The sequence below is a fragment of the Roseococcus sp. SYP-B2431 genome (assembly GCF_004336745.1).
Taxonomy (GTDB): domain Bacteria; phylum Pseudomonadota; class Alphaproteobacteria; order Acetobacterales; family Acetobacteraceae; genus Roseococcus.
Map to the genome: position 1 here is coordinate 448447 of NZ_SJXD01000022.1, position 53898 is coordinate 502344.

The 53898-nt window shown below is 69.6% G+C and carries 59 protein-coding genes (2 of these 59 cut by a window edge); 33 read left to right on the top strand and 26 right to left on the bottom strand.

The window, feature by feature from the left end:
• A protein-coding gene (locus EJV46_RS10120; RefSeq protein ID WP_131548501.1) for a serine/threonine dehydratase crosses the window boundary here: on the top strand, positions 1 to 573 show its 3' portion. 351 nt of this gene lie to the left of the window's left edge; only the last 573 of its 924 coding nucleotides appear in the window; its start codon lies beyond the left edge, outside the window; it ends in the stop codon at positions 571 to 573.
• Between the two features lie 120 nt (positions 574 to 693).
• On the opposite strand, the gene EJV46_RS10125 is transcribed toward EJV46_RS10120, so the two are convergent.
• Complete coding sequence (locus EJV46_RS10125) at positions 694 to 1506, bottom strand: ABC transporter substrate-binding protein (RefSeq protein ID WP_131548502.1); 813 nt, start codon at positions 1504 to 1506, stop codon at positions 694 to 696.
• Here EJV46_RS10125 and EJV46_RS10130 point away from each other — a divergent pair.
• Positions 1478 to 4090: a response regulator gene (locus tag EJV46_RS10130; protein WP_165585457.1), complete on the top strand. Its 2613-nt coding sequence runs from the start codon at positions 1478 to 1480 to the stop codon at positions 4088 to 4090. The genes EJV46_RS10125 and EJV46_RS10130 overlap by 29 nt on opposite strands.
• Positions 4091 to 4135: 45 nt before the next feature.
• On the opposite strand, the gene EJV46_RS10135 is transcribed toward EJV46_RS10130, so the two are convergent.
• Entirely contained in the window at positions 4136 to 4909 is a 774-nt protein-coding gene (locus tag EJV46_RS10135) for a creatininase family protein (protein ID WP_240782497.1), read from the bottom strand.
• 198 nt (positions 4910 to 5107) lie between these two features.
• Entirely contained in the window at positions 5108 to 6115 is a 1008-nt protein-coding gene (locus EJV46_RS10140) for an aspartate-semialdehyde dehydrogenase (protein WP_131548505.1), read from the bottom strand.
• A 185-nt stretch (positions 6116 to 6300) separates the two neighbouring features.
• Between EJV46_RS10140 and EJV46_RS10145 the strand changes: the two genes are divergently transcribed.
• Positions 6301 to 6630 carry a hypothetical protein gene (locus tag EJV46_RS10145; protein WP_131548506.1) on the top strand — a complete coding sequence of 110 codons (330 nt, stop codon included), beginning with the start codon at positions 6301 to 6303 and terminating at the stop codon, positions 6628 to 6630.
• Here the strand turns inward: EJV46_RS10145 and EJV46_RS10150 are convergent.
• Positions 6627 to 7463, bottom strand: coding sequence for a peptidase (locus EJV46_RS10150; RefSeq protein ID WP_131548507.1), 837 nt, complete (start codon positions 7461 to 7463; stop codon positions 6627 to 6629). The genes EJV46_RS10145 and EJV46_RS10150 overlap by 4 nt on opposite strands.
• A 43-nt stretch (positions 7464 to 7506) precedes the next feature.
• Here EJV46_RS10150 and EJV46_RS10155 point away from each other — a divergent pair, with 43 nt between their 5' ends.
• From EJV46_RS10155 to EJV46_RS10195, 10 genes are all read left to right on the top strand, one after another.
• Complete coding sequence (locus EJV46_RS10155; protein ID WP_206020761.1) at positions 7507 to 7755, top strand: hypothetical protein; 249 nt, start codon at positions 7507 to 7509, stop codon at positions 7753 to 7755.
• A 65-nt stretch (positions 7756 to 7820) separates the two neighbouring features.
• Positions 7821 to 8642, top strand: a complete 822-nt coding sequence (locus EJV46_RS10160; protein WP_131548508.1) for an urease accessory protein UreD — start codon at positions 7821 to 7823, stop codon at positions 8640 to 8642.
• A gap of 24 nt (positions 8643 to 8666) precedes the next feature.
• Positions 8667 to 8969: an urease subunit gamma gene (locus EJV46_RS10165; protein WP_131548509.1), complete on the top strand. Its 303-nt coding sequence runs from the start codon at positions 8667 to 8669 to the stop codon at positions 8967 to 8969.
• A gap of 9 nt (positions 8970 to 8978) precedes the next feature.
• Positions 8979 to 9284, top strand: a complete 306-nt coding sequence (locus EJV46_RS10170; protein WP_131548510.1) for an urease subunit beta — start codon at positions 8979 to 8981, stop codon at positions 9282 to 9284.
• Complete coding sequence (locus EJV46_RS22780) at positions 9284 to 9460, top strand: hypothetical protein (protein WP_165585458.1); 177 nt, start codon at positions 9284 to 9286, stop codon at positions 9458 to 9460. Before EJV46_RS10170 ends, EJV46_RS22780 begins: the two co-directional genes overlap by 1 nt.
• Positions 9460 to 11169 (top strand): urease subunit alpha, encoded by a 1710-nt coding sequence (gene ureC, locus EJV46_RS10175; RefSeq protein ID WP_165585459.1) that lies wholly within the window; start codon positions 9460 to 9462, stop codon positions 11167 to 11169. The genes EJV46_RS22780 and ureC overlap by 1 nt, the downstream gene beginning before the upstream one ends.
• Positions 11170 to 11181: 12 nt before the next feature.
• Complete coding sequence (locus EJV46_RS10180; protein WP_131548512.1) at positions 11182 to 11748, top strand: urease accessory protein UreE; 567 nt, start codon at positions 11182 to 11184, stop codon at positions 11746 to 11748.
• The gene (locus EJV46_RS10185) at positions 11651 to 12412 is read left to right on the top strand and encodes an urease accessory protein UreF (RefSeq protein WP_240782498.1); all 762 of its coding nucleotides are present in this window, start codon (positions 11651 to 11653) and stop codon (positions 12410 to 12412) included. The genes EJV46_RS10180 and EJV46_RS10185 overlap by 98 nt, the downstream gene beginning before the upstream one ends.
• Positions 12409 to 13044 (top strand): urease accessory protein UreG, encoded by a 636-nt coding sequence (ureG, locus tag EJV46_RS10190; protein WP_131548513.1) that lies wholly within the window; start codon positions 12409 to 12411, stop codon positions 13042 to 13044. Before EJV46_RS10185 ends, ureG begins: the two co-directional genes overlap by 4 nt.
• A gap of 180 nt (positions 13045 to 13224) precedes the next feature.
• Positions 13225 to 13827: a hypothetical protein gene (locus tag EJV46_RS10195; protein WP_131548514.1), complete on the top strand. Its 603-nt coding sequence runs from the start codon at positions 13225 to 13227 to the stop codon at positions 13825 to 13827.
• Here EJV46_RS10195 and EJV46_RS10200 read toward each other — a convergent pair.
• The 12 genes from EJV46_RS10200 to EJV46_RS10260 all read right to left on the bottom strand — a co-directional run bounded on the left by EJV46_RS10200 (position 13809) and on the right by EJV46_RS10260 (position 24548).
• A complete protein-coding gene (locus tag EJV46_RS10200) occupies positions 13809 to 14126 on the bottom strand; it encodes a hypothetical protein (protein WP_131548515.1) in 318 nt (105 codons plus the stop codon). The two genes, EJV46_RS10195 and EJV46_RS10200, sit on opposite strands and share 19 nt — an antisense overlap.
• 198 nt (positions 14127 to 14324) lie before the next feature.
• Positions 14325 to 15887, bottom strand: a complete 1563-nt coding sequence (locus EJV46_RS10210; protein WP_131548517.1) for an ATP-binding protein — start codon at positions 15885 to 15887, stop codon at positions 14325 to 14327.
• 63 nt (positions 15888 to 15950) lie between these two features.
• Positions 15951 to 16883 (bottom strand): IS1595 family transposase, encoded by a 933-nt coding sequence (locus EJV46_RS10215; RefSeq protein ID WP_131548518.1) that lies wholly within the window; start codon positions 16881 to 16883, stop codon positions 15951 to 15953.
• 111 nt (positions 16884 to 16994) lie between these two features.
• Positions 16995 to 18329 carry an MFS transporter gene (locus tag EJV46_RS10220; protein WP_131548519.1) on the bottom strand — a complete coding sequence of 445 codons (1335 nt, stop codon included), beginning with the start codon at positions 18327 to 18329 and terminating at the stop codon, positions 16995 to 16997.
• Positions 18330 to 18500: 171 nt separating this feature from the next.
• A complete protein-coding gene (locus EJV46_RS10225; RefSeq protein ID WP_131548520.1) occupies positions 18501 to 19109 on the bottom strand; it encodes a nitrile hydratase subunit alpha in 609 nt (202 codons plus the stop codon).
• Positions 19109 to 19420, bottom strand: coding sequence for an SH3-like domain-containing protein (locus EJV46_RS23415; RefSeq protein WP_255466017.1), 312 nt, complete (start codon positions 19418 to 19420; stop codon positions 19109 to 19111). Before EJV46_RS23415 ends, EJV46_RS10225 begins: the two co-directional genes overlap by 1 nt.
• Positions 19417 to 19719 carry an SH3-like domain-containing protein gene (locus EJV46_RS23420; protein WP_131548522.1) on the bottom strand — a complete coding sequence of 101 codons (303 nt, stop codon included), beginning with the start codon at positions 19717 to 19719 and terminating at the stop codon, positions 19417 to 19419. The genes EJV46_RS23415 and EJV46_RS23420 overlap by 4 nt, the downstream gene beginning before the upstream one ends.
• A gap of 42 nt (positions 19720 to 19761) precedes the next feature.
• Positions 19762 to 21543: a polysaccharide biosynthesis/export family protein gene (locus tag EJV46_RS10240; RefSeq protein ID WP_240782499.1), complete on the bottom strand. Its 1782-nt coding sequence runs from the start codon at positions 21541 to 21543 to the stop codon at positions 19762 to 19764.
• A complete protein-coding gene (locus tag EJV46_RS10245) occupies positions 21533 to 22816 on the bottom strand; it encodes a capsule biosynthesis protein (protein WP_131548523.1) in 1284 nt (427 codons plus the stop codon). The genes EJV46_RS10240 and EJV46_RS10245 overlap by 11 nt, the downstream gene beginning before the upstream one ends.
• Positions 22773 to 23420, bottom strand: a complete 648-nt coding sequence (locus tag EJV46_RS10250) for an ABC transporter ATP-binding protein (protein ID WP_131548524.1) — start codon at positions 23418 to 23420, stop codon at positions 22773 to 22775. The genes EJV46_RS10245 and EJV46_RS10250 overlap by 44 nt, the downstream gene beginning before the upstream one ends.
• Before the next feature lie 6 nt (positions 23421 to 23426).
• On the bottom strand, positions 23427 to 24239 hold the full coding sequence (locus EJV46_RS10255; RefSeq protein ID WP_131548525.1) for an ABC transporter permease: 813 nt from the start codon (positions 24237 to 24239) through the stop codon (positions 23427 to 23429).
• Positions 24240 to 24548: a DVU3141 family protein gene (locus EJV46_RS10260; RefSeq protein WP_240782500.1), complete on the bottom strand. Its 309-nt coding sequence runs from the start codon at positions 24546 to 24548 to the stop codon at positions 24240 to 24242.
• Between the two features lie 236 nt (positions 24549 to 24784).
• On the opposite strand from EJV46_RS10260, the gene EJV46_RS10265 reads away from it, so the two are divergent.
• Together EJV46_RS10265 and EJV46_RS10270 are read left to right on the top strand one after the other, a co-directional pair.
• On the top strand, positions 24785 to 25555 hold the full coding sequence (locus EJV46_RS10265) for an SDR family oxidoreductase (RefSeq protein ID WP_131548527.1): 771 nt from the start codon (positions 24785 to 24787) through the stop codon (positions 25553 to 25555).
• Between the two features lie 7 nt (positions 25556 to 25562).
• A complete protein-coding gene (locus EJV46_RS10270; RefSeq protein WP_131548528.1) occupies positions 25563 to 26501 on the top strand; it encodes a hypothetical protein in 939 nt (312 codons plus the stop codon).
• Between the two features lie 8 nt (positions 26502 to 26509).
• Here the strand turns inward: EJV46_RS10270 and EJV46_RS10275 are convergent, their stop codons facing one another.
• Positions 26510 to 27853, bottom strand: coding sequence for a tetratricopeptide repeat protein (locus EJV46_RS10275; RefSeq protein WP_131548529.1), 1344 nt, complete (start codon positions 27851 to 27853; stop codon positions 26510 to 26512).
• 2 nt (positions 27854 to 27855) lie between these two features.
• Complete coding sequence (locus EJV46_RS10280) at positions 27856 to 28974, bottom strand: CaiB/BaiF CoA-transferase family protein (protein ID WP_165585461.1); 1119 nt, start codon at positions 28972 to 28974, stop codon at positions 27856 to 27858.
• Positions 28975 to 29293: 319 nt separating this feature from the next.
• Between EJV46_RS10280 and EJV46_RS10285 the strand changes: the two genes are divergently transcribed.
• Positions 29294 to 30265 carry a tripartite tricarboxylate transporter substrate binding protein gene (locus EJV46_RS10285; RefSeq protein ID WP_165585462.1) on the top strand — a complete coding sequence of 324 codons (972 nt, stop codon included), beginning with the start codon at positions 29294 to 29296 and terminating at the stop codon, positions 30263 to 30265.
• Positions 30262 to 31242 (top strand): NADPH:quinone oxidoreductase family protein, encoded by a 981-nt coding sequence (locus tag EJV46_RS10290; RefSeq protein WP_131548532.1) that lies wholly within the window; start codon positions 30262 to 30264, stop codon positions 31240 to 31242. Before EJV46_RS10285 ends, EJV46_RS10290 begins: the two co-directional genes overlap by 4 nt.
• Before the next feature lie 6 nt (positions 31243 to 31248).
• Here the strand turns inward: EJV46_RS10290 and EJV46_RS10295 are convergent, their stop codons facing one another.
• From EJV46_RS10295 to EJV46_RS10310, 4 genes are read right to left on the bottom strand one after another with little or no spacing between them, the layout of a single operon-like run.
• On the bottom strand, positions 31249 to 32367 hold the full coding sequence (locus tag EJV46_RS10295; protein ID WP_131548533.1) for a class I SAM-dependent RNA methyltransferase: 1119 nt from the start codon (positions 32365 to 32367) through the stop codon (positions 31249 to 31251).
• Positions 32368 to 32410: 43 nt separating this feature from the next.
• A complete protein-coding gene (locus EJV46_RS10300) occupies positions 32411 to 33157 on the bottom strand; it encodes an enoyl-CoA hydratase-related protein (protein ID WP_131548534.1) in 747 nt (248 codons plus the stop codon).
• Positions 33158 to 33186: 29 nt separating this feature from the next.
• On the bottom strand, positions 33187 to 33684 hold the full coding sequence (gene mobB, locus EJV46_RS10305) for a molybdopterin-guanine dinucleotide biosynthesis protein B (protein WP_131548535.1): 498 nt from the start codon (positions 33682 to 33684) through the stop codon (positions 33187 to 33189).
• 9 nt (positions 33685 to 33693) lie between these two features.
• Positions 33694 to 34890, bottom strand: coding sequence for an MFS transporter (locus EJV46_RS10310; RefSeq protein WP_240782501.1), 1197 nt, complete (start codon positions 34888 to 34890; stop codon positions 33694 to 33696).
• 252 nt (positions 34891 to 35142) lie between these two features.
• Between EJV46_RS10310 and EJV46_RS10315 the strand changes: the two genes are divergently transcribed.
• Complete coding sequence (locus EJV46_RS10315; RefSeq protein ID WP_131548536.1) at positions 35143 to 35619, top strand: hypothetical protein; 477 nt, start codon at positions 35143 to 35145, stop codon at positions 35617 to 35619.
• A 79-nt stretch (positions 35620 to 35698) separates the two neighbouring features.
• Here EJV46_RS10315 and EJV46_RS10320 read toward each other — a convergent pair whose 3' ends face one another.
• Both EJV46_RS10320 and EJV46_RS10325 read right to left on the bottom strand, forming a co-directional pair.
• Positions 35699 to 37615, bottom strand: coding sequence for a lysylphosphatidylglycerol synthase domain-containing protein (locus tag EJV46_RS10320; RefSeq protein ID WP_131548537.1), 1917 nt, complete (start codon positions 37613 to 37615; stop codon positions 35699 to 35701).
• Positions 37612 to 39240: a lysine--tRNA ligase gene (locus EJV46_RS10325; protein WP_131548538.1), complete on the bottom strand. Its 1629-nt coding sequence runs from the start codon at positions 39238 to 39240 to the stop codon at positions 37612 to 37614. The genes EJV46_RS10320 and EJV46_RS10325 overlap by 4 nt, the downstream gene beginning before the upstream one ends.
• Before the next feature lie 172 nt (positions 39241 to 39412).
• Here EJV46_RS10325 and EJV46_RS22785 point away from each other — a divergent pair, with 172 nt between their 5' ends.
• The 4 genes from EJV46_RS22785 (at position 39413) to EJV46_RS10345 (ending at position 42097) form a co-directional block, all read left to right on the top strand.
• Positions 39413 to 39607, top strand: a complete 195-nt coding sequence (locus EJV46_RS22785; RefSeq protein WP_165585463.1) for a DUF4089 domain-containing protein — start codon at positions 39413 to 39415, stop codon at positions 39605 to 39607.
• A complete protein-coding gene (locus EJV46_RS10335; RefSeq protein ID WP_131548540.1) occupies positions 39604 to 40995 on the top strand; it encodes an AtzE family amidohydrolase in 1392 nt (463 codons plus the stop codon). The genes EJV46_RS22785 and EJV46_RS10335 overlap by 4 nt, the downstream gene beginning before the upstream one ends.
• Positions 40995 to 41384 carry an oxalurate catabolism protein HpxZ gene (hpxZ, locus tag EJV46_RS10340; RefSeq protein ID WP_131548541.1) on the top strand — a complete coding sequence of 130 codons (390 nt, stop codon included), beginning with the start codon at positions 40995 to 40997 and terminating at the stop codon, positions 41382 to 41384. Before EJV46_RS10335 ends, hpxZ begins: the two co-directional genes overlap by 1 nt.
• A gap of 107 nt (positions 41385 to 41491) precedes the next feature.
• Positions 41492 to 42097 carry a glycine zipper family protein gene (locus EJV46_RS10345; RefSeq protein WP_131548542.1) on the top strand — a complete coding sequence of 202 codons (606 nt, stop codon included), beginning with the start codon at positions 41492 to 41494 and terminating at the stop codon, positions 42095 to 42097.
• 1 nt (position 42098) lies between these two features.
• On the opposite strand, the gene EJV46_RS10350 is transcribed toward EJV46_RS10345, so the two are convergent.
• Positions 42099 to 43340 (bottom strand): RsmB/NOP family class I SAM-dependent RNA methyltransferase, encoded by a 1242-nt coding sequence (locus EJV46_RS10350; RefSeq protein ID WP_131548543.1) that lies wholly within the window; start codon positions 43338 to 43340, stop codon positions 42099 to 42101.
• A 190-nt stretch (positions 43341 to 43530) separates the two neighbouring features.
• Between EJV46_RS10350 and EJV46_RS10355 the strand changes: the two genes are divergently transcribed.
• From EJV46_RS10355 to EJV46_RS10405, 11 genes are all read left to right on the top strand, one after another.
• Positions 43531 to 45234 (top strand): glycosyltransferase family 39 protein, encoded by a 1704-nt coding sequence (locus EJV46_RS10355; RefSeq protein ID WP_131548544.1) that lies wholly within the window; start codon positions 43531 to 43533, stop codon positions 45232 to 45234.
• A complete protein-coding gene (locus EJV46_RS10360; RefSeq protein ID WP_131548545.1) occupies positions 45231 to 45839 on the top strand; it encodes a DedA family protein in 609 nt (202 codons plus the stop codon). The genes EJV46_RS10355 and EJV46_RS10360 overlap by 4 nt, the downstream gene beginning before the upstream one ends.
• 182 nt (positions 45840 to 46021) lie before the next feature.
• The gene (locus EJV46_RS10365; RefSeq protein ID WP_131548546.1) at positions 46022 to 46753 is read left to right on the top strand and encodes a prephenate dehydrogenase; all 732 of its coding nucleotides are present in this window, start codon (positions 46022 to 46024) and stop codon (positions 46751 to 46753) included.
• A 63-nt stretch (positions 46754 to 46816) separates the two neighbouring features.
• On the top strand, positions 46817 to 47566 hold the full coding sequence (locus EJV46_RS10370; RefSeq protein WP_131548547.1) for an SDR family oxidoreductase: 750 nt from the start codon (positions 46817 to 46819) through the stop codon (positions 47564 to 47566).
• A gap of 106 nt (positions 47567 to 47672) precedes the next feature.
• Positions 47673 to 48308, top strand: coding sequence for a hypothetical protein (locus tag EJV46_RS10375; protein ID WP_131548548.1), 636 nt, complete (start codon positions 47673 to 47675; stop codon positions 48306 to 48308).
• A 156-nt stretch (positions 48309 to 48464) separates the two neighbouring features.
• The gene (locus EJV46_RS10380) at positions 48465 to 49196 is read left to right on the top strand and encodes a hypothetical protein (protein WP_131548549.1); all 732 of its coding nucleotides are present in this window, start codon (positions 48465 to 48467) and stop codon (positions 49194 to 49196) included.
• A 32-nt stretch (positions 49197 to 49228) separates the two neighbouring features.
• Complete coding sequence (locus tag EJV46_RS10385; RefSeq protein ID WP_131548550.1) at positions 49229 to 50023, top strand: hypothetical protein; 795 nt, start codon at positions 49229 to 49231, stop codon at positions 50021 to 50023.
• Positions 50020 to 51045 carry a hypothetical protein gene (locus EJV46_RS10390; protein WP_131548551.1) on the top strand — a complete coding sequence of 342 codons (1026 nt, stop codon included), beginning with the start codon at positions 50020 to 50022 and terminating at the stop codon, positions 51043 to 51045. The genes EJV46_RS10385 and EJV46_RS10390 overlap by 4 nt, the downstream gene beginning before the upstream one ends.
• Before the next feature lie 70 nt (positions 51046 to 51115).
• Positions 51116 to 52078 carry a tripartite tricarboxylate transporter substrate binding protein gene (locus EJV46_RS10395; protein ID WP_131548552.1) on the top strand — a complete coding sequence of 321 codons (963 nt, stop codon included), beginning with the start codon at positions 51116 to 51118 and terminating at the stop codon, positions 52076 to 52078.
• Between the two features lie 83 nt (positions 52079 to 52161).
• On the top strand, positions 52162 to 53013 hold the full coding sequence (locus EJV46_RS10400) for a fumarylacetoacetate hydrolase family protein (RefSeq protein ID WP_131548553.1): 852 nt from the start codon (positions 52162 to 52164) through the stop codon (positions 53011 to 53013).
• A gap of 4 nt (positions 53014 to 53017) precedes the next feature.
• The gene (locus tag EJV46_RS10405) at positions 53018 to 53356 is read left to right on the top strand and encodes a YdhR family protein (RefSeq protein WP_131548554.1); all 339 of its coding nucleotides are present in this window, start codon (positions 53018 to 53020) and stop codon (positions 53354 to 53356) included.
• 213 nt (positions 53357 to 53569) lie between these two features.
• On the opposite strand, the gene EJV46_RS10410 is transcribed toward EJV46_RS10405, so the two are convergent.
• Positions 53570 to 53898: the 3' end of an FkbM family methyltransferase gene (locus EJV46_RS10410; protein WP_165585464.1), read on the bottom strand. 445 nt of this gene lie beyond the right edge of the window; the window shows 329 of its 774 coding nt (coding positions 446-774); its start codon lies beyond the right edge, outside the window — the gene reads right to left on this strand; it ends in the stop codon at positions 53570 to 53572.

The following is a 53898-nucleotide window of genomic DNA, read 5'->3' on the forward strand; positions in this document are numbered from 1 at the left end:
GAGGCGCGGCAGGCCAGCGAGGCCCGCGCCGCCGGGACCGGCGCCCTGGTGGTCCATGCCTATGACCAGCCGGAGGTGCTGGCCGGCCAGGGCACCGTCGCGCTGGAATGGGAGGAGCAGGCGCCGGAGCTCACGCATCTGCTGGTGGCCGTGGGCGGCGGCGGGTTGATCGGCGGGATCGCGGCCTGGCACCGCGCGAGCGGCGTGACCCTTGTGGCCGTCGAGCCGGAGGGCTGCCCGGCTCTGCACGAGGCGCTGGCGGCGGGCCGGCCGGTGCCGGCGCCGGTCGGGGGCCTGGCGGCGGACAGCCTCGGCGCGCGGCAGGTGGGCGGGCTGATGTTTCCGCTCGCGGCAGAGCTGCAGGCAGCGGGGCGGCTCGCGCCCGTGCTGGTGACCGACGGCGCGATCCGCAACGCGCAGCGGGCGCTCTGGGAGAATGCCCGGCTGGTGGCGGAGCCGGGCGGCGCGACGGCACTGGCCGCGCTGCTCAGCGGCGCCTGGACGCCGCCCGTGGGGGCGAAGGTCGGCGTGCTCGTCTGCGGCGCGAACACGGATCCGGCCTCAGCCGCCTGAAACCTGTCCCGTCGGCAGCATCCGGCCGCAACGCGGCCGGCGCCGCCCCACCAACCTCACATCTGGCGGGCCAGGCGCCCGGCGCCTGAGGGCAAAAAAGACTCCCGATCCTATCGGCTTTCAGCGGATGAGGATCGGCGTCAGCCCGTGCTTCGCCGCGGCCCGCGCCAGCGTCCCATCCGCGCGGATGGCCCCCAGGAAATTGTTCACCTCCCCCATCCAGGCCGGGTCGTTCATCGGCAGCGCCCAGGCGTAGAGCGTCTCGCCGAAGCGGTCGGGCGGCTCGATCACCCGCGCCCAGTCGTGCATCAGCAGCATGCGCCGCGTATAGGCGAAGTCGCTCATGAAGACGTCCGCCCGGCCGGACTGGATCTCGGCCTCCCGCGAGCGCGGCGGCGCCACCACCAGCATCTCGGCCCGCCGCAGGCTCCGGCCCATCAGCGGCTCCTGGATCGTGCCCGCCGCCACCGCGACCACCGTGCCGGGCGTGTCGATATCCGCCCAGTTCCGGATGCGCGTGTTGTCCCGCGTCGTCACGGCATAGACGGGGCTGGCGAGATAGGGCCGGCTGAAGGCGACGCGCTGGGCCCGGGCCGGCGTGATGCCCACCGCCATCATCGCGATGTCGCAATCCCCCGCGTCGATCCGGTCCATGAAGGCCACGAAGTTGGTTTCGACGAAGCCGAGCCGCATGGAGAGACGCCCCGCCAGCGCGCGGGCCAGGTCGACGTCGAGGCCCTCGAGCTCGCTGTTCCGGGAGTTCCGATAGGAGATGGCAAAATAGTCAGGCCAGATGCAGACTCGCAGTTCGCCGCGTGACCGGATCGCGTCCAGCCTGGGGGGAAGAGAAATTTGCGCCCATGCCTCGCAAATTGGGACGAGTCCTGCAATAACAGCCAAAGCCATGCGCTTTAAAGCGATCCGCGACAGCATCCGACGCTCCTTCGCTCCCGCCCTCACCGAGCCGGAGTCCGCCCAGGCCGCTCCGCGGCCCAGCCGTCTTTACGCGGTTGTCGCGGGGCTCGTCATCCTGTGCCTGCTCGCGGTCTATGGGATCGTCATGTATCGCGGCCGGAGCGAGGCCGTCTCCGCGGCCGAGCGACTCACGCAATCCGTGTCGGAGGCCTTGGCCGACCAGCTCACCCGGGCCATGCAGACGGTGGATCTCGTCCTGCTCGACCTGGCCGAGCGCACGATCGAGGGCGGGGCCGAGGCCTTCACCGGCCAGCGTTCCAACCTGCTGCGCGACATCTCGCAGCTCCGCGGCATCGTGCTGACCGATGCGGGCGGCACCATCCTGGAATCCACGGCCGAGGGTCTGGCCGGGCTCAGCCTGGGCGACCGCGAATGGTTCCGCGTGCTGCGCTTCGGCGGCCAGCAGCTCCGCCTGGGCGCGCCGGAGAGCGGGCGCTTCATCGCCGCCCCCAATGCCCGGCCGATCGCCGAGACCGGGCTCTGGTCGATCCCGCTGGCCCGCGCCATCCGCAACGGGCGCGGCGAGTTCGACGGCGCCGTGGTGGCGCTGCTGAACCCGGAATACCTGGTCACCATCTCCCGCCGCTACGCCGAGGCCTTCGGCGTCACCATCCGGCTGCACTCCTTCAACGGCGCGCTGCTGGCCCGCTCCGACGGCAGCCGCCAGGGGATCGGGCAGATCCATCCCGGCGCCTGGCCGTTCCGCAACTTCCTGCCCCGGCGCGAGACGGGCACCTTCGTCGGCATCGACCAGGACGGGGTCGACGTGATGGCCAGCTTCGCCGTCACCCGCCAGGGCTTCTTCGTCGTCGAGGTCGCACGCAGCCGCAGCGACGCGCTGGCGGGCAACCAGTCGCTCGGCCTGCTGCTGGGGCTGGGCGTCGGCGGCGCGGGGCTCTTCATTCTGCTGGCGCTGTGGCTGATGGTGCGCCAGGCGCACCGGCTGCGGGCCCAGGGCACCCAGCTCGCCCTCTCCGAGGCCGCCGCCCGCGCCGGCTCCCGCGCCAAGGAGGACTTCCTCGCCAGCATGAGCCACGAAATCCGCACGCCGATGAACGGCGTGATCGGGATGACGGGCCTGCTGCTCGACACCAAGCTCGACACGCTGCAGCGCCGCTATGCCGAGACCATCCAGAATTCCGCCGAACACCTGCTGATGGTGCTGAACGACATCCTCGACTTCTCCAAGCTCGAGGCCGGCGCCGTCGAGCTCGAGCGCGTGCCCTTCGACTTGGAGAAGGAGATCGGCACCATCGTAGAGCTCTTCGCGCCCCGCGCGGCGAGCAAGGGCGTCGAGCTGGTGGTCTCCATGCCGCCGGAGCTGCCGCGCCTCGTGGTCGGCGATCCCGGCCGCTTCCGGCAGGTGCTGTTCAACCTCGTGGGCAATGCGGTGAAGTTCACCGACAGCGGCTGGATCGAGTTGGAGCTCTCGGCCGAGAGCCTTGGCCCCCGGCGCGGCTGGCGCATGCGCTGCGACGTGCTGGACACCGGCGTCGGCCTCGATCCGGCGCAGGTGCCGCATCTCTTCGAACGCTTCACCCAGGCCGATGCCTCCATCCGGCGCAAATACGGCGGCACGGGACTCGGCCTCGCCATCTGTGTCCGCCTCGCGGAGGAGATGGGCGGTGGGCTTGAGGCCGCGCCGCGCGATCCGGCGCGGCCGCGCGGCGGCGGCAGCCGCTTCACCTTCACCGCGCAGCTCGGCCAGGTGCCGGGGCCGGTGGACGTGCCGCCGGCCGAGGCGCTGGCGGGGCTGCGGGTGCTGGTGGTGGACGACCTCGCCCTCAATCGCGAGATCATGGCCCGGCAGCTCGCCGGCATGGGGGCGGAGCCGCTGCTGGCGGCCGACGGCCCGACAGCCCTGGCCATGCTCCAGAAGAACGCCGGCAGCGGGCGGCCGGTGCGCGTGATCGTCCTCGACGGGCAGCTCGCGCAGGTGCGCGGGATGGATGTCGCCCGGCAGATCCGGGCGCTGGCCGACGTTCCGCGCGCGCCGATTCTGCTCTGCTCCTCCGGCGCGGCGCTCGGGCGCGAGCAGCCCGAGCGCGGGCTGGTCGAAGCCATGCTGCTGAAGCCCATCCTGCCGGCGCGGCTGCGCGAGGGGCTGCTCATGGCCGTGGCGCCGGCCGCCGCCGAGCCGGCGCCCGCCCCGGCCCCGCGCCCGGCGGACGGTCCGCGGCGCAAGATCCTGCTGGTGGAGGACAATGCCACCAACCAGCTCGTCATGAAGACCATTCTGGGCCGCGCCAATTGCCAGGTGGACGTGGCGCCCGACGGCTCCGTCGCGGTCACCATGGCGCATGGGCAGGCCTATGACGTGATCCTGATGGACCTTCAGATGCCCGTCATGGACGGGCTGGAAGCCACCCGCCAGATTCGCGCGACGGCCAACCCAAACCGGCGCACCCGGATCATCGGGCTCACGGCGGCCGTGGGCCCGGTCTTCGAGGCGCAGTGCCGGGCGGCCGGCATGGACGACTATCTCAGCAAGCCGGTGCAGCGGCCGGCGCTGCTGGAGCGGCTGGGCCTGACGCTGGCCTGATCCAGGATGCCGGTCGCGGGCCGATCCCACGACCGGCCAGGATGCTCAGACCTTCCAGACCTGCTCCGGCCTGGTCCAGAGCGCCGGATCCTTCATCGCGGCCGCGAGGTTCTTCGCCACAGCGTCGATCATCGCCTGCCCCTTCCCGGCCGTCGCCGCGCGCGGATCGCCCTTCACCCCCGTGCGCGGCGCGCGCTCGGCGAAGCTGTAGAAGCGCGAATAGCCGGCGGGCGATGGCGTGCCGGCATTGCCGCCGGCCGCCTCCTCGATCTTGTCCTTGCGGACCTGGCCCTCGTCGAGGGCGAGCCACATCGCCGTCTCGCCCTCGCAGGCATGCATGATGCCGGGCTGGGTGGTCAGGGTCCTGGCGATCTCCGCGGGGGCGACATTCGGCCACGTCGTGGTCACGACCGGCATGCCGAATTCATGCGCGAGCTCGCGCACCGACACGGCCAGCGGATCGATGTTGCCGCCATGTCCGTTCACGATGAGCAGCCGCGTGAAGTCCTGGGCCTGCAGGCTGCGGACGATGCAGCGCAAGAGGGCGTGCAGCGTCGCGTGATCGATGGTGATGGTGCCGCCGAAGGGCAGGTGGTGCTCGGAGAGCCCGGTCCAGAGCGGCGGCAGCACGATGGCGGGGATGTCGGTCGCGAGCTTCGCCGCGGCCACGCTCAGCGCGTGGGAAATGAAGCTGTCGGTCCAGACCGGCAGATGCGGTCCGTGCTGCTCCAGGCTGCCGATCGGCAGGACGGGCAGCGCGCCCTTCTCGGCCAGGGCCTTCAGTTCCGGCCCCGTGCAACGTTCCCAGCGGACTTCCATCGGCATGCTCCTTCATATGGGAGGAGCATGCCGGTGTTGGGAATCAGATCAACTGCTCAGGCTCAAGGTATCGGAGCCACCGCGAAGCTTCCGGCCGCAAAGCGGCCGGCGCCGCCCACTCAACCTGCCGGCCTGGCACTCCAGCGGCGCGGCGAAGGCAAGCGCGCGGAGCGCGCGCCCGCCGTCTGAGGTCAAGAACTAAGCGACCACGCCGATCTTCATCTTCTCGGCGATCTGCACCGCGTTCAGGGCCGCGCCCTTGAGTAGCTGGTCGCCGCAGAGGAAGAGGTCCAGCCCGCAATCGCCGAAGACGGGATTCGCGCGGATGCGCCCGGCCTCGACATCGTCCTGGCCCGTGGCCGTGATCGGCATCGGATATTGCTGCGTCGCCGGATCGTCCACGAGCTTGACGCCGGCCGCCCTCGCCAGCACAGCGCGCGCGGCCTCCGGCGTCACGGGGCGCTTGGTCTCGATCGTCACCGCCTCGCCATGGACGCGGTAGGTCGGGATGCGGATGGCCGTGCAGGAGACCGGCAGATCGGGCATGCCCATGATCTTCCGGCTTTCCCAGGCGACCTTCATCTCCTCGCGCGTGTAGCCGTTCGGCTGGAAGGAATCGATCTGCGGGATCACGTTGAAGGCGAGCGGATGCGCGAAGACCTCGTTCCGGGCCGGCTGGCCCTCGACCAGGACGCGCCGCGTCTCGCGCTCCAGCTCCGCCATGCCCTCGGCGCCGGCGCCGCTCGCGGCCTGGTAGGTCGAGACGATGACGCGCCTGAGGCCGAATTCCCGCCGCAGCGGCTCGAGCGCGACCACGAGGATCGCCGTCGTGCAGTTCGGGTTGGCGATGAGGCGGTGGTCGCCGATGGCCTCCGCATTCACCTCCGGCACCACCAGCGGCACGTCGGCCTCCAGGCGGAAGGCCGAGGAATTGTCGACGACGGCGACCCCCTCGGCGGCCAGCGCGCGAGCATGGGCCTTGGCGAAGTCGCCCGAAACGGCGAGCAGCGCGAGGTCGAGATGGCGGGCCGCCTCGAGGCTATAGGCCTCGATGATGATCTCGCCGAAGGGCGTCTTGGTTTTCGTGCCGGCGCTGCGCGTCGAGGCGAAGAGCTTGAGCTCCGTCACCGGAAAGCGCCGCCTGGCGAGCACTTCCACAATTTCCTTACCGACCGCGCCCGTGGCGCCGATCACGCCGACCCGCATGTGCAGGATCCCTTCGAGTTGAGAAACGGGGTCGTTTAGCGCGCGGGGCTCCGCGAATCCAATGCCCGCAGCGCGGGGGTGGATGTCGTTTTCCGCTGCCTGGACGGCAGAGGTTCCGGGCGGCGCGGTAACGCGAGCCCCCGCGCCGCGTTCCCTCAGGCAAGGCCAACCGAAGAGAGGACCACATGAACGCCACCACCCTCCGGGCCGCCGCGGCCGCCCTCGCCTGTGCCCTGGCGGCATCGCCGGGCGGCGCCCAGGCGCAGAATGCCGACCGCCAGCCCACGGCCACCCAGCAGGGGGGCAGCTCCTCCGGCGGCACGCCCACCGGCAATGTGCCGACGACGCCGGGCGTCGCCCCATCGACCTCCCATCCGGGCCAGGCCGGATCGGGGGCTTCGCAGGCCCCCGAACAGGCACCGCAATCGGGCACCGGCATGCCCCGGCCCGGAACGCCGCGCGGCAATCCTCCCGGGACGGAACGCAGCGGCCCCGGCGAAGGGCGCGGCCGCTAGATCGGCACCAGCCGGGTCAGCCGCGAGGGATTCATCTCCGCCAGCAGCACGCTGCCGTCCGGGTGCAGGGCCAGGCCGTGCGCGCCGTTCAGCACTGCCCGGGCGCGGGACAGGAGCGCGCCTTCGCGGGAGAAGACGGACAGGCGCGGCACCTGGTCCGTCACCCACCAGTTCCCCTCGGCGTCGGAGACGATGTCCATCGGCTTGTGGACGTCGGTGATCTCGCGCAGGAAGCCGCCCCCGGAGGTGAAGATCTGGACCCGGCTGTTGTCGCGGTCGCAGACCGCGACCTCGCCGGCCAGGTTCATCCAGACCGCGTGCGGCGTGCAGAACTGGCCGGGGCCACGCCCCGGCTCGCCCCAGCCGCCGTCGGGCGTGCCGTCCGGCCGGAAGCGGTGCACGCGCGAGGCCGCGTAGCCGTCGCCCACGAAGGCGCTGCCGTCGGGCGCGAAGCAGATGTCGCAGGGGCTGTTGAAGGGCTCGCCGGCCCAATGCCGCTGGCCGAGCGCGCCGAGCTTCAGCCCGTCGGCGGCGAAGCGGGTGATCTCGTGCGCGTCGCGGTCGACCACATGGATGCTGCCGTCCGGTGCCGCGGCGAGCATGTGGCCGTCCATGACGCCCTCGCCCCAGAGGTCGAGCCGCATGCCCTCGGCATCGAGCACGGCGACCGTCGGCGCCGGCACGCCGTCGTAGGAATCCGCGCGCAGGAGCACGAAGATCCGTCCGGCCGCGTCCACCGCCACGTCGCTGACGCGGCCCGGCCCTGCCGGCACGTCGCCCCAGGGCCGTTGGATCCGGTAGCGGCGCGCGCCGAGCGTGACGTGGAGGAGCATGCGGCAAGCTTGCCATGGACGTAGCGACCCGGCCACAGGCCAGATGCTTCTCGAATGTGAACAGAGGCGGCGGCGGCGCGTTACGCCGGACCGAGAGGAGAATGCCGATGCCCGCCAAGCGAGTTCTGATCGATACGGGGCCGACAAGCGCTACGTCCGGCGCGACGAGCAGGGCCGCTTCCAGGAGGTGGAGGATGTCGGCCGGTCCCTGGCCGCCGACCAGCGGCGGAAGGCGAAGACGGCCGCCAGGCTCGGCCAGGGCGACAAGGGCGATCGCGCCCGGAAGAGCTGACCCGTTCCACGATTCCTGAGCGGCCCCCTCGTGACGGGAGCGCAAGTCCCATAGGCTCGCCCCCGATGGGCGATGCGGCCAAGGATGGGAAAGCTCCCGCGCGCCACCAGCGCGGGATGGGCGCGGCTTCGCTGGAAGTGACGGCGCGAGGCCTGGCGCGGCTGCATCAGGCGGCGCCGCTGCGCATCCTCTTTCCGGCGCCCGATCCGGGCCAGCCCCTGGAGGCCGTGCTGGTGAACGTCGCCGGCGGGCTGGCGGGCGGCGACGTGCTGGAGGCGCGGGTGACCTTGCGCGAGGGCGCGCGGGCGCTGGTGACCACGCCCGCGGCGGAGAAGGTCTATCGCAGCCTGGGCGAGGACTCCCGCATCACCCTGCGGATCAAGGTCGCGGAAGGCGCCGCGCTGGAATACCTGCCGCAGGAGGCCATCCTCTTCGACGAGGCACGCCTGCGCCGGTCCATGGACGCCCAGGTCGCGGCGGGCGGCACGCTGCTGGCGGCGGAATCCGTCGTGCTCGGCCGCATCGCGCGTGGCGAGGCCTGGCGGAGCGGCGCCCTTCACGATTCCTGGCGGCTGCGGCAGGGCGGGCGCCTCGTCTGGGCGGATGCGCTGGCGCTCGAAGCGGCCCGGCGGGATGCGCCCTTCGGCCTCGACGGCGCCGATTCGCTCGGGACGATCCTGCTGCTCGCGGAAGACGCCGCGCGCCATCGCGAGCTCGCGCGCGAGCTGACACAGGGCGCCGCGAGCCTGGTGCGCCCCGGCCTGCTGCTCCTGCGCTTCCTCGGCACGGCCGGCGGCGTGCGTGGCGCCATGGCCACGGCGATCATGGAGATGCGTGCGGCGGCGCTGGGCCGGCCACGCTCCCTGCCAAGACTGTGGACGTGCTGAGGTGCCCCGCGCCATGATGCTGCAATGCAACTGACGCCCCGCGAGAAAGACAAGCTGCTCATCGCCATGGCCGCGCAGGTGGCGCGGCGGCGGCTGGAGCGCGGCGTGAAGCTGAACCATCCCGAGGCCATCGCGCTCATCAGCGACTTCGTGGTGGAGGGCGCGCGGGACGGCCGCAGCGTGGCCGAGCTCATGGCGGCCGGCGGCGAGGTCGTCTCGCGGGCCCAGGTCATGGAGGGCGTGGCCGAGATGATCCACGACATCCAGGTCGAGGCCACCTTCCCGGACGGCACCAAGCTCGTCACCGTCCACAACCCGATCCGATAGGGCAGCCAGATGATCCCCGGCGAAGTCGTCTGCGCCCCTGGCGAGATCGAGCTGAACGCGGGCCAGCCCGTGACGGAGCTGGAGGTCGCGAACACGGGCGACCGGCCGATCCAGGTCGGCAGCCACTACCACTTCTTCGAGACCAATGCCGCGCTGTCCTTCGACCGCGAGGCGGCGCGGGGCCAGCGGCTCGACATCGCGGCCGGCACGGCGGTGCGGTTCGAGCCGGGGCAGATGCGGACGGTGAAGCTGATCCCGCTGCTGGGCCGCCGCGTGGTGCACGGCTTCCGCGGCCTCATCGAGGGCGAGCTTTGATGCGCGGCCTGCTGATCGCCTTCGGGCTTCGCCCTCAGTCGGCAGGACGCGGTGATTCGCTGCGCGGCCTGCTGATCGCCTTCGGGCTTCGCCCTCAGTCGGCAGGACGCGGTGATTCGCTGCGCGGCCTGCTGATCGCCTTCGGGCTTCGCCCTCAGTCGGCAGGACGCGTCTGATGGCCCGCCTCTCCCGCTCCGCCTATGCCGGCATGTACGGCCCCACGGTCGGCGACAAGGTCCGGCTGGCCGATACCGAGCTGTTCATCGAGGTCGAGAAAGACCTGACGATCTATGGTGAAGAAGTAAAATTCGGCGGCGGCAAGGTGATCCGCGACGGCATGGGCCAGTCGCAGCTCACCCGCGCCCAGGGCTCGGCCGACACCGTCATCACCAATGCGCTGATTCTCGACCACTGGGGCGTGGTGAAGGCCGATGTCGCGCTGCGCGACGGGCTGATCTCCGCCATCGGCAAGGCCGGCAATCCCGACACGCAGCCCGGCGTGGACATCGTCATCGGCCCGGGGACGGAGATCATCGCGGGCGAGGGAAAGATCCTCACCGCCGGCGGCATCGACCCGCATATCCACTTCATCTGCCCGCAGCAGATCGAGGAGGCGCTGGCTTCCGGCGTCACCACCATGTTCGGCGGCGGCACGGGCCCAGCGCATGGCACGCTGGCCACCACCGCCACGCCCGGCCCCTGGCACCTCGGGCGCATGCTGCAGGCGGCCGAGGCCTTCCCGATGAATCTCGGCTTCCTGGGCAAGGGCAATGCCTCCAAGCCCGACGCGCTGGAGGAGATGATCCGCGCGGGCGCCGCCGGCCTCAAGCTGCACGAGGACTGGGGCACGACCCCCAAGGCCATCGACACCTGCCTCGATGTGGCCGACCGCTTCGACATCCAGGTGGCGATCCACACCGACACGCTGAACGAATCCGGCTTCGTGGAGGAGACGATCCGCGCCATCGACGGCCGCTGCATCCAGGCCTTCCACACGGAGGGCGCGGGCGGCGGGCATGCACCAGACATCCTGCGCCTGGTGGGGGAGGCGAACGTGCTGCCGTCCAGCACCAACCCCACCATGCCCTATACGGTGAACACGGTGGACGAGCATCTCGACATGCTCATGGTCTGCCATCACCTGGACCCGCGCATCGCCGAGGATGTGGCCTTCGCCGAATCGCGCATCCGCCGCGAGACCATCGCCGCCGAGGACCTCCTGCACGACATGGGCGCCATCAGCATGATGTCGTCCGACAGCCAGGCCATGGGCCGCGTGGGCGAGGTGATCATCCGCACCTGGCAGACCGCGCATAAGATGAAGGTCCAGCGCGGCCGCCTTCCGGGCGAGACGGGCGACAACGACAATCTCCGCGTCCGGCGCTACATCGCGAAGTACACGATCAACCCGGCGCTCAGCCAGGGCATCGCGACGCATGTCGGCAGCGTGGAGGTCGGCAAGATGGCGGACCTCGTTCTGTGGAACCCCGCCTTCTTCGGCGTGAAGCCGGAGATGGTGCTGAAGGGCGGCAGCATCGCCATGGCGCCGATGGGCGACCCGAACGCCTCCATCCCGACGCCGCAGCCCGTGCACTATCGCCCGATGTTCGGCGCCTTCGGCCGCGCGAACCTGTTCAACGCCGTGACCTTCACCTCGGTCGCGGCGATCGAGGCCGGGATCGACCGCAGGCTCGGCCTCACGCGGCCGCTGCTGCCGGTGTTCAACACGCGCGGCGGCATCACCAAGAAGGGCATGGTCCTGAACGACGCCACGCCCGTCATGGAGATCGATGCCGAGACCTACGAGGTCCGCGCCGACGGCGAGCTGCTGATCTGCGAGCCTGCCAAGGTGCTGCCCATGGCGCAGCGCTATTTCCTGTTCTGAGCGGAGGTTCCCATGCACGACACCCTCCCACGCGCCACGAAGGTGCTCCCCGCCGGCAGCTTCACCGCCGATGCCGAGGTCATGCTCGACTTCGACGACCGCTTCCGCCGCCGCAAGCGCTACGAGACGGCCGGGGGCATTCCCTTCGTGCTCGACCTTGCCGAGGCGCAGGTGCTGCGCGACGGCGACGGGCTGCTGCTCGACGACGGCCGCGCCGTGCTGGTCCGCGCGGCGGAGGAGACGCTGGTGGAGGTCCGCGCCAGCAGCGCCTCGCATCTCGTCCGCCTTGCCTGGCATATCGGCAACCGGCATTTGCCGGCGGAGCTCCAGGCCGACCGGATCCTGATCCGCGAGGATCACGTGATCGAGGCCATGCTGCGCGGCCTCGGCGCGACGGTGACCAAGGTCCGCGCGCCCTTCAATCCCGAGGGCGGCGCCTATGGCGAGCACAACCGCAGCTCGCACCAGCATTTCCGCGAGCATGGCCACGATCACGGGCACGGGCACGGGCACGGGCACGGCCACGATCACAGCCATGATCATGGGCATGGACACGGGCATCATCACCCTGGTGACTGACGACGATCTCTTCCGCCTGATGGCCTGGACCTCGCCCGCCTATCCGGTGGGAGGCTTCAGCTACAGCCACGGGATCGAGATGGCGGTGGAGGAAGGACGCATCCCCGACCGGCACGCGCTCCTCCGCTACATCGAGGCGGTGCTGCGCCATGGCGCCGGCCATGTGGATTCCGTTCTCTTCGCCCAGGCGCATCGCGCGCCGGATGACGCGGCGCTCGACGACATCGCCGAGCTTGCCGCCGCCTGGCGCGGCACGGCCGAGACGGCGCTCGAATCCACCCAGCAGGGCGGCAGCTTCGCGAGCGTGACCGCCGCCACCTGGCCCGATGCGCGCTTCGCCGGCTTCGCGAAGCGCCATCGGGGGCGGCTCGCGCATGCGGTGGCCTTCGGCGCGGCGGCGGGGATGGCCGGGATGCCGTTGCGCCCTTCGTTGCTCGCCTATCTGCAGGGCTTCTGCGCGAATCTCGTCAGCGCCGGCGTGCGGCTGGTCCCGCTCGGCCAGACCGACGGGCAGAATGCGACGGCCGCGCTTTTGCCCATCGTCGCGGAATGCGCGACCATCGCGGAAAGCGCATCCCTCGACGACATCGGCACCGCGGTGCCGCTGCTCGACATGCTCTCCATGCGCCACGAAACCCAGTACACGAGGCTGTTCCGCTCATGAGCACAGGTCCCTTCCGCGTCGGCGTCGGCGGCCCTGTCGGTTCCGGAAAGACGGCGCTGGTGGAGCGGCTGTGCAAGCTGCTCCGCCGCACGCACGACATCGCCGCCATCACCAACGACATCTACACCAAGGAGGATGCCGAGTTCCTCACCCGCGCCGGCGCGCTGGAGCCCGAGCGCATCATGGGCGTGGAGACCGGCGGCTGCCCGCACACCGCCATCCGCGAGGACGCCTCCATCAACCTCGCCGCCGTGGAGGAGATGGCGGAGCGCTTCCCGAACCTCGAGGTGCTCTTCATCGAGAGTGGCGGCGACAATCTCGCCGCCACCTTCAGCCCCGAGCTGGCGGACCTGACGATCTACGTCATCGACGTCTCGGCCGGCGACAAGATCCCGCGCAAGGGCGGGCCCGGCATCACGCGCTCGGACATGCTGGCGATCAACAAGATCGACCTCGCGCCGCTGGTGGGCGCTGATCTCTCCGTCATGGACCGCGACGCAAGGCGCATGCGCGGCGTGCGGCCTTTCATCTTCTCGAATCTGAAGGTGGATCTCGGCGTGGCCGAGATCGCCGACTTCATCCTGGAGCAGGGTGGGCTGGCCTCACGGGAAGCGCGGCTCGCGGTGGCCTGAAGTCATAGGATCCAGGGATTTGTAATGGCGATTATGCACTTCCCAAACACGGCGTTCTGAGGGGGTGAAGCCCACTGGTGGTCTGGTGGCTCAGATCGGCTCCGATTCGCTCAAATTGCCGATTCATTTGAGTCACTTAGAATTTCTTGCATAACCTGCTGATTCTGCTATATTTTTCTTATGGATGCGACCTATAACCTCAACGGCGGGCTCAAGCCGACCCTCAAGCGGTTCGCTGACCTCAACGGTCCGGACTTCTTCCCGACGCCAGCATGGGCCACCTATGCCCTGATTGATAACGAGGCGTTTAAGGGCGAGATTTGGGAAAGCGCCTGCGGCAATGGCGCGATGTCGAAAGTCCTAGAGCAGACCGGGCAGCCGGTGGTCAGCTCGGACTTGTTCGACCGAGGCTACGGGACGCCTGGACAAGATTTTCTGGCGCCGACGCGGAGCACTGCGAACGTAGTGACCAACCCCCCCTACAACGCGGCAGAGGGGTTCGTGCATGCCGGCCTGAAATCCGCGCAGAAGAAGGTTGCTTTGCTGCTGCGCCTAGCCTTCCTTGAAGGAGCCAATCGGCAGCGCACGATTTTCACTGATGCGGCGCCTTCTAGGGTTTGGGTGTTCAGCGAGCGGATCACGTTCTACCCGGCCGGAGCGGTTCAGCAGGGCTCCGGCACCACAGCCTACGCGTGGTTTGTATGGGACAAGGACGCCCCCGGCAGGACCGAGATGAAGTGGCTCAAACCCGGCTACAAGGCGCGCTATTCGTCTGGCACCTGAGCCAAGAATGCCCGACCAGCGTCCGTGATCGTGATGGTCTCGTTTCCTGGCGAATGGACCGCATAGCCCTTATTAAACATACTGGTGCTCGATGCCTTGTGCGACACGAGGTTCCGCACCTTCTGACTGAAATATGTATCGTGCCTGCCGTCCAGGATATCGGCATCCTGCCCGTCAGGGGCGAATTCGTCGGCCAGGACTGCGATCAATTCGGTGGTTGTGATCATCCCTCCCGGCCTGGATGCGGCGGCGCGTAAAGCCGGGATGATCAGGTCTCTTTCACGTATTCTGCCGGCCATGTGACGTTCCCCTTGTTATGAGGGGGCACGCTCGCATACCGCAGCCAAACTGTGATCTACGTAGAATCCCGCGGCTACTCGCCTTTCTTCGCCTTCGGCTCGCCCTCTGGCTTGTGCCGCGCGATCGCGGCCAGCTTCTCACGGAACGCGGCTTCGGACTCGTCCGCGCCTAGAGCGCGGGCGGCTTCGGCGAACCGCTCAACTTGAGCTGGCGCCCTGTCGCTTGGCGAGTGTGTAACCTTTTTTCGAGTCATGCTTTTTCCGCCCCGCGGTGGAGATTACCAGAATTCCTCTGTGCACTAGTCCCAGAACGAACTTTTGAGCAGTTGGCCAAGATCTACCAGTTATGAGGGATGCTGTGGTAATGTTTATATTCGGTGCCACAACCAGGAAGTCCAAAATCTGCTTTTCTTCATCGGACATGGCATGATATTCAGTGGCGCTGATGCCGAACATATTTTCGGAAGTATTATCATAGCGTCGAAAGGCGACATTATTTTCCAATACAACGTGAACTTGGTGGATTTGAGCTTCAATCTGTCTGAACCGAGGCTCCGGCAGCCCAGCTGCGCGCATAGCATTGCGCATACGCCGAGTTCCTTCGAAACCATTGAACGTCAATTCTAGATGCATCATCGCTTCCATGAGATATGGATTGCGTGGGTTATGAGCATCGTAAACTGTCTGAGCAGTAGTAGGCGGCACAAAACCACCGGGACTTTCAACTACAAAATGATCGTCGAAGATTTTAACAAATATATTCTGAGTTCTTAGGTTATATGACCGATGCGCAACGGCATTCACTATCGCTTCAAACCACACCTCTTCTGGGTATTCTTGTTGAATAATTAGGCGTCCTGTCGCGTCATAACGCTGGAAAGATCGCATCTGAGATGCGATGACAGATTTTGCATGGAAAAGAATTTTAGCTATATTCCCATCAACATATTCAGAGAATACACGGTTCAGTTCGGTGCCGAATTTCTCTTCCGTCCCATCGTACTTAATTACTCTTATGCGCGCGCCGGGGATAATCTCCCTAGGATCATTCCCAAAAAGAAGTGCGCAAGCTAAGTTAGGCTGAAAGATATTATCAACGCGCTTTCCCAGCTTTGCTAGCTCTAGAATTTCCGCAATAGATTTTTGCTGTTGAAACTTGCGTGTCGTGCTGAAAATTTTACAAAACTTCTGAACCTCAGGCATATCGAAGTCAGCCGGAAATCGAAGGCCAACGCCTTCAAGTTCGTGATGAATTTCCCGTTTTGCAATGCGGATTTCTCTCTTTACCACTTCATTTAATTCGCTGCGCTTATCTCCTTCTCTGATGAAAGCCTTTCCGGCAGTTGTTTCGACAAGTTTGTCAGCATGATATTTCACATAGAATATCAATAAATAATCATTCTCATCGCGGAAGTTTTTGACGGAGATTTTCTTTGTTTCGAATTTGGCGTCAGGGCACATAATGCCGCAACTCTCCAAATCATTCAAATGACTTTCCTGACCTTTACAGCCAACGATGCGTCCTTGGTCGTCAATTCCAACTATAATTAATCCGCCGTGAGGCTGTGTGTTCGACCACATTGACAGATATTCTGCCAGAGACTTCGCTTGTACATTAGTGCTTTTTCGCTCGACTCTGCGGTCTTCAATGAAATGATGAATATTATCGCTATCGATCTGTTCAAAGATCTGCGCAGAGGTCCACAGCTGGACGAGCCCCGGGGGAGGCAGCCTCAGGAGAAGGGATAACTGCTCCGCCATTTCACTCTCAACTCACTCTAAACCGCCTTTTAGACTGACACTAAAACGCAACGCGAGGCTCATTTACGCCGGATAAGCTGACCGGTAGGTCAGGCGCTTCCCAACGATGCCTTTGAGGGCTGTCACGGTGCGCTGCTCATCGTCCATACCCAGCTTCGCGCGGTTGCTGTAGCGGAAATCGAACTCCGCCACGTAGCGATGAAGGTGCTTCTTGGAGCAGTGCTGGTAGATGCCCTTCATGCCGCGCTTGAAGATGGAGAAAGCGCCTTCGATCGTGTTGGTGTGGATTGTCGGATTGCTGCGGCTGACGTACTCGCCGGCCGTGTGACGCGTGAACTCATGGCTCGCGAAATGCGCGCCAATGCCGCGATAGTAGGGCGCCTCATCGGTCATGATGTGCGCCTCGGCCGCGATGTTCGCCTTGAGGATCGCGGCAACGTCCGTCGCCTTAAGGCTGTCCACCACCATGGATTGCTTGCGGCCCGTGGTGCGGTCCACCAGGGACAGCACCTTGTGCTTATGACCGACGCCGCGAACCTTCTTGTCGCCATGCGGCTTGATGCTGCGATCCGTGCCGATGAACGTCTCGTCCACTTCAACGATGCCGCCGCCAGAACCGAACGGCGCGAGGTCGCCGGAGCGCATCGCCTCGCGAATGCGATGGCTCATGAACCAAGCGGTCCGGTACTGCACGTCCAGCACGCGCATGAGCTGGTGGCTGCTGATGCCCTTCTTGCTGGAGCACATCAGGAAAACTGCCTGGAGCCAAAGGTTCAGCGGCACGTGGCTCGCCTCGAAAACCGTACCCACCGTGACCGTGAATTGGCGCTTGCAGGGCCCGCAGCGATACAGGCCGGCACGACCACCCTTAACCGCCGTGATGCGCTCCTTGCCAGCGCAGCGCGGGCACACAGGACCAGCCGGCCAAAGGGTCCGCTCAAGCTCCACGCGGGCCGCGTCGGCATCGTGGAAGTAGGGGGCGGAAAGGACGGACATGGGGGCTTCTCCTTGCCCCATTCCTATGCGGTCATGGCGTGTTTGTCAAATGCATAATCGCCATTTGTAATCCCTGGTGGGGGAGCGCGAGGGGGCGAAGCCCTCTCGCATTCATCGCCTGGACAGACTGGCCACGCCCGACATCACCGCCAGCACCGAGCCGCAGAGAAAGGCCAGCCAAGGCCCCGCCAGGGTGAAGCAGGCGGCCGCCACGGTCGCGCCGAAGGCCTGGCCCAGCACCCGCGCCGTGGATTGCAGCCCGCCCGCGCCACCGGCCCGTGCGCGGGGCGCGTTCACGATGATCGCTCGGTTGTTCGGCGCCTGGAAGAAGCCGAAGCCGATGCCGGCCAGCAGCAGGGTCGGGCAGATCAGCTCCGGCCGCTCCGGCGGCAGCAAGGCCAGCAGCACCATCGCGCAGGCGAGCATCCCGCCCCCGATGGCGCAGGGAATGGCCGAGGGCAGCCGGTCCGACAGCCGCCCGGCGATGGGCGCCAGCAGCCCGATCGCGATCGGGTAGGGCGTGATGATCAGCCCGATCTGCACCGGGGTGAATCCCGCCGCGGACAGGTGGAAGGGCATGTTGATCGCGACCAGGATATGCACCGCGAACATGCAGCTGGACGCGACCACTGCGAGGCGGATCGGCCGGACGCGCAGGAGGTCGAGCGGCAGCAGCGGCGTCTGGCGCGACATCTCCCGCCAGACCAGCGCCGCGCCGCAGACGATGCCCGAGACCAGCAGCATCGCGCCGGCGGAAGGCCGGTGCAGCAGCAGGTCGAGCCCGAGGAAGGCGAGGCCGAAGGCGGCCAGGTTGAGGGCCGCGGAGAGGATATCGAAGGGACGCCGGTGCGGCGGGACGTCGGGCAGGTGCCGCACGCCGAAGACCAGCGCCGCGATGCCAATCGGCACATGCGCCGCGAAGACGAAGGGCCAGGGCGCCACGGCCAGCACCGCCGCGCCGATCGACGGCCCCGCGGCCGAGCAGAGCGCCACGACCATCGCATTGTTGCCGATGGCCCGGCCCAGATGCGACGCCGGGTGGCTGTGACGGATCAGCGCGGAGAGCAGGCTCATCACCGCCGCCGCCCCGAACCCCTGGACCACCCGCGTCGCCAGCAGCACGCCGAAGCTCGGCGCCAGCGCGGAGCCGATCGCGCCGACGAGGAAGAGCGACAGGCCGAAGCTCCAGACGCGCCTGAAGCCCAGGATCTCGCCCAGCGAGGAGAAGGGGATCAGCATCCCCACCACGGTGATCTGGAATGCGTTGACCACCCAGATCACCTCGGCCGGCGTCAGTTCCAGCGAGCGCGCGGCCGAAGGCAGCGCGATATTGACCATGCTCGCATCAAGCACCGCGATGGCGATGCCGGCGCCCATGCAGAGCGTGGCATAGGTCCGGCGCGGCTGCGGCAGACCATCGGCTTCGGCCCTGGCCGATTCGGACATTCTAAGCCTTGGCCCCGCTGCGAGAATTCATGACCCCGGATCACGACGGGTTCGGGTTCGCTCACGGGTCATGATCCGGTCTTCCGCCCTGGCGCGCGGGCCGCGTCGCCGCGCGCCGAAGTCACCGCGAGACGCCTCCGGGGGAAACGGCCGCCGCCTCAGCCCGGCGGATCACGCGGCGCGCGAGGCCTTTCCGCCGGCATCCGGCAGCGAGACGCCCACGAGGTGGTCGCGCGTGACGAGCGCCGTGAGCTGGTCCTCGGTCCAGCCCTCGGTGCCCTCGGGGCGCATCGGCAGGACCATCCAGCGGAAGTCCGCCGTGCTGTCCACGACGCGCACCTGGATGCCGGCCGGCAGCACCGTGCCGAACTCGGCCAGCACGGCGCGCGGCTCGCGCACGGCGCGGCTGCGGTAGGCCGCCGATTTGTACCAGTGGGGCGGATAGCCGATGATCGCGCGCGGGTAGCAGCTGCACAGGGTGCAGACGACGAGGTGGTGCACCTTCGCCGTGTCCTCCAGCACGCCCAGCGGCGGATTGCCACGCATGGAGATCCCCATGGCTTCGGCGGCGGCGGTGCCGTCGCGGAGCAGCAGGGCGCGCCATTCCGGATCGGTCCAGGCGCGCGCGACCATGCGGGCGCCGGTCATCGGATTGGCGCGGTCGGCGGAGGCCTGCTTCTGGGCGATCTCCTCCTCGCTGACGATGCCGCGGCGCTTCAGCGCGGTCACCAGCTTGTCGAGCAGGGCGAGGCTTTCGGCACGGGGGGGTTGGGTGGCCATTACGCTTCCTCCAGCCAGTGTTCGAAGAGCTCGATGAGCAGGGTGTCGCCTTGCTGGCCCTCGCCCCAGACGGGCGGCTGGTCGAACAGCACGTGGTAGAGCACGCGCGGCTCGGCCGGCCGGTTGAAGGCGATGTCCTCGGGGTTCGGGAAGGTGCCCAGCACGCGCTCCACGCGGCCGATGCGGCCGCGCGCGTAATGCGGGGTCCGCAGGTGCAGGCGCGCCACCTGCTCCGGCTTCGAATCCTTCACGCGCACGGCCTGGCCCGCCGAGAAGCGCGCCGAGCCGACCTCTCTGGCGCCGAGGCTCACTGGAGATCCTCCCAGGACACGACGCCCTTGGCGATCATGACCGCAGCCACGGCGCGCAGCCATTTCTCGTAATAGGTGAGGTCGAAATACTCGGCCTCGGGCAGGCTTTCGATGTTGAAGCGCTGCTCGTCGGTGGTGATCAAGCCGCGGTCGCGCAGCACCGCGCGCAGCGCATCCACCCGCTTGCCGAAATCGTCCGGCGGAGCGTTCTCGTCGGTCTCGACGGGCGTGCAGCGGAAGCGGGGGTTTCCGCCGAGATCGTGCTGCGCCGGGAAGGGCGCGAGGTTGGGCGTGTCCATGCGGCGAGGCTACGCCGCATGGACAGGTCGGGGCAACCTCGGTCAGTTCGTGAAGACGCGCGCCGCCAGGGCCGCCTGGAACAGCACCTGCATGATGTCCGTCGCGAGCTGGAGGTAGCGCCCGTCCAGCCGCGGCAGGGCGATGACCTCGTCGCCGGGCCGCAGCGGCGCGCTCGGATCGAGCACCACCTCGCCCGAAGCCCGGCGGATCATGATGTTGCTCAGGCTGCCGCGCGCGGTCAGCCCGCCGGCCTCGCTCACGAGCCGCTCCACCGTCATCCCGGGGCGCCAGACGACGGCGCGCGGCGAGCCGATCTCGCCCGCCACCAGGATGGTGTCGCGCCGCTCGGGGATGACGACGGTGTCGCCGTCCAGGAGGCGGACGCCGGAGCACTGGCCGTTGCTGAAGACCACGACGCGGCCCTCGGGCTGGATGCGCCGGGCGCGCTGCAGGTAGGTCGAGACCATGCTGGCCTCGGCGGAGCGGATGGCGGCCACGCCCTGGGTCGGCGAGACGGTGAGGAAGAGGGCGCGCTCGAGCCGGTCGGCCGCCTCGTTCAGCGACCGCGTCTGCTGCGCCGCGACGCTCGGCCGCAGCAGGTAGATGCTGGAGGTGTCCGCGAGGACCGGATCGACCGCGATGTAGTCGAGCAGGTCGCAGAGCTGCACGTCCCGGTCGACGACCAGCACGGAGGGGCCGATGCGGCTGCCTTCCACCGACACCTGAACCGTCTGCGCGGGCCGGTCCGTGATGAAGGTCACGACGTCCTGGTCGCCGAGCGTGATGCCCGGCAGCTCGGCCAGGGTCGCGTAGCGCGAATAGGGCCGCCCGCCCCGGCTGCCCTGGATGACCGCGTTCGTGGCGCTCGGCAGCGGGCGCGCATATTCGATGATCTCCCGCCCGCTCATCACGCGGTTGGGCACTTCGAAGAGGAAGTTGTTGCGCACGGCGCCGCTGGCGCCCACGAGCGCGCGCTGCCGGCCGACGACCAGCGTGTCGCCCTCCTGCATGCGGATGGCCGGGAGGCGGCCGTCCAGCAGGAAGTTGTAGAGGTCGACATTCACCACCTGGCGGCCGCCGCGGAGGAGCCAGATCTCCCGGTAGCTGCCGCGCGAGGGATCCACGCCGCCCGCGCGCACCAGGAAGTCGAGCGCGCTGTCCGAAGCGCTCCCGGCGAAGCGGCCCGGCGTGCGCACGAATCCCGTCACGAAGACGCCGATCCGCTGGGTGGACAGCAGCACCGAATAGACCTGGACCTGCTGGTTGTAGACGCGGCCCACCTCGGCCTGCACGCGGGATTGCAGGTCGCCCGACCGGGTGCCGGCCAGGGCGATCGGGCCGAGATTGGGGATGAAGAAGTTGCCCGAGGGATCGACGACGCCGGTGGCCTCGGAATCCATCGCGCCCCAGACGCGGACGGAGAGCCGGTCGCCCGGCGCGATGATGTAGTTCGGGTTGACCGCTTCCGAGGTCGTGTCCGCGGCCCGCGTGAAGAGCGCCGCGCCGAAGACGGCCGTGGGCCTGCCGGCCGTGCGGATGCCGGCCTCGCCGAGGGGCGTCACGACGGTGGCGCCCGCCTCCGCCTCGGTGGTCGAGCCGAGGCGGTTCGTGCCGGGATCGCCCGGGGTCGATGCCGTCGCGCCGCCGCCCGAGGAGGCGGGAGGGACCGCCGGCGCCGTATTGCCGCCCAGCCCCATGGAGCGCAGGCCCAGGACGTTCTGCGCCTGCGCGCCCCTGGCGCCGATCAGGCCGGAGGCTGCCAGGACAGGGGCTGCCAGGACAAAGGCCGTCAGGGCGGCCCGAAGAAGCGTGTCAGCGCGCATGTTCCCTCATACCGGCCAGCATCAGCCAAGCCAGAGCATACAGCAGGCTCAGCGACAGGAATACGTAGAGCGTCGCCCAATAGGGCAGCGGGAAGAGGGACCGCTCGGCCAGGTTGGGCTCGACCACCCGCAGCAGGAAGATCTGCTGCCGCTGGGCGTCGCCGGCCGCGCGATCGGAGCTCACCCGCGCGGCGGAGAGCTGCTGCGTCGCCAGCTCCACCTCGGACTGCAGGCGCGTATAGGTCGCGAGCTGCTCGGTGATGCCCGTGCCGGCGGCCGCGAGCCGCCGCCGCTCCTCCACGGCCTGGGAGTCGAGCGCGGCGATCCGGTTGCGGAGGTTCTGGACCTGCGGGCTGTTGGACCGCGAGAAGGCCAGCAGAGTCTGCAGCTCGCTGCGCGCCCGGGCCGCATCCGCCTCGAGCTGGCCGATGGTGCTCACGGCGATGTTGCTCGATTGCCCCGGATCGAGGGACTGCGAGGTCTGCCGGAACAGGGTCACCGCCGTCTGCGCGTTCACCAGCCGCTCCTCGGCGCGCTGGAGCTCGTTGCGCGAGGCGCGCAACGCCTCCTCGCGGATGTTGAAGTTCATCTCGTTCACCAGCTCCTCGCCCAGCGACAGCAGCCGGCGCGAGATCTCCTGGCTGTCCGTCGGCCTGAAGCTCCAGACGCGAAGGTTGGTGATCATCGTGGAGGCATCGATGTCGGCCGTGACCTGCCAGCGGAAGTACATCCGGAGGCGTTCCGCGGTGGGCTGCGCCCACCAGAGCCGGAAGACGGGATCGGCGAAGGAGGGGCGGAAGACCTCCAGCAGGTCGATCTGCTCGCGCACGCGTCGGATGGAATCGTAGGAGAGCAGGAAATCCCTCACCGCGGCGATGTTCTCGGGCGAGGTGATGAAGCCGGCGGAACCGAGGATTTCGCCGCCGACGTTGTTGGAGGCCGCCCTGGGCATCTGCGAGCGGACCGTGAAGCGGGACTCGCTCAGGTATTGCGGGCTCGCGACCAGGAACAGGTAGAGCCCGGCCAGCAGGGTCGGGAACAGCACCCAGCAGGTATAGGGATGCTCCCGCAGCCAGTCGCCGAGCGTGCGGCGGCGGCGCATCCCGTCGCCGATCGAGCCCAGCAGCGGCCGCTCCGGCGAGCGCTCGCGCAGCGCCTTCTCCCGCACATGGGCGAGGGAGGAGGCGGGCGCGGCCGCGGGCGACGCGCCCGGCGCGGCGACGGTCCGGCTAGAGGAGCTTGTATTCGGCGAAAGCCTGGTCCAGATCTTCATGGAATTTCAGCCTTCCATCGCTCAGAATCGCCGCATGCGTGCAGAGCGCGCGCACCGTCTCGACCTGGTGGGACACCAGGATCAGCGCGCTCCGGCCGCGGCGCGAGAGCAGCGACTGCCGGCACCGCTCCGCGAAGCGGGCATCGCCGGCGGCGATCACCTCGTCGATCAGATAGCAGTCGAAGTCCACCGCCATGGAGAGCGCGAAGATGAGGCGCGCCCGCATGCCGGCCGAATAGGTCTTCACGGGCTGGCGGAACTGCTCGCCGATCTCGGAATATTCCTGGACGAAGCTTTCCACCCAGTCGATGCGCCGGTCGTAGAGCCGCGCGATGAAGCGGGCGTTGTCCGCGCCCGAGAGCGCGCTGTGCACCGCGCCGTCGTAGCCCATCGGCCAGGAGATGCTCATCCGCCGCCGGACGCTGCCGGAGGTGGGGTGCTCCACCCCGGCCATGATCCGGATGAGGGTGCTCTTGCCCGACCCGTTCCGCCCGAGGATGCCCACCGCGTCCCCCGGCCAGAAGGTCGCGTCGATCCCCTTCAGCACCTCGCGGGTGATGCCGTTCCGCTTGAAGCTCTTGCGGACGCCGCTCAGCTCCAGCATCGCGGATCATACCTCGAGATGCGGCTTGGCCGCCTTGAGGGCGCAGAGCCCCAGGAAGTTCACACAGAAGATCCAGGTCAGGATGTAGCCGATGTCGTAGTTGTAAGGCACGCCCAAGCCGAATTGCCCCTCGCGCATGAATTCCATGACGTGGACCAGCGGGATCCACAACAGCACTTCCTGATAAGCGCCCGGCATCCACCAGACCATATAGAACATGCCAGAGAATGGTAACATCAGATAGGTGAAGGGATGGACGAGCCGGTCCACCAGCTGCGATCCCATCGCCGTCGTCGAGAGGATGAGCAGGCTCAGGCCATGCGCCAGGCCGAGCATCATCAGGATGCCCGCGGCCATCTGCAGCGGATCCGATGGCCACTCGGTCTCGAAGAGGCCGATCAACACGCAAAAGACGGCCGCGCACACCATCACCGCGGCGGTGTCCAGCAGGCTGCGGGCCAGCATGACGGCCTCGATCGTGACCTTCGAGTGGTAGAAGAGCTGGAAGTTGGCCTCGATCCCGTGCGGCGAGCGGTTCACCAGCGTGCGGAAGAGATAGAAGACGATATAGCCCACGATGAAGAAGGAGAACTTGTTCATGCCCCCGGGCATGGATGAATCGCCCCCGGCCAGGCTCCGCCAGAGGGCCACGCCCAGGCCCAGCATCGCCGGCTCGACGAAGAGCCAGATGTAGCCGAGGTTCTCGCGCCCGAAGCGCGTGTGGATCTCGCGCAGGATGAGGGCGCCGATGACCCGGCAGCGCGCCCGGATGGCATGGAAGAAACCGACCTCATGCGGGATGTACCGCATGGAACTCATCTAGCGGAGGGATCCGCGCAGCAGCGGCCGCGACGCGGCGAAGGTGCCGTCGGGCCTGCGGCAGGCCACCGCCACCCGCTCGTTGCCGCCGTAGCCGAGCGTGATCTCCCGGCACTCCCGCCCGCTCGCGGCGTTGTAGGAGCGGGTGTAGCGCGCCGATTCGCCGTTCACCGTCCCGGTCTGGCCCGGGGCGGCCGAGGCCGCGAAATCGCCGAGCGCATCGGAGCCGCGCGGCAGGGACGCCATCTGCGCCGCCGGATCCGCGATGGGGCCGGAGCCGGCGGAGGCGCCCGGCACGAGGGAGGACATGCTCGGCATCTCCATTCCGCACCCGGCCAGAGCCAGGGGGAGGAGGATCAGAACCATCCGCGTCAGACGCATCAAAGGCGACATCCCTCTTCACTCTCCGGGCAGCGGTCCGAGCGGCGCCCACAGGCTGCCCTTCTATCGTGTCTGCCCCGCCTCAACAAACGATTGTCAAATCCGCCGAATGCCGGCTTTCGTGCCGGGGATCGCAGCCCGACCAGAACCTCACCGGACCGGCCATGAAGCACCGCTCGATCCTCGTCACCGGCGCCTCGCGCGGTCTCGGCGCCGCCCTGGCGCGGCGCTTCGCCGGCCCCGGGGTGCGCCTGCGCCTGGTGGCGCGCGACGCGGCGGCCCTGGCCGCCACGGCCGCCGCCTGCGCCGCCAGGGGCGCCCTCGCCGAGACCGCCGCGCTCGACGTGCGCGATGCCGCGCCCCTGGCCGCGCAGCTCCTCGCCTGGGACGATGCCGCGCCGTTCGACCTTGCCATCGCCAATGCCGGCGTGACCGGCGGCACGCCGTCCGGCGGCGGGCTGGAGGACTGGGCGGGCGCCGACCGCGTGCTGGGGGTGAACCTGCTGGGCGCCGTGAACACCATGGCGCCGCTGCTGCCGCGCTTCGTCGCCCGGCGCGGGGGGCGGCTGGCCTTCATCGCCTCGGTGGCCGGCTTCCGCGGCCTGCCGGACAGCCCGGCCTATTGCGCTTCCAAGGCCGGGCTCTGGGCCTATGGCGAGAGCCTGCGGGCCCGGCTCGCGCCGGAGGGCGTGGGCGTCACGGTCTGCGCCCCCGGCTTCTTCGCGAGCGACATGAGCCGGCGGTTCAGCGGCCGCCATCCCTTCGAGCTGAGCGCGGAGGCGATGGCGGAACGGCTGGTCCAGGCCATCGAGGCCGGTCGCGGGCGGGCCATCGTCCCGCGCCGGATGGGCTGGCCGCTCCGGCTGCTGGAGCTGCTGCCGGCGCGGTGGGCGGATGGCGCGACCCGCCGCTTCCGCTTCACGATCGCGGACTAGGGGCATTATGCAGAACCGCTACGTCGGCGACATCGGAGACTATATGAAGCTAGCGTTGCTCCGCACGCTCCTTCCCGACCGATCGCTGGGTGTGGCGTGGTGGCTGTATCCAGACGAGAATCACAACTCGGACGGCCGACACATCAGCTATCTCGATCAGCCCTTGCTCTGGCGCAGTTTGGACCCGCCTCTGTTCGATCATCTCAAGGCTGTCGTTGCATCCGGGATGCGCCAAGTAGCTGCGCTAGAACACGAAGCGCTACTGCCGGGCGCCAGATTCTTCAGCGAGCCGATGCCTACCGTGGGTTCGCGCGCCCAGCGGAGAGAAGCGCGCTTGGCGTGGTTCGAACGACTGCAGCATACCCTTGAGGATTGCGATCTTCTTTTTCTCGATCCAGACAATGGACTGGAAACGAAGAATTTCGATCTCGGCGCTCCCTTGTCGGGAAAAAGCGTTGCACTTTCTGAACTCCGGTCGTTGCGCCGACCTGGACGAACCCTCATCTCTTATCACCATCAAACCAGAAGGCCCGGCGGGCACGCGGTCGAGCTCGATCATTGGGGAGCGCGACTCCGGGCCGTCGGCTTCGCCGAGGTGGATGCGGTGCGTGCAGGAGCTTATTCCCCCCGCGCATTCTTCTTACTCGATGCCGACGTCGAACTCCGCGATCGTGCCTCCGGTCTGGTCGAGCGTGGGGGCAAGTCCCTTTCCTGGCACCCGAAGCTCAGCCCCCGTTCGAGCGGTAAAGAGCTCGAAGGCGCGATTCTGTTGGAAAAGCGGTCTCTCGACCAAGCGACGAGCACACGCCACACCATTAGTCTGTGTGCCAAGGCGGCGGCAACGCCTGACCTGCCAGAGCGCGGCCGATTCATTAAGGCAGCGCTTCTCTGGTACGAGAAAGCAGCGGCGTTTGCGCGGCGTGTTATGATAAGGAGCAGGGACTGAGTGCGAGCCTAACGGTACGCCCGCGCCGCCTTGGCATAGCCCACGCGCCGCTCGGGCGGCGTCGGCCAGCGGCCTGCCACGCGCTCCAGCAGCATCTGCGCGTCCGGGGCCATCCCGGCCTCGATCGCGCAGTCGAGGAAGAGCTGCTCCAGCACGTCCTGCTGGGCATGGCTGCCGCCGAGCTCGTAGAGCCCCCCGATGGCGGGGCGCATGGCCCGCACCGCCTCGGCAGGCTGGCCGCGGGCCCGGAGCAGCAGCGCCTCGCAGCAGGGCAGCGCCGCGTCGCGCACGATTCGGGCGTTCTCGCCGGCATTGGCGCGGCCGTAGTCGCGCATCGCCTCCAGCATGCGCTCGGCGGCGTCGAAGCGGCCGTCGGCGGTCAGCGCCATCATCCAGTGCGGCAGGGTGAAGGCGGAGAGGCAGTCGCCGATCCGCGCCTCGGCCTTCTCCGCCAGCTCCCGCCAGCGCTCGCCCACCTTCACGCCCTGGCGCTCCAGCCGGAACAGCATGGAGGCGGCGTTCTGGCAGTCGATGTAGAGGTCCGGCTGCATCTGCGTGATCGGGCTGTCCAGGTCGCGGAAGCCGGTGTCGTAGAGGCGCAGCACCTCGTCGAACTCGCCGCGCTCCATGTGGAACATGGCCTGGTGCCAGGAGAGGTGGTGCAGCAGGTTGTTGCCGCCGTCGAAATTCTGCGAGAGCCCGGTGATCCAGCCGATCCCCTCGGCGCGGCGGCCCTGCATCTCCAGCACATGCGCCACGGCATGCGCGGCCCAGAGATCGGCCGGGTCGCGGCGGATGGCCTCGCGGCCGGCGGCCTCGGCGACGACGAGGCTGCCGCATTCCTCATGCGCGAAGGCCCGGCAGGCGAGCAGCGAGCCGTAGCCCGGCACCTCGCCGTCCCAATGCGGCAGGGCGCGTTCGACCGAGGCCATCATCTCCGGCGCCTTGCCCATCCAGAAGGCGGCGAAGTGGTGCAGGCGGAAGGCGAGGATGTCGCGCGGATGCTCGGCGAGCAGATGCTCCCAGATGGCGATGGCGCGGTCCTGCCCGCCCTCGGCCCAGGCGCCGAGCGCGGCCATGTGCATCTGCTCGCGCGGATTCCCTCCGAAGCCTCGGGCCACGTCCAGCGCGGCCCTCGCGGCGGGCACATGGGCCGACTTGTAGGCCAGCATGGCGAAGGCCGCCTTCATGGCGTGCAGCATCGGCGCCTCGCCGTCGAGCTTCAGCGCGGCCTTGAGGCGCAGCGGCGTGTCGGCGCGGTACTTCAGGAAGCCCTCGATCGTGTGGTCGAAGGCGCGCGCGGCCTCCTCGGAGGCGAAGCTCGCGCGGTTGCCCTGGGCGTCATGGGCCATGGTCAGACTCCGAATTCGGCGAGGATGGCGGCGGTGTCCTGCCCGAGCGCGGGCGCCGGTGGCTCCCAGGCGCCGAGGCCCGGGATCGCGGGGAAGGGCAGCGGCCCGAGGCCCGGCTGGTCCAGCAGGGGCGCGGCGCGGATCGCCTGGACATGGGGCTCGGCCAGGTATTCGAGCGGGGTGTTCACCCGGTCGCAGAGCAGCCGCGCGGCCTGCATCAGCCCGAGCCATTCCGACGAGGTCTTGGTGAGGAACACCTCGCGCAGAATGGCGACCAGCGCCGGCTTGTTGGCGAAACGCGTGGGGAAATCGCTGAAGCGCGGGTCCTGCGGCAGGTCGGGCCGGCCGATCACGTCGCAGAGCGTCACCCATTCCTGCTCGCGCACCAGGGCGAACATGACCGAGACGCCGTCCTTCGCCGGATAGGCTCCGGCCGGGGTGTTCACCTCGTCCGGCATGCGGCCGAGCAGGCCGGATTCCGCGATGGGCAGCACCAGCATCGAGGCCGCGCCCTGCATCAGGGAGATGTCGAGGTGCCGCCGCCTGGGCGGCGCGCCGGAAGCGCGGTCGCGCGCCTGCTCGGCCAAGGCGGCCTGGCAGGCGGCGAAGGCGGAAAGGCCGGTGAAGACGTCCACGATCTGCGTGCCCACGCGATGCGGCAGCCCATCCATGCCCGGATTGATCGCGACTACGCCGCAATAGGCCTGCGCCACGCTGTCGGTGCAGGGACGCTCGCTGTGTGGGCCCTGCTGGCCGAAGCCGGAGACGGAGATGCAGACCGCGTCGGCCTTGGCGCTCTCGGGGCCCAGGCCGATGCGGCGCGCCACCCCGGGCCGGAACGCCTCGATCAGCACGTCGGCCTTGGCCGCCAGCCTCGCCGACTTCGCGCGATCGCCCTCGTCCGCCAGGTCCAGCACGATGGCGCGCTTGCCGCGGTTGAAGGCGGTGTGCATGACGCTGTGGCTCTCGGCCCGCGTGCTCAGCCCGCGCGACCAGTCGCCCTTGGGCGGCTCCAGCTTCACGACATCGGCGCCGCATTGCGCCAGCAGCATCCCGCAATAAGGGCCCGCGATGCCCTGCGCGGCGTCGAGAACGAACAGTCCCTCGTAGGGCTTCAGCATCGCTTCCTCCTGGTCGCCGGCATCATCGCGGAAAATCACGGCCGGGCGAAGGCCACCTGCTTTTCGTGGGCGCCGCATCCATGGACGGCTGCATCCTCGTCGGCAGCTGGCGCCGGCATGGGCGCCTTGATCGCCAATTCCGGCGAGACCTATGTGCGCTGCACGCGAAGCTCTCCGAGGCACGGATCCGGCACCCGCCGAAGCTGCTCTTCGACAGGGTCCGGCCGGGCCCCGGCCAGACCGAGACCCTCCCCGGCTGAGCCCAGATGGCCGGACCCGGCGGTTGCGCTATCATCGGCGCAACCACGAAGGAACGTCCATGACCGCCACCCGCCGCGCCCTGCTGGGCGCCGCCCTCGCCGCGCCCGCCATTGCCGCACCCGTCCGGGCGCAGGACTGGCCGGGACGCCCCGTGCGCGTGATCGTCCCCTATCCGCCGGGCGGGCCGACCGACATCGTGGGCCGCGTGACGGCGGCGGGCCTCCAGGCCGAGCTCGGCTCGCCCTTCGTGGTCGAGAACCGGGCGGGCGCCGGCGGCTCCATCGGCGCGGGCGAGGCCTCCCGGGCCGCGCCCGACGGCGCGACCGTCCTGGTGAACGCCTCGGCGCATGTCATCACGCCGCATCTCATGCGCGGCCTGCCCTTCGACGCGCTGGCCGATTTCACGCCCGTCACCGAGATCGTGAAGGTGCCGCTCATCCTCGTCGTCAACGATGCCGTGCCGGTGCGCAGCGTGCAGGACCTGATCGACCTGGCGAAGGCGCAGCCGGGGCGCATCTCCTACGCCTCCTCCTCCATCGGCGGCGCGCCGCACCTGGCGGGGGAGCTGTTCAAGCTCATGACGCGGACCGACCTGACCCACATTCCCTATCGCGGCTCGGGCCCGGCCCTGCAGGATCTGCTGGGCGGCACGGTGCAGGTCATGTTCGACAGCCTGGCCTCCTCGGCCGAGCATGTCCGCTCCGGCCGGCTGCGCGCCATCGCGGTGACGACGACGCAGCGGCTGCCGGGCCATCCGGATCTGCCGACCATCGCCGAGGCCGGCGTGCCGGGCTACGAGATGACCACCTGGTACGCCATGTGGGGGCCGAAGAACCTGCCGCCGGCCATCGCCGCGCGCATGCAGCAGGCGGTGGCGCGGGTCTGCCGACGCGAGGATGCGCGGGCCCGCTTCGCCTCGATGGGCGCCGATCCGATCGCCAGCACGCCGGCCGACTTTTCCCGGTTTTCGGCGAGCGAGTACGAGCGCTTCGGCCGGCTCGTCCGCGACGCCGAGATCAAGGGGGAATGATGCGCGCTCTGGTCTGCGAGTCCTGGCGGGGCTTCGACGAACTCGAGATCAAGGACATCCCACCGCCGCCGATGCGGCCCGGCGCGGTGCGCATCAAGGTCGAGGCCGTAGGCGTCTCCTTCGCCGTGCAGCTCGTCGTGGCCGGGAAGTACCAGCGCAAGCCGCCCCTGCCCTTCGTGCCCGGTACCGAGGTCGCGGGCACGGTGCTGGACGGGCCGCTGCCCAAGGGAACGCGCGTCTTCGCCGTGCTGGACTGGGGTGGCTTCGCGGAGGAGGCCGTGGCCGATGCGATCCATGTCACGCCCATTCCGGACGGGCTGCCGCTGGCGCCGGCGGTGGCCTTCCCGATCAGCTATCCGACCGCGGGCTCGGCGCTCCTGTGGCGCGGCCATGTCAAGGCGGGTGACTGGGTGCTGGTGCATGGCGCGGCGGGGGGCGTGGGCCTCGCGGGCGTCGAGATCGTGAAGGCGCTGGGCGGGCGCGTCATCGCCCGCGCGGGCGCCGCCAAGCATGCGATGCTGCATGCACGCGGCGCGGATGCGGTGCTCGACAGCGCCGCGCCCTTCCGCGAGCAGGTGCGCGAGATCACGGGCGGCGCGGGCGTGTCTTGCGTGCTCGACACGCTGGGCGGCGACATCTTTGACGATTCGCTGCGCTGCCTGGGCGACGGCGGCACGCTGGTGACGGTGGGCTATGCCGCCGGCGGCATCCCGACCGTGCCGGCGAATATCCTGCTGCTGAAGAACATCGCCGTCGCGGGGCTGAACTGGGGCACCTATGTCGGCTGGTCGCCGGGAGATAACCGCGAGGTCCATGCGCCCCGCGCCCGCGCTCTTTGGGACCAGCTCATGAGCTGGTGGGCCGCCGGCAAGCTGCGGCCCGAGGTGCATGCGAGCTATCCGCTGACGCAGTTCCGCGAAGCCATGGCCGAGGTGCGCGAGCGGCGCTCGGCCGGACGCGTCGTGCTGGTGCCCTGAGCGGGATCAGGCCAGCGGCTGCGTGCGGAACAGCGTCACGCGCAGCCCGCCATGCGGGACCGGCGGCTCGGTCGGCAGGAAGGGCAGCCGGGTCGCGCGCGCCAGGGACGGATCGCTGGCGATCAGGCCGACGCGCCAGCCGGTGAAGTGGCTCGTCAGCCTCTGGCCGAGGGCGTTGTACAGGGCGGCCAGCTTCTGCTTGTCCCCGATCCGCGAGCCATAGGGCGGATTGACGATCACCAGGCCCGGGGGCCCTTCCGGCGGGACGATCTCGCTGATCGTGGCCTGCCGGAACTCCGTGCAATCCGTCACGCCCGCGCGCTCCGCATTCGCGCGACACATCTCGATCGCCCCGGCATCGCGGTCGCTGCCATGGAACCGTGCCGCGGGGACGCGCCGGCTCTTCACCTCGCGCATGGTCTGCCAGGCCTCGGGATCGAAATTCGCGAGCTGCTCGAAGGCGAAATGGCGGAACCGGCCGGGATTGAGCCGGCTTGCGATCTCGGCCGCCTCGATGACGAACGTGCCGGACCCGCACATCGGGTCGAGCACGGGCTCCGTGCCGTCGAAGCCGCATTGCTGCAGGAAGAGCGCGGCCATGGTCTCGCGCATCGGCGCCCGGTTCACCGCCTCCTTGTAGCCGCGCTTGTGCAGCGGCTCGCCCGAGGTATCGAGGCTGATGGTGCAGACATCGTGGTCGATCCGGACCATGACCGTGACCTCGGCCTCCTCCACATGCGGCGCGCCGACGGTCTTCTTGATGGCGGTCACGATGCGCTCGGCCGCCGCGCCCGAATGATAGATGCGCGAGGCGGAGCAGCTGGCCTCGACCCGGAAGGGCACGTCCGGGCGCAGCACCTCCGCCCAGGGCACGTGGCGCGCGCGGGCATCGAGCTCCCGCAGATGCTGGACGCGGAAGCTGTCGATGCGCGCCAGCACCCGCCCGGCGCCCCGGATCCAGAGATTCGCCCGCCAGACCTCCGGCCAGCCGCCCCGGATGGTGACGCCGCCGGGCACCGCCTTGGCCAGCTTGAAGCCCTTGCCCCGCACCTCGGCGAAGAGGGCGGGCTCAAGGCCCGGAAGGGCGGCGAGGAAGATCTCGAAACTGGCGGTGGGGCGAAGCATCGCCCGTGCCTATCACCCCCGGAGAGGGCCGGCCATCGCCGCCCTATTTCTTCAGGAAGCTGGCGAAGATGGCTTGCGCCTCGGGGGTGCGGAGCTGCGCGGCGAAGGAGACGCGTTCCGCCGCCATGGCCTCCGCCACCATCGCCGCATGCGGCGCCTTGATGAGCCGCTTGGTCTCGGCCACGGCGCCGGGCGGCAGGGCGGCGAGGGTCCTGGCCATCTCCATCGCCACGGGCTCGACCTCGTCGTCGGGCACGGCGCGCGAGGCCAGGCCGGCGGCGGCGGCCTCGGCACCCGAGATGGGCGAGCCGGAGAGGAACCACCAATTCGCCCGCGCCGGGCCGACGCGCGCCGGCAGCAGCACCGAGGAGCCGGCCTCCGGCACCAGGGCGAGCTTGGTGAAGGGCATCTGCAGCCGCGCGGTCTCGCTGGCCACCACCACGTCGCAATGGAGCAGCATGGTCGTGCCGATGCCGACCGCATAGCCGCGCACCGCCGCCACCACCGGCTTGGGGAAGCCGACGATGTTCTCCAGGAAGTTGAAGGCGGCGCCGGGCTCCGTCGCCGGCCGGTCGCCCACCGCGGCGAAATCCTTGATGTCGTTGCCGGCGGTGAAATCCGTGCCGCCGGCGAGCATCACCACGCGCACGCTGTCGTCGACCGCGGCCAGGCTCAGCGCCTCGCCCATGGCATTGTACATGGCCCGCGTCAGCGCGTTCTTCTTGTCCGCCCGGTTGAGGCGGATGGTGAGCACGGCGTCGTGGCGTTCGGTCAGCACGTGTTCGGACATGGCTTTCTCCCCCGTTCCCCCCAAGTAGATCAGAAGTTTTCCGCGTGGCGTAGGGCTGCCTCGGCGATGGCCTCGGTGTCGTCGAGGGGCAGGGAGGGCGGCGCGCCCTCCAGCACCTTCCCATCCGAGGCGACGGCGCGGATCAGCGGATCCCCGGGATAGAGGTAAGGCTTGCCGTTGGCGGCGCGGAAGATCTCGATCTTCGGCACCGGCTCGCGCTTGAAGCCCTCGACCAGCACGAGATCCACCGGGTTCAGCCGCGCCAGCAGCTCCGCCAGCCCCGGCTCCGGCGCGCCGCGATGCTCGGTCATCAGCGCCCATCGATGGGCGGAGGCGACCAGCACCTGCGCGGCGCCCGCCTGGCGGTGCTCGTAACTGTCCTTGCCGGGCTGATCGACGTCGAAATGATGATGCGCGTGCTTCACCGTGGAGACCGAGACGCCGCGCGCGATCAGCGCGGGGATGAGGCGCATGACGAGCGTCGTCTTGCCTGCGCCGCTCCATCCCGCCAGTCCGATCACTTTCATGGGGCGAGCCTAGCGCCGGTCCAGCCGCCAGGACACCATCCAGATCGCGAGGCCGCCGAGAGCCAGGCCCGCGCCCACCCAGCCCGTCGAGGTCCAGCCATAGCCGGCCGAGATCGCCAGCCCGCCCAGCCAGGGCCCCAGCGCATTGGCAGTGTTGAAGGCCGAATGGTTCAGCGCCGCCGCCAGGGTCTGCGCGTCGCCGGCCACGTCCATCAGGCGCGTCTGCAGGATGGCGCCCAGACCGCCGCCCATGCCGATCAGCAGCAGCACCGGCAGCAGGGTCCAGAGGTTCTGCGCCGCCCAGCCGTAGAGCGCGAGCATCACGGCCGCGAAGAGGAGCGTGAGGGCCGCCGCCGGCATCTGCGCGCGATCGGCCGCCCAGGCGCAGGCCAGGTTCCCCAGCGTCAGCCCGATCCCCAGCACGGCCAGCGCCGGCGGCACCATGGCCGGCGAGACGCCCGTGACCTCGACCAAGGTCGTGGCGAGGTAGGTATAGACCGCGAAGAGGCCGCCGAAGCCGATCGCGCCCGTGCCCAGCGCCAGCCAGACCTGGGGGCGGCGCAGCGCGCCGAGCTCGCGCAGGGGGCTTGCATTCCGGTCGCCCGGTTCATGCGGCACGAAGGCGAGGAGCAGCGCCGCCGTCGCCGTCGCGAGGAGCGCCACCAGCCCGAAGCCCCAGCGCCACCCCAGGAGCTGGCCGATACCATTGGCCAGCGGCACGCCCACGACCGTCGCGAGGGTCAGCCCCAGCATCATGCGGGATACGGCCTGAGCGCGCCGCTCGCGCGGAACCAGCGAGGCGGCGACCAGCGCGCCCACGCCGAAGAAGGCGCCATGCGGCAGGCCGCTCAGGACGCGGAAGGCCAGCATCCAGCCATAATCCGGCGCCAGGGCGGAGAGGCCGTTGCCCAGGGCAAAGACCGCCATCAGGCCCACCAGCAGGGAGCGCCGCGGCAGCCGCGCGCCCAGCACCGCGATCAGCGGCGCGCCCACGACGACCCCCAGCGCATAGGCGCTGATGACATGGCCGGCCATCGGCTCGTCCACGCCGAGCGCCGGGGCGAATTGCGGCAGCAGGCTCATCGTCGCGAATTCGGTCGTGCCGATGGAGAAGCCGCCCATGGCAAGCGCCAGCAGGATGAGGCCCGGGCCGGCAATGGAACGCCCGACAGGCAGGGCGCTGGAAAGGGTGGCGGGCTGGTTCAAGGCGTTACGGACCTCGGCGGCGGCCGCAAGAGCGGCCGTCGATCAGACGGTTTCATGTCCTGGAGGTCGCATCCCCGGGCAGCTCTCGGCCCCCGGCGTTTCCCGTGGGCCATCTTCCTCCCTCCGGGGATCAGGTTCAACCGTGGAGCGGACCGCCTCGCGCCCTGGGCAGCCTGGGCCCGGCCGATTCCTGTGTATTTTCGAAGTGCGATCCCGAATAATGGCCGCCAATTCGGGCGGAGATCTCCAGTGATGCTCATGCGCCTATGGGCTGCGCCGGCCGGCGTGTTCGGCGCCGCCCTCCTCTTCGGGACCGCCACGGCCCAGAACCTGGACCCCCGTGTCGCGGGGCCGCTGATGCAGATGATCCAGGGGGCCGGCCTGCAGTGCCAGGCGGGCAATCCCCAGGCCTGCGGCGCCGTGCAGCAGTTCCAGAACATGGGCAGCCAGTTGATGCAGGCGCAGAATGCCTGCCAGCAGGGCCACATGCAGGCCTGCCAGGTGTTCAACGCCGGCGCGCAACAGGTGCTGGCGCTTTATCAGCAGCAGATGCCCCAGGCGCCGATGGCCCCCGCCCAAGGATATTCGACCAATCAGATGACCCAGGATCACAACCAGCGCATGCAGCAGCAGCGCATGCAGGCCCAGCAGTTCCAGAACCAGCAGGCGCAGCAGCGCGCGATCAACGACGCGGCCCATCAGCGCTTCATGGAACAGCTGCGGCGTTAGACGGCGATCCGTTCCGGCGGCATCGCCGAGCGGCGCCTCCCCAACCCGCCTGCCTCTTGCGGGCGAACGCGGGGCAGGATCAGGCGTCGCAATGCTCCATGAGCACCTGCATGTCCCGCTCGGCATGCAGGGCGACGTAGCGGCCAATCGCCCGGGGCTCGGGTAGGGTTTGCAGCCCCGTATCGGCATAGATGCGCAGATAGGCCGGCCCCACATCCACGAAGGCCGCACGCGCCCCGTTCCGCTCGCAAAGGTCGCGGAAGCGCCAGATGGCCGAGACGGCGTCGCGCATGTCGCCCGCCGGATCGCCATGGCCGATCCAGATGTCGCCGGCCTTGGTGAAGGGGAAGCCGGCGAGGCCGCCCTCGCCCCAAAGCACGCCATCGGCCGTCGCGGGAAGGGTGGCGCCCAGCGAGGTCAGCGAGGCGCGTTGCGTGTCGTCATACGGGAGCGGGCGGATGCGCGCCGGCCGCAGCAGACGGAACAGCCCCGCCAGCAGCAGCAGCGCCGTGACCCCGACGGCGAAGCGCAGCTGGATCGGGGCGCCCGGCGAAAGCACCACCTCCCACCAGTAGTCGTCCTGCAGGCGGCTCGCATTGGCGAAGAGGGCGAGGGCCATGCCGCTGATCGCGACGGCGGCGAACGGCAGCAGCATCTCCTGCGAGAGCGGCTCCGCCCGCAGGCGGCTGTTGCGGTAGAAGGACGGGCGCATGGTGGCCAGTACGGCGGTGACCAGCAGGAAGATGCCCCAGGTCCACCAGGCTTCGTTGCGCAGCCAGGTGATGAACGCGCCCGCGCCGAGCAGCACCAGCGCGGCGCCCCAGGCGATGTTGAGCCGCCGCGCCAGCCCGAAGGCCATCACCATCAGCAGCGAGCCCACCAGGGAGGCGGCGAATTGCGAGGCGATCGCGGCCTCGTAGCCGGCCCATTCCTTCAGCTCGTCCACCGGCAGGGAGCCCAGGAAGATCAGCAGCGCGCCGCCCAGCGCCACCAGGCCGGACAGCACCGGCACCTCCAGCGGCATGGCGCCGGAGCCGAGCGCGCTGAAGCGCGCCAGCGTCCCGCGCCGCTGGCTGATCTCGAAGCCCGCGAAGAGCAGGCCCGAGATGAAGAGCGGCACGATGTAGTAGTAGAGCCGGAAGACCAGCAGCGCCCCCACCACCTCGGCCGCGCCCATATAGGGTGCCAGGCCGATGACGATCGCCGCGTCGAAGACGCCGAGGCCGCCCGGCACGCTCGCCACGATTCCCGCCGCATAGGAGGCGAGGTAGATGCCGACGAAGCGGACGAAGGTCAGCCCCTCCACCGGCGGCAGCAGCACGTAGAAGATCGCCGCCGTCACCGCCACGTCCACCGTCGCGAGCAGGCTCTGCGCGATGGCCATGGACGTGCCCGGCAGCTCCACTACATGGCCGAAAAGGGTGACGGTGCGGCGGAAGCGGCTCAGCAGGATGTAGGAGAGCACCACGCCGAAGAGCGGGATCGCCAGCGACTGCAGCGCCCAGTGCGGCAGATGCGTGCCGAGCCAGGGCAGCACCTCCGGCTCCAGGATCAGCACCCAGCCGCCCAGCGCCATGCCGCCCAGGCCGAAGGTCAGCGAGGTGAAGCCGATCACCTTGCCGATCTCCAGCGTCGAATAGCCCCAGGCCGAATAGAGCCGGTAGCGCACCGCTGCGCCCGAGACCGCCGCGAAGCCGAGATTGTGGGCGAGCGCGTAGCCGCAGAAGGAGGCGACCAGCGCCCGCCCCCAGCTGGAGGGCCGCCCGGCGTAGCGCGCGCCCAGCCAGTCATAGGCCGCCAGCACCAGATAGGCCGCGACCGTCAGCCCCGCGCCCTGCCAGAGCGCGGCAACCGGGATCTCGCCCATCGCCCGCGTCACGTCGGCGAGGGAGAGATTGCGGAACTCGCGCTGCACGACCCAGATGGCCGCCACGAGAAGCATCAGCCCGAAGACGGTGGCGCCGTGGCGTTTCAGCAGCGGCAGCAGCGCTTTCACGCCGTGGCGCTTTCCCGTGCCAGGGCGTTCTCGATCAGCGCGCAGGCCTCGACGACGCCCATGACGGCGATGGTGCCGCCGAAGCGCGGCCCCTCCGACTTGCCGAGCAGCACCTCGTAGAGCGCGCTGAACCAGGCGCGTCCCACGCCGGGGCGGCCGCCATCCTTGGCGGGGGTCTGGAAGGCGGGGAACTCGCGGCCGGCATCGTAGACGGCCTCCTGCATCGCGGCCTCGCGCGGCGGGCCGGCGGGGAGCGCCTCGAATTCCGGCGCGCGGTCGCGCAGGATCTCGACGAGCCGGCGCATGGCCGCGGCCTCCTCCGCCGTCGCCTCGCGGAACCTCCGCTCCGGCGCGATGAAGTCCCGCCAGAAGGCGCAGGCGTTGCGGACCATGCGGTCGAGCACCGGCTCGGCCTCCGGCGCCAGCCCCGGATGGTACCTCCGCAGATAGGCCCAGAGCCGGTCGGGATCGTCGGTGTTGGCGATGCCGGCGAGGTTCAGCAGCGTCGCGTAGGAAACCGGCGGCGGGGCGAAGTTCGGCGCCTGGCCGCGATGGATGTGCCAGGCGGGGTTCGCCGGGTCGGGGTTGTCGCGCAGCTTCCCGAGGCCCGCCAGCCAGTCGTCCACGGCGCGCGGGATCACCTCCTTGTGCAGCCGCTTCGCGCTCCCCGGCGAGGCGAACATGAACCAGGCGAGGCTCTCGGGCGGGCCGTATTCCAGCCATTGCTCGATGGTGAGCCCGTTGCCCTTGCTCTTGCTGATCTTCTGGCCCTGGGCGTCGTTGAACAGCTCGTAGGTGAAGGAGACCGGCGGCTCGCTGCCCAGCACCTTGCAGATCTTCGAGGAGAGCTTGACGCTGTCGATCAGGTCCTTCCCCGACATCTCGTAATCGACACCCAGCGCGTGCCAGCGCAGCGCCCAGTCGGCCTTCCACTGCGCCTTGCAGGCGCCGCCGGTGACGGGAGTCTCGAAAACCTCGCCGCTGTCCGGGTCGCGCCAGACGATGGTGCCGGCCTCCGGGCGGGTCTCCTCCACCGGCACCTGCATCACGATGCCGGTCTTCGGGTGGATGGGCAGGAAGGGCGAATAGGTGGCCCGGCGGTCGGGGCCGAGCGTGGGCAGGATCACCTGCCGGACCTCCTCGTGCAGCGAGAGCATGCGCAGCAGCGCCGCGTCGAAGCGGCCGGAGGCGTAGTAGTCGGTGCTGGAGGCGAACTCGTAGGCGAAGCCGAATTCGTCGAGGAAGCTGCGCAGCCGCGCGTTGTTGTGCTGGCCGAAGCTGGGGTGGGTGCCGAAGGGATCGGGGATGCGCGTCAGCGGCTTGCCGAGATTCGCGGCCAGCAGCTCCTTGTTCGGCACATTGTCCGGCACCTTGCGCAGCCCGTCCATGTCGTCGCTGAAGGCCAGCAGGCGGGACGGCAGCCCGGTCAGCTCGGTGAAGGCCTTCCGCACCCAGCTGGTCCGCGCGACCTCGCCGAAGGTGCCGATATGCGGCAGGCCCGAGGGGCCGTAGCCCGTCTCGAAGAGCGCCTCTTTTTTCCCGGTCGCGGTCATGCGGTCGGCGAGCTTGGCGGCTTCCTCGAAGGGCCAGGCGCGGACGGTGCGGAGCGATGGATCGGCGGACATGGGCCTCGGGATGGCAGGGGGCGGACCCGTGGTCAATGCGCCACTGCCCATTGCGGCGGCAAGCCTGCCATCTCAAAGCGCAGGGGATGCCCGGTCGCGGCGCGGGGAGGGCCGATTGCACCTTCCTTCGCGGGCCGGCTTCGGGCCCCAATCGGGCTGGAGGGACCAGCCCATGTCCGATTTCGACCTCGCCACCTACGCGCCGCAGGTCGCCGCCGCCCTCGGGCTGCCGCTGCAAGAGGCGCATCTGCCCGGCGTGCTGATGAACCTGGCGCTGGCCAGGCGCATGGCCGCTCTCGTGGAGAGCGTCCCGCTCACGCCGCAGGACGAGCCGGCGCCGGTCTTCGTCGCGGGGCCGGCGAAGTGAGCGTCGCCGCCCTCGCCGCCGCGATCCGCTCGGGGAAGCGCAAAGCCATCGAGGTCACCGAGGAGCGGCTGGCCGACATCGCCGCGCGCGACCCGCTCCACAACTGCTTCACCGAGGTCACCGCCGCCCGCGCCCGGGCCGAGGCCGCGGCGGTGGACGCCCGGGTCGCGGCCGGCATCGACCCGGGCCCGCTGGCGGGGGTGCCGGTGGCGGTGAAGAACCTCTTCGACCTGGAGGGGACCGCCACCCTCGCGGGCTCCAAGATCGAGCGCGACAGCCCGCCCGCCGCCCGCGACGGCTTCCTGGTCCGGAAGCTGACGGAGGCCGGCGCCGTCATGCTCGGCGCGCTGAACATGGACGAATACGCCTATGGCTTCTCCACCGAGAACGCGCATGACGGCCCCACCCGCAACCCGCACGACACCACCCGCATCGCCGGCGGCTCCTCGGGCGGAAGCGCGGCGGCGGTGGCGGCGGGGCTGGTGCCGATCGCGCTGGGCAGCGACACCAACGGCTCCATCCGCGTGCCGGCCTCGCTCTGCGGCATCTGGGGGGTGAAGCCGACCTATGGCCGGCTCTCGCGGCACGGCAGCTTTCCCTTCGTCGGCGCCTTCGACCATCTCGGGCCCTTCGCGCGGGAGCTGTCCGACCTCGCTTTGGCCTACAACATCCTCCAGGGCGAGGATGCCGAGGATCCGGCCCAGGCCTTCCCCGGAATCCAGCCAGCAAGGCTCGACGCGGAGATCGGCGGGCTGCGGATCGCCGTCGCGGACGGGCATTTCGCCAGGGGCGGCCATCCCGAGGCCTTCGCGGCCGTCGCCGTCGTCGCACGCGCGCTCGGCGCCACCCGCACCGTCACCATTCCCCATGCGGCGGAGGGCCGGGCCGCCGCCTTCCTCATCACCATGGCGGAGGGCGCCAATCTGCACATGGCGAACCTGTGCGCCCGCCCGCAGGACTTCGACTTCGCCACGCGCGACCGCTTCCTGGCCGGCGCCCTGCTGCCAGCCCATTGGGTGCAGCAGGCGCAGCGGCTGCGCGCCCGCTACCGCGCCGAGGTGCTGAAGCTCTTCGCCGAGGTGGACGTGATCCTCGCCCCGGCCACCCCCTTCGTGGCGCCGAAGATCGGCCAGGCGCTGATCGAGGTCGATGGCGAGGACATCCCGGTTCGCCCCAATCTCGGCATCTACACCCAGCCCATCTCCTGCATCGGCCTGCCGGTGGTCGCGGCGCCCCTCGCCGATCCGGTGGCGCTGGGCACGCCGGGCGGCCTGCCCATCGGCGTGCAGCTCATCGGCGCGCCCTGGGCGGAGGCGACCCTCTTCCGCGTGGCCGCCGCGCTGGAGAAGATGGGGGTCTGCGCCGCGCCTCCCGTGAGGAAGAACTGATGCACGAGATCAACATCCCCGAGGTCCATGCGGAGGTCACAGCGGCCTTCAACCGCTACGAACAGGCGCTGGTGAGCAACGACGTGGCCGTGCTGGACGAGCTCTTCTGGAAGAACGAGCACACGCTGCGCTTCGGCGCGACCGAGAACCTGTTCTCCTACGCCGAGATCGCCGAATTCCGCGCCAGCCGCCCCTCGCAGGGGCTGGCGCGACGGCTGCTCCGCACCGTGATCACCACCTATGGGCGAGACTTCGGCACGGCCAATACCACTTTCGTCCGCGAGGGCTCCGACCGGGTCGGCCGGCAGAGCCACACCTGGCTGCGCAGGCCGGAGGGCTGGCGGATCGTCGCCGCCCATGTGTCGCTGCTGCCGCCGGGCCTTGGCTAGCCCGACGGAGGGCGCCCGATCCGGCCGCGAAATTTTGTAACCGCCGCTCCTGCGCCACGTTTGCCGATCTATATGCCCTCCGCTCAATTCGGCTGACGAGGACCGCCATGAAGAAAGCAATTCTCCTGGGATTTGCGGGCCTTGGCCTGGCGGCCTGCACCGTTGCGCCGCCATCCGGGCCGACCATCATGGCCCTGCCGCCCCAGGGCAAGGACTACGCGCAGTTCCAGCGCGAGGACGCGACCTGCCAGCAGAATGCCGCCGCCAGCATCGGCTACGCCAACCCCTCGGCCGCGGCGACGAATGCGGCGGTGGGCAGCGCGGCCGTGGGCACGGCGGTGGGCGCGGCCGCGGGCGCGCTGATCGGTGCGGCGGCGGGCAATCCGGGCGCGGGGGCCGCCATCGGCGCGGGCGCCGGCCTCGTCACCGGCGGGGCGGTCGGGGCCAATGCCGCGGCCGGCACGGGCTACGAGATGCAGGGCCGCTTCGACACGGTCTATGCCCAGTGCATGACGGCCTATGGCAACACGATCCAGGCCGCGCCGGCGACGCCGCCCTCGGTGCCCTACTACGCGGCGCCCTATTACCCCTACGCCTACCCGTACAGCCCCTACCCCTATTATTATGGCCCCCGCGTCGGCTTCTACGGCGGATACGGCTATTGGGGCTATCGCGGCGGATACTGGGGACGGCCTTACTATCGGCGCTGGTAGGTCAGCCCTTCACCAGGCGGACGGCGAAGAACCCGTCCATCCCGCCCCGGTCGGACCAGAGGTCGGGCCGGGTGCGCAGCGTGCCCCGCGGGGTCGCGCCGATCTCCGGGACCTCCTCGTCGCGGATGGGGTCGATCCGCAGCCCTTCCGGCAGCTGCGCCAGATGCGCCTCCCCCTCCTCGGCCTGCAGCGAGCAGGTCGCGAAGACCAGCCGGCCGCCCGGCCCCAGCAGCCTCGCCGCCGCTTCCAGCAATTGCCGCTGCTGACCGGCGAGCTTCGCGACGTCTTTGGACTGCTTGAGATAGGGCAGGTCCGGATGCCGGCGGATGGTCCCGGTGGCGGTGCAGGGCGCGTCCAGCAGGATCGCGTCGAAGGCGCCGTCCGGCCGCCATTTCAGCACATCGGCATTCACCAGCTCCGGCGCGAGCTTCAGGCGCACCATGTTCTCGCGCAGCCGGCCCATGCGGCCTGAATCGCGCTCCACCGCCACGACCTCGGCGCCCAGCGCCGCCAGCTGCGCCGTCTTGCCGCCTGGCGCGGCGCAGAGATCGGCCACGCGCTCGCCCGGCCGGACGTTCAGGAGCTTCGCCGGCAGGGCCGCCGCCGCGTCCTGCGCCCAGAAATCCCCCTCGGCGAAGCCCGGCAGCTCGGTGATCCGCGTCCCGGCCGGCAGCCGCGCCGTGCCGTTGGGGAGCATCACCGCCCCCTCGGGGGCCGCCGCGCCCGGCTTCAGCGAGAGATCCAGCGGCGCCTCGAGCCGGTGCGCCGCGGCGATTGCCCGCACCGCGGCGCCATGCGCCGCATGCCAGCTCGTCCAGAGCCAGGCCGGCGTGTCGAGCCGGGCGTCCAGCTCCTCCAGCGCCGCGGCACCGGCCTCGGCCACCCGCCGCAGCACCGCGTTCACCAGCCCGGCCAGGGGCTTGGGGGCCAGCGAGACGGCCGCGGACACGGCCGCATGCGGGGGCGTGCCGAGCAGCAGCAGCTCCGCCGCCCCGATCCGCAGCGCGCGCTGGGCCGGCTTGGGCGGCGCGCGGCGCAGCCAGGGCTCCATCACCGCGTCGAGGCTGCCCATCCGGCGCAGCACGGCCGCCGCGATGCGATGGCCCGCCGCCTTGTCCCGCCCCTCGATATTCGAGGGGATGGCGTCCAGCGCCTCCTCCATCGCGCGGTGCTGCTCCAGCACGGATTCCAGCAGCAGGGAGGCGACGCGACGGCCAGGGGACATGCCAATGGAGATGCTCATCCGGCGGTTTATGGCCGCGCGCCCTGCCACATGCTAGACGCGCCGCCATGCATATGCCGCCCTCATACGCCGGGTGCCCGCGCTGCGGGCTTGGCTCCGCCGCGCGGCTGATGCGCCGGCGGCGCTGTCTGTCGGGCGGCGCCGGCCGCTTTGCGGCCGGGTTCTCCGCGCGCAGTTCCCTCTGGATCACATGACCGCGACGCGGCTGGACTCCTGGCTCGACACGGCGAGCGGGGCGGCGCAGCGCTGGCCCCGGCTGGTGCTGGTGCTGCTCTGCCTGGCGCTGCACCTGCCCGGCTTCTTCACCATCCCCGCCACCGACCGCGACGAGAGCCGCTTCGCCCAGGCCACGCGGCAGATGGTCGAGACCGGCGACTACGTGCAGATCCGCGTCGGCGAGGAGGAGCGGAACAAGAAGCCCATCGGCATCCACTGGGCCCAGGCCGCCAGCGTCCATATGGCGGAGCTGACCGGCCTCGGCGACCGCCGCGGGATCTGGGCCTACCGCATCCCCTCGCTGCTGGGCGCCATCCTGGCGGTCCTCGCCACCTTCCAGTTCGGCCGCGGGCTGGTGGGCCGGCGCACCGCGATGCTCGCCGCCGCCATGCTGGCGGGCTGCATGGTGCTGATGGTCGAGGCGCATATCGCCAAGACGGATGCGGCCCTGCTCGCCACCATCACCGCTGCCATGGGCCTCTTCGGCTCGGCCTATCTCCGGCCGGACCATTTTACCGCGCTCAAGGCCGCGGCCTTCTGGGTGATCCTCGGCATCGGCGTCCTGCTGAAGGGCCCGATCGCGCCCATGGTGCCGCTGCTGACCGGGCTGACCCTGGCCTTCTGCGACCGCCGCGCCGGCGGCGGCTGGCTGCATGCCCCCTGGCTGCGCCCGCTGCGCCTCCCCTGGGGCATCCCGCTGATGCTGCTCCTCGTGCTGCCCTGGATGACCGCCATCGGCATCGCCACCGAGGGCCGCTTCTTCTCCCAGGCCATCGGCGGCGACATGCTGGGCAAGGTCGGCTCCGGCGACGAGAAGCACTGGGGCCCGCCCGGCTACTATCTCCTGACCTTCCTGATCTCCGCCTTCCCGGCCGGGTTCGTGGTGGTCCTGGCGCTGCGCCAGAGCTGGGCCGAGCGGCGCAAGCCCGCCACCCGCTTCCTGCTGGCCTGGATCGTGCCGACCTGGCTGGTCTTCGAGGCGGTGGCGACGAAGCTGCCGCACTACACCCTGCCCGCCTTCCCGGCCCTGATGCTGCTGGGCGCCGCCTGGGCCATGGACCCGCTGCGCCGCGAGCCGCCGCGCTGGCTGCGCTGGGCCGCGAAGCTCGCCGTGGCGGGCGTGGCGCTGGGCCTCGCGCTGGTGGCCGTGGCGCTGACCTGGGCCGTCACGGGGCATGAGCCCCTCGGCGCGCTGCTCGCCTTGCCGGCGGCGGCGCTGCTGATCTGGCTCGCCTGGCGGGAGATGAGCCGGGCGAGTTGGGCGCGCAGCGCGGCCCTCGCCGTCGTCGCCGCCATCCCCGTCTATGTGAGCGTGATGGAGCTGACCTTCCCACGCATCGAGGCGCTGTGGATCGCGCCGCGGATCGAGGCGCTGCTGGCCGAGCGCACGCCCGGCCTGCCCTCGCAAAAATTCGGCATCACCGGCCATGCCGAGCCCTCGACGCTGTTCCATGTCGGCGGCGGGCTGCAGCTGCTGCGCCGGGGCGAGGATGCGGCCATATTCCTGGCGGCCGATGCGGGCAGGGTGGTTGCGGTGGGTGATCGTGCCGAGGCGGATTTCCGCCGCGAGGCCGCGCGGCTGGGGCTGCGCCTGGAGGAGATGGGTTCCGTGGATGGTCTGAACTACACGCGCGGTCGCCGCGTGACGCTGCGCTTCTACCGGGTGGCCGCGCCATGATGGACCTCGTCACGAGCTGGGTCGCGGCCGCGGGCTATGTCGGCGTCTTCGGGCTGATGTTCCTGGAGAACCTGTTCCCGCCGATCCCCTCCGAGCTCATCATGCCCTTCGCCGGCTTCGCCGCCGCGCGCGGGCAGCTCTCGGTCACGCTGGTGATCCTGGCCGGAATCGCGGGCACGATCGTCGGCAACATGTTCTGGTACGAATTCGCGCGCGCCTTCGGCGTGACCCGCACCCGGGGCCTGTGCGAGAAGTACGGCCGCTGGATCGGCGTGAATGCGGCCGACCTCGACAAGGCGGAGGAGACGCTGCGCCGCTGGGGCCCGCTGGCGGTGTTCCTGGGCCGCATCATGCCCGGCATCCGCACGGTGATCTCGATCCCGGCCGGCCTCATCGAGATGCCGCGCAGAACCTTCTATGCCTGGACGACGGCGGGCACGGCCATCTGGGTCGGCGCGCTGACCATGGTCGGCTACATCCTGGAGGAGGGCTACAACCAGCTCGAGCCCTGGATCGACCCGATCGGCAAGGGACTGATCCTGCTGGTGGGCGTGCTGTTCCTCTGGCAGCTCTGGCGCATCTGGCGGCGGAAGAAGGAAGGCTGATTGACGCCGGCGCGGCCTTGGCGTTCATTGACCCCGTGACGAAGATCCTTCCCCTCTCCGGGCTGTATTACGCGCCGCTGTCCTAGCGGCGGGGTGATCCGTGTCATCCATCAACCGCTGCCTCGCCAGCGGTTGATCCCACGACATGCCGCTGGCCATGCAGCTTCTGCAGAGGGCCTGACGTGCTTCAGAACAACGATATCGGCATCATCGGCTTCGGCGCCTTCGGGCGGCTGACGGCCCGGCATCTCGCGCCGCATTTCTCCCTCTGCGCCTACGACCCCGCGCCGGGCTCTGAAATGGAGGGCGTGGCGCGGGTCGATCTTCCGGCCGCCGCCTCCTGCCCGATCGTGATCCTCGCCGCGCCCGTCGGCGCCGTCGCGGAGACGGTCCGCGCCGTCGGGCCGCATCTGCGGCAGGGCGCGCTGGTCCTGGACGTGGGCTCGGTGAAGGTGGTCCCGGCCGAGGCGATGCGTCTCGGCCTGCCCGACCATGCCGAGATCGTGGCGACCCACCCGCTCTTCGGGCCGCAAAGCGCCCGCGACGGAATCCGCGGCCTCAAGATCGCCGTCTGCCCGGTCCGGGGCCGGAACGGGCCGCGCGTGGCCGCCTTCCTGCGGAAGGTGCTGGGCCTCGACGTCATCCTGACCACGCCCGAGGCGCATGACCGGGAGGCCGCGATGGTCCAGGGCCTGACCCACCTCATCGCCAAGGTGCTCGTGCAGATGGAGCCCCTGCCGACGCGGATGACCACCCGCAGCTTCGAGCTGATCCGGCAGGCCGTGGCCATGGTGCGCGACGACGCGCCCGAGGTCTTCCAGGCCATCGAGCGCAGCAATCCGCACGCGCCCGAAGTCCGCCGGCGCTTCTTCGACCTCGCCTCCGCGCTGGACGCCGAGCTCGCCGGTGGTTGACGCCGCGCCGCTCCCGCGCGGAAGCTGCCCGCAACAAGGCCGAATGAAGCTGGGGAGGGACACATGGCTGGACGTCTGGCAGGCAAGCGGGCCTTCGTGACCGCGGCGGGGCAGGGGATCGGGCGCGCCAGCGCCATCGCCATGGCGGCCGAGGGCGCGACGGTGATCGCGACCGACCGGGATGGGGCCAAGCTCGCAGGCCTCGACGCCCATGGCATCGCCACGAAGGCGCTCGACGTGCTCGACGACAAGGCGGTCGAGGCCGCCATCACCGGCGCCGGCACGCTCGACATCCTCTTCAACTGCGCCGGCTTCGTGCACCAGAACACGGCGCTGACCTGCACCGAGGACGAGTGGGACTTCGCCTTCAACCTGAATGTGCGCGCCATGTGGCGCTGCCTGCGCGCGGCGCTGCCGGGCATGCTGGCGGCCGGGCATGGCAGCATCATCAACATGGCCTCGGCGGCCTCGAGCATCAAAGGCGCGCCCAACCGCTTCGTCTACGGCACGACCAAGGCCGCCGTGGTGGGCATGACACGCGCCGTCGCGGCCGATACGGTGACGCAGGGCGTGCGCTGCAACTGCCTGGCCCCCGGCACCGTGGACACGCCGAGCCTCGGCGACCGCATCGCGGCCAATGCCTCGGCGGCGGGCGGGCTGGAAGCGTCCCGCGCCGCCTTCATCGCGCGGCAGGCGATGGGGCGGCTGGCGACGGCCGAGGAGATGGCGGCGCTCGTCGTCTACCTCGCCAGCGACGAGAGCACCTTCGTCACGGGGCAGGCCATGGTGATCGACGGGGGATGGACCCTCTGACGCGGTGAAGGTCAGAGAAATGCAACCTTAAGTTGCGCAATATAACCTTGGGTTGCATTTCCAGGATCGAGGTGGTGCAGTGCTCCCACCATGCCGGGGCGACGCCATGTCTGATTCCATTCGCAATGATCTTGGCGACCTGAATAACGGCTGGGGCATATGCGGCTTCACCAGCACCTTCTACGCCATGAGCAGCCTGCAACACGGCACGCGGGGCGCACTCATCAACGCCTCCCGGCCTTTTAACGTCCTTGCCGAAATAAAGACCTTCCTGCGGATTTTGCAGGCGGGCGGCAAGCAGAAGGCCCTCTCGGACATCACCGCGTTCACGCGCTCCTTCGGCAAGCCCTATGACAAATTCACCATCGAAAATTACATCAGCCGCATCGACAATGCAGCGAGGGAGAATTTGAGCGACGACGAGATCAAAAAAAATCAGTTGTTCGGTGTTGCCGTTCCGCCTGATCAGGTGGTGGCTTACGTGGAGAATATCTGGGGCCTGAAATGCTCGATCTCCAAGGGCGAAAATCAGGAAAATGGCATTATTGGCGTGAAGTCCAAGGGCATCAGCAATTTGTGGAAGCCCTATAATGGCCTCGTTCACTATATGTACCGTCACAACCAGAAGATCTATAGCTGGGGGGAAGTCTATAATTCCATCAAGGACGCGCGCAAGAGCTTCGAGCTTGTCTTGACGATCCGGATTGATGGCGCCGGCAAGACCAACCCGAACTTCCGGTAATCGGCAGCGGACGCGGAAAGGCCCCTGATATCCTCGGGGGTGCCGGCTTTCCGCATCTGGACGATCCGCCCAAGCTTCTTTAGTGCGGAAGCCGCTGATGGGCGTCCGAGGGGAAGAGCGAGCGCCTGTTCCTCGCGCCGGGAGATGGCTCACCGCTTGCTCAGATCCCGCCTCTGGCTGCTCCTGCCATGGCTCGTCGGCGCTTGCGCGCTGCCGGTCAACACCGCGCTGCGCGACTGGTCGCGGCTGGCGGATACCGCCGTGGCTGGCCCGGCAGCCGCGCCCCCGGCCGAGGCCATGCAGCAGGCGCTCTCCCTCTATTTCCAGGCCCTCGGCGTGCTTTGGGACGGCGCGCCCCTCACCTTCGACGCGCCGGGTTTCGCGGCCCTGGCGCGGCAGCTGCCCGACCCCGCGCCCGCCGGGGCGATCCTGGCCTTGGGCGAGGTGCTGCGCGCGGCGAGCGAGGAGGTGCCGCCCCGCTGGCTCCCCCGCGACAATTCCGGCCCCACCCCGGCCTATGAGGACCGGCGGCTCACCGCCCTGCTCCGCGGGGCGGAGGCGCCGATGCGGGTCCTTCTCCTTGCCCTCGCCGCCCCAGGCCGGGCCGAGGCGCCCGCCCCGCCCGCGCCCGGCGAGGCGACGAGCGACCCAGCCCTGCGGCAGGCGCGCCTCGAGCAAGAGGCCGAGCGCCTGCGCCTCGCCGCCGAGGGACGGGCCGCGGGCGCGCAATATGTCGCGGTGCTGGACCATGTCCTGGAGGGACAGGCCGTGCTGGCGGCCCATGCCGGCCGGATCAGGCAGAGGTCCACGGAGCTCCGGCTTCGCCTCGCCGAGGATCGTCTCCGCCGCATCCTGGATGGCCGCGACGTGGCGACGGCGGGTCCATGATCGGCGGCCGGACAGCGGGGCACACCCATCGCATGCGCGTCACTCGTCTTCTCTGGACCCTCCTGGCGCTGAGCGGCTGCAATGCGCCGGACTACACCCCCGTGCGTGACTGGGCGGCGACGGCGAGCCTGGCGGTGGACCATCCGCGCATCGCCGGCAGCCCCCTCGCCGGCAGCCCCGTCGCCCCGCCGCCCGGCGCGGAACCCGCCCAGCCCCAGCCACGCCGGGACGACAGCATCCTGGCCATGCAGGAGGCCCTGGCCACCTATCTCCAGGCGGTGGCGACGCTCGCCTCGGACGGCGTGCTGCCCTATCGCGAAAGCCCTTTCGTGGATCTCGCGGCGCGCGTCACGCCGGCATCCCCGTCGGGCGGGCAGGCCATCGCAGCGCTCGGCCTGCTGCTGCGCCACGCCAATCGCACCAACGCGCAGGCGCCGATGCTGCGCGACAACATCCGCGCGGCCGATGCGCCGGTGCAGGCCCTGATCTCCGCCCTGCTCGACGCCGTCGCGCGTCAGGCCGGCGAAGAGACCCAGGCGCGCCAGGACGCGGCCGCCTTCTACGCCGGGATCGAGGCCCGGAGCGACGATGCGGCGGCGCGCCAGGCGCTGCGCGAATGGGCCGGCCGGCGCGACGGCGCATTCGCCGCCCAGGCCGCCGCGCGGGCGCAGTACGGCGAAATCCTGACGCGCGTGGCCGCCGGCCATGCCCTGCTCAAGGGCCGCGCCGGCCGCGTGACGCAGGAGGACGTCGTGCAGGAGGTCCGCATCGCCGAGGACCAGCTGCGGCGTGCCGCCCTCGCGCTGCGGCGCGGCGGCGCCGGATGACCCTGGCGCGGCGCCGATCGCCGGGCATCGCGCTCGCGGCCGGCCTGCTGGCCGCGGCCCCGTGCGGCCCATCGGGCGCGGCCGCGCAGACGCCGGACGGCAGCCAGGTCCAGGACCGCATCGCGCAGATGCACACGACCTTCCGGTCCCGGAACGGCGGCGTGCTCGGGCTGATGGGCTACAACATGACGCCCGACGGCTCGACGAATTCGCTGGTGATCAACCGCGGTTCCGGCAAGGCGGGCGGCGATGGCGCGACCTCACTGCAGCTCAGCCAGTTCGGCTTCGGCTTCACGGTGAGCGAGTCGCTGCCGGTCTTCCTGGAATCCTACCTCGGCGTCGCCCGCTACGACCCGCGGGCCTATCTCACGGGCGGCGCGGCGGAGCGCATCCTGCCGCTGCGCTGGAACAACATCACCGCGACATTGGGCATCGGCTACGACATCCGCCTCGCCGAGAACCTCTGGCTGCGGCCGATCCTGAACGGCTCGCTGGGCCTCGCGGCCTCCGATGCATCGCTGTTCGGCGCCTTCGTCGACTACCGCCGGGGCACCGATCTCTCGGCGCTCACCGACAAGCACATGAACGTCTATGGCATCGGCGCCTCGCTGATGCTGGCCTATTACGACTACACGCCGGCGCGGAACATCGACGTCGAGCTGCGCTACACGCAGCTGCGCCTGCAGAGCTTCGGCGACACGCCCGCCGGCATCGGCGGCACCTCCGTCCCGCGCACCCTCGGCCTCTGGGCGCGCCTGCGCTGGCCGACCGGCCGGGAGGCCTTCGGGCGGCCGGTGCGCTGGGTGATCGACGGCTCGGCCTCGGCCTATCTCGGGGACCAGAGGCAGGCGCTGGGCTATGCCTGGGGGGTGAAGATCGGCGGCGGCATCGAGTTCGACGTGGGCCGCTACGAGGTCGGCGCCATGGGCATCAACCTCAACCGCGTGCGGCTGATCGGGCGCTACTTCTTCGGCGACGGCGGGGTGACCGGCGCCTCCTTCGGCATCGGCATGAGCTTCTGAGGGCGCCTCTGGTTTGACAGCGCGCCCGGCGCCTTCCGATACTTCCGGAAAATCGTCCCGGGAGGACAAGATGACCACGTCGCGCCGCGCCCTGCTGGCCATGCCCGCCGCCCTGCTGGCCACCCCCGCGCTTTCGCAGCCCGCCTGGCCGACCCGGCCGGTGCGCATCTTCGTCGGCTTCCCCGCCGGTGGCACCACCGACATCCTCGGCCGCATCGCCGGGCAGATCCTGCAGGAAGAGCTGGGCCAGCCCTTCGTCGTCGAGAACCGCCCCGGCGCCGGCTCCAACATCGCCGCCCAGGCCGTCCTGCGCAGCCCGGCCGACGGCTATACGCTGCTGCTGGGCTCGCCGGGCACCAACGCCATCAATCCGCACCTCTACAGCAATTCCGGCTACGACCCGCGCACGGACTTCCTTCCGATCAGCCAGATCGCCGAGGTGCCCAACCTGATCGCCGCGCACCCCTCGCTCGGCGTGCGCGACGCGGCGGGGCTGATCGCGCTAGCGAAGCAGCGCCGGCTTTCCTATGGCGAGACCAGCATCGGCGGCTCCACCCATCTCTCGGCCGAGCTGTTCCGCCTGATGGGCGGCTTCGAGGCCACCCATGTGGGCTACCGCGGCAGCTCGCCGATGATGGTGGACCTGCTGCCCGGCCGCATCGATTTCGGCTGCGACAACCTGCCCTCCATCCTGCCGCATATCCGCTCGCGCGCGCTGGTGCCCATCGGCGTGACCTCGACCGGTCGCTGGGCCGGCGCCTCCGACATCGCCGCGATCGGCGAGACGCTTCCCGGCTACGAGGTCACCGCCTGGTTCGGCATCGTGGCGCCGAAGGGCACGCCGCCGGAGGTGATCCGGCGCGCCAACGCCGCCCTGCGCGCGGGTCTCGCCAAGCCCGAGACCGTGTCGCGGCTGCAGGAGCTGGGCGCGACGCCGCTTCCGGGCACGCCGGAGGAGTACCAGGCGCGCAACGTCGCGCAGTACGACCGGATGGGCGATCTGATCCGCCGCGCGGGCATCCGGGCGGAATAGGCCTTCCGATCCGCCAGGGGCCCCGGGCTTCGCGCGACACGCTTTCCCGTGCAGTCTTCGCCCGCTTCTACGGAGGAACATCCATGAAACTGCTTCGTTTCGGCCCCAAGGGCCAGGAAAAGCCCGGCCTGCTCGACGCGTCCGGCACCATCCGCGACCTCTCCGCGCTGGTCCCGGACATCAACGGCGAAACGCTCGCGCCCGGCGCGCTGAAGAAGCTTGCCGGCGTGGATCCCTCCACCCTGCCCGCCGTCACCGGCAATCCGCGCCTCGGCCCGGCCGTCACGGGCATGAAGAACCTGATCTGCATCGGCCTGAACTACGCCGACCATGCGGCCGAGACGGGTTCCCCCCTGCCGAAGGAGCCGATCGTCTTCATCAAGTCGCTCGGCGCGCTGAACGGCCCCTTCGACGACATCGTCATCCCGAAGAACTCGGTGAAGACGGACTGGGAATGCGAGCTCTGCGTCGTCATCGGCACCACGGCCCGCTACGTGACCGAGGAGCAGGCGATGGATCACGTGGCCGGCTACGCCGTCGGCAACGACGTCTCCGAGCGCGAATGGCAGGCCGAGCGCGGCCCGACCTGGGACAAGGGCAAGGGCTTCGAGACCTTCGGCCCGCTCGGCCCCTATGTCGTCACCAAGGACGAGGTGCCGGACCCGCAGAACCTCAGGATGTGGACCGACCTGGACGGCGTCCGCCAGCAGGACGGCAGCACCAGGACCATGATCTTCAACGTGAAGCAGCTGGTCAGCTATGTCAGCCAGTGCATCACGCTCTTCCCGGGCGACGTGATCTTCACCGGCACGCCGCCGGGCGTGGGCCTCGGCAAGAAGCCGACGCCGTGGTTCCTCAAGGCCGGGCAGCAGCTGAAGGTCGGCATCGAGGGGCTGGGCGAGCAGGTCTCGAACACGGTCGCCTACAAGGGCTGAGAGGATGGGCCAGCCGGCCGTGCCGCGCGTGATCCTGCGGATGGATTTCGCGGTGCCGCCCGGCACCCCTCCGCCGGGGCCGGAGCGGGATGCGCTGCTCCGGCCGCTGGCGCATTCCATCGCCGCCCACACGCCGGGCCTCGCCTGGAAGATCTGGACCGAGGACCATGCGGCCGGCCGCGCTGGCGGCCTCTATGCCTTCGCGACGCGCGAGGACGCGCTCGCCTATCGGGCCCTGCACGAGGCGCGCGTGGCCGCCCGCGGGGCGAGCGACATCCGGGTCGCGCTGTGGGACATCAATGCCGCGCTGTCCGCCGTCACCCGGGGCGTCGCCGGGTCATGACGCGATTGCCGTCCTCACGCCTTACATCGTGATGCGTTCGCATTCGCTCCCTTATCCCGATTTCGTTTTGTTTTATCGCGTGATTCAGATCTCCGGCGCATTCGCGCCTTCGATCATCACGCTTGGAGCATCATCCGACCAGACGGAATCGTCCGGTCGGATAAATCAAACGGCTGGAGACTTTGCAGTGAGCCCTTGCGAAGGAAGAAGGCTCTAGCTGATCCCCTCCATCTCGCCGACGAGCCGGCGATGGATGAAGACGGGATTGCAGCGCCGCGATACCGGCCGGCCGCCGCCCTTGAACTCGAAGGCTTCGCCGTAGATGCGGAACAGGTAGAAGCCGGCCTGGTCCAGCACTGTCTGGAAGTCGCGCAGGGGCACATGAGTCTCGTTGTACGGGTTCGTCGCGGCCTCGACCTGAACGAAGTCCACGATCTGCAGGAACGGGCCGAAGCCCCGCACCACTTCGAGGTCGTGCCCCTCCGTGTCGATCTTGAGGAAGGAGACGTGATCGATGCCCCGGTCGCGGCAGAAATCCGCGC

Bases quoted from the DNA above. Each gene is read 5' to 3' on its own strand.
- EJV46_RS10130 (WP_165585457.1), top strand. From the start codon at position 1,478: ATGCGCTTTAAAGCGATCCGCGACAGCATCCGACGCTCCTTCGCTCCC.
- EJV46_RS10125 (WP_131548502.1), bottom strand. From the start codon at position 1,506: ATGCTGTCGCGGATCGCTTTAAAGCGCATGGCTTTGGCTGTTATTGCA.
- EJV46_RS10135 (WP_240782497.1), bottom strand. From the start codon at position 4,909: ATGGAAGTCCGCTGGGAACGTTGCACGGGGCCGGAACTGAAGGCCCTG.
- EJV46_RS10140 (WP_131548505.1), bottom strand. From the start codon at position 6,115: ATGCGGGTCGGCGTGATCGGCGCCACGGGCGCGGTCGGTAAGGAAATT.
- EJV46_RS10145 (WP_131548506.1), top strand. From the start codon at position 6,301: ATGAACGCCACCACCCTCCGGGCCGCCGCGGCCGCCCTCGCCTGTGCC.
- EJV46_RS10150 (WP_131548507.1), bottom strand. From the start codon at position 7,463: ATGCTCCTCCACGTCACGCTCGGCGCGCGCCGCTACCGGATCCAACGG.
- EJV46_RS10155 (WP_206020761.1), top strand. From the start codon at position 7,507: ATGCTTCTCGAATGTGAACAGAGGCGGCGGCGGCGCGTTACGCCGGAC.
- EJV46_RS10160 (WP_131548508.1), top strand. From the start codon at position 7,821: ATGGGCGATGCGGCCAAGGATGGGAAAGCTCCCGCGCGCCACCAGCGC.
- EJV46_RS10165 (WP_131548509.1), top strand. From the start codon at position 8,667: ATGCAACTGACGCCCCGCGAGAAAGACAAGCTGCTCATCGCCATGGCC.
- EJV46_RS10170 (WP_131548510.1), top strand. From the start codon at position 8,979: ATGATCCCCGGCGAAGTCGTCTGCGCCCCTGGCGAGATCGAGCTGAAC.
- EJV46_RS22780 (WP_165585458.1), top strand. From the start codon at position 9,284: ATGCGCGGCCTGCTGATCGCCTTCGGGCTTCGCCCTCAGTCGGCAGGA.
- ureC (WP_165585459.1), top strand. From the start codon at position 9,460: ATGGCCCGCCTCTCCCGCTCCGCCTATGCCGGCATGTACGGCCCCACG.
- EJV46_RS10180 (WP_131548512.1), top strand. From the start codon at position 11,182: ATGCACGACACCCTCCCACGCGCCACGAAGGTGCTCCCCGCCGGCAGC.
- EJV46_RS10185 (WP_240782498.1), top strand. From the start codon at position 11,651: ATGGCCACGATCACGGGCACGGGCACGGGCACGGGCACGGCCACGATC.
- ureG (WP_131548513.1), top strand. From the start codon at position 12,409: ATGAGCACAGGTCCCTTCCGCGTCGGCGTCGGCGGCCCTGTCGGTTCC.
- EJV46_RS10195 (WP_131548514.1), top strand. From the start codon at position 13,225: ATGGATGCGACCTATAACCTCAACGGCGGGCTCAAGCCGACCCTCAAG.
- EJV46_RS10200 (WP_131548515.1), bottom strand. From the start codon at position 14,126: ATGGCCGGCAGAATACGTGAAAGAGACCTGATCATCCCGGCTTTACGC.
- EJV46_RS10210 (WP_131548517.1), bottom strand. From the start codon at position 15,887: ATGGCGGAGCAGTTATCCCTTCTCCTGAGGCTGCCTCCCCCGGGGCTC.
- EJV46_RS10215 (WP_131548518.1), bottom strand. From the start codon at position 16,883: ATGTCCGTCCTTTCCGCCCCCTACTTCCACGATGCCGACGCGGCCCGC.
- EJV46_RS10220 (WP_131548519.1), bottom strand. From the start codon at position 18,329: ATGTCCGAATCGGCCAGGGCCGAAGCCGATGGTCTGCCGCAGCCGCGC.
- EJV46_RS10225 (WP_131548520.1), bottom strand. From the start codon at position 19,109: ATGGCCACCCAACCCCCCCGTGCCGAAAGCCTCGCCCTGCTCGACAAG.
- EJV46_RS23420 (WP_131548522.1), bottom strand. From the start codon at position 19,719: ATGGACACGCCCAACCTCGCGCCCTTCCCGGCGCAGCACGATCTCGGC.
- EJV46_RS10240 (WP_240782499.1), bottom strand. From the start codon at position 21,543: ATGCGCGCTGACACGCTTCTTCGGGCCGCCCTGACGGCCTTTGTCCTG.
- EJV46_RS10245 (WP_131548523.1), bottom strand. From the start codon at position 22,816: ATGAAGATCTGGACCAGGCTTTCGCCGAATACAAGCTCCTCTAGCCGG.
- EJV46_RS10250 (WP_131548524.1), bottom strand. From the start codon at position 23,420: ATGCTGGAGCTGAGCGGCGTCCGCAAGAGCTTCAAGCGGAACGGCATC.
- EJV46_RS10255 (WP_131548525.1), bottom strand. From the start codon at position 24,239: ATGAGTTCCATGCGGTACATCCCGCATGAGGTCGGTTTCTTCCATGCC.
- EJV46_RS10260 (WP_240782500.1), bottom strand. From the start codon at position 24,548: ATGTCCTCCCTCGTGCCGGGCGCCTCCGCCGGCTCCGGCCCCATCGCG.
- EJV46_RS10265 (WP_131548527.1), top strand. From the start codon at position 24,785: ATGAAGCACCGCTCGATCCTCGTCACCGGCGCCTCGCGCGGTCTCGGC.
- EJV46_RS10270 (WP_131548528.1), top strand. From the start codon at position 25,563: ATGCAGAACCGCTACGTCGGCGACATCGGAGACTATATGAAGCTAGCG.
- EJV46_RS10275 (WP_131548529.1), bottom strand. From the start codon at position 27,853: ATGGCCCATGACGCCCAGGGCAACCGCGCGAGCTTCGCCTCCGAGGAG.
- EJV46_RS10280 (WP_165585461.1), bottom strand. From the start codon at position 28,974: ATGCTGAAGCCCTACGAGGGACTGTTCGTTCTCGACGCCGCGCAGGGC.
- EJV46_RS10285 (WP_165585462.1), top strand. From the start codon at position 29,294: ATGACCGCCACCCGCCGCGCCCTGCTGGGCGCCGCCCTCGCCGCGCCC.
- EJV46_RS10290 (WP_131548532.1), top strand. From the start codon at position 30,262: ATGATGCGCGCTCTGGTCTGCGAGTCCTGGCGGGGCTTCGACGAACTC.
- EJV46_RS10295 (WP_131548533.1), bottom strand. From the start codon at position 32,367: ATGCTTCGCCCCACCGCCAGTTTCGAGATCTTCCTCGCCGCCCTTCCG.
- EJV46_RS10300 (WP_131548534.1), bottom strand. From the start codon at position 33,157: ATGTCCGAACACGTGCTGACCGAACGCCACGACGCCGTGCTCACCATC.
- mobB (WP_131548535.1), bottom strand. From the start codon at position 33,684: ATGAAAGTGATCGGACTGGCGGGATGGAGCGGCGCAGGCAAGACGACG.
- EJV46_RS10315 (WP_131548536.1), top strand. From the start codon at position 35,143: ATGCTCATGCGCCTATGGGCTGCGCCGGCCGGCGTGTTCGGCGCCGCC.
- EJV46_RS10325 (WP_131548538.1), bottom strand. From the start codon at position 39,240: ATGTCCGCCGATCCATCGCTCCGCACCGTCCGCGCCTGGCCCTTCGAG.
- EJV46_RS22785 (WP_165585463.1), top strand. From the start codon at position 39,413: ATGTCCGATTTCGACCTCGCCACCTACGCGCCGCAGGTCGCCGCCGCC.
- hpxZ (WP_131548541.1), top strand. From the start codon at position 40,995: ATGCACGAGATCAACATCCCCGAGGTCCATGCGGAGGTCACAGCGGCC.
- EJV46_RS10345 (WP_131548542.1), top strand. From the start codon at position 41,492: ATGAAGAAAGCAATTCTCCTGGGATTTGCGGGCCTTGGCCTGGCGGCC.
- EJV46_RS10350 (WP_131548543.1), bottom strand. From the start codon at position 43,340: ATGAGCATCTCCATTGGCATGTCCCCTGGCCGTCGCGTCGCCTCCCTG.
- EJV46_RS10355 (WP_131548544.1), top strand. From the start codon at position 43,531: ATGACCGCGACGCGGCTGGACTCCTGGCTCGACACGGCGAGCGGGGCG.
- EJV46_RS10360 (WP_131548545.1), top strand. From the start codon at position 45,231: ATGATGGACCTCGTCACGAGCTGGGTCGCGGCCGCGGGCTATGTCGGC.
- EJV46_RS10370 (WP_131548547.1), top strand. From the start codon at position 46,817: ATGGCTGGACGTCTGGCAGGCAAGCGGGCCTTCGTGACCGCGGCGGGG.
- EJV46_RS10375 (WP_131548548.1), top strand. From the start codon at position 47,673: ATGTCTGATTCCATTCGCAATGATCTTGGCGACCTGAATAACGGCTGG.
- EJV46_RS10385 (WP_131548550.1), top strand. From the start codon at position 49,229: ATGCGCGTCACTCGTCTTCTCTGGACCCTCCTGGCGCTGAGCGGCTGC.
- EJV46_RS10390 (WP_131548551.1), top strand. From the start codon at position 50,020: ATGACCCTGGCGCGGCGCCGATCGCCGGGCATCGCGCTCGCGGCCGGC.
- EJV46_RS10395 (WP_131548552.1), top strand. From the start codon at position 51,116: ATGACCACGTCGCGCCGCGCCCTGCTGGCCATGCCCGCCGCCCTGCTG.
- EJV46_RS10400 (WP_131548553.1), top strand. From the start codon at position 52,162: ATGAAACTGCTTCGTTTCGGCCCCAAGGGCCAGGAAAAGCCCGGCCTG.
- EJV46_RS10405 (WP_131548554.1), top strand. From the start codon at position 53,018: ATGGGCCAGCCGGCCGTGCCGCGCGTGATCCTGCGGATGGATTTCGCG.